The organism is Arthrobacter sp. GAS37 (assembly GCF_044908325.1).
Taxonomy (GTDB): Bacteria; Actinomycetota; Actinomycetes; order Actinomycetales; family Micrococcaceae; genus Arthrobacter; species Arthrobacter ramosus.
Genome location: NZ_JBIYDB010000017.1, coordinates 1 through 57,168 on the forward strand (window position 1 = coordinate 1; position 57,168 = coordinate 57,168).

Annotated in this window: 51 protein-coding genes, 1 tRNA gene and 1 riboswitch (1 of these 53 only partly in view); of the genes, 12 read left to right on the forward strand and 40 right to left on the reverse strand. The window is 64.6% G+C overall.

Features of this window, described 5'->3' with window-relative positions:
* Positions 1-996, forward strand: a 996-nt coding sequence (locus tag ABH924_RS14415) for a fibronectin type III domain-containing protein (protein ID WP_404499787.1), incomplete at its 5' end; no start/stop codon positions are given.
* 127 nt (positions 997-1,123) lie between these two features.
* Here the strand turns inward: ABH924_RS14415 and ABH924_RS14420 are convergent.
* The 5 genes from ABH924_RS14420 to ABH924_RS14440 form a co-directional block, all read right to left on the reverse strand.
* Entirely contained in the window at positions 1,124-1,579 is a 456-nt protein-coding gene (locus ABH924_RS14420) for an EAL domain-containing protein (RefSeq protein WP_404499789.1), read from the reverse strand.
* Complete coding sequence (locus ABH924_RS14425) at positions 1,470-3,197, reverse strand: putative bifunctional diguanylate cyclase/phosphodiesterase (RefSeq protein ID WP_404499791.1); 1,728 nt, start codon at positions 3,195-3,197, stop codon at positions 1,470-1,472. Before ABH924_RS14425 ends, ABH924_RS14420 begins: the two co-directional genes overlap by 110 nt.
* 66 nt (positions 3,198-3,263) lie before the next feature.
* A complete protein-coding gene (locus tag ABH924_RS14430) occupies positions 3,264-4,274 on the reverse strand; it encodes a WxL protein peptidoglycan domain-containing protein (protein WP_404499793.1) in 1,011 nt (336 codons plus the stop codon).
* A gap of 269 nt (positions 4,275-4,543) precedes the next feature.
* Entirely contained in the window at positions 4,544-4,864 is a 321-nt protein-coding gene (locus ABH924_RS14435; protein WP_404499795.1) for a hypothetical protein, read from the reverse strand.
* A 380-nt stretch (positions 4,865-5,244) separates the two neighbouring features.
* Positions 5,245-5,943 carry a TetR/AcrR family transcriptional regulator gene (locus ABH924_RS14440; RefSeq protein WP_404499797.1) on the reverse strand — a complete coding sequence of 233 codons (699 nt, stop codon included), beginning with the start codon at positions 5,941-5,943 and terminating at the stop codon, positions 5,245-5,247.
* A gap of 130 nt (positions 5,944-6,073) precedes the next feature.
* On the opposite strand from ABH924_RS14440, the gene ABH924_RS14445 reads away from it, so the two are divergent.
* From ABH924_RS14445 to ABH924_RS14460, 4 genes are all read left to right on the forward strand, one after another.
* Positions 6,074-7,216, forward strand: coding sequence for a VOC family protein (locus tag ABH924_RS14445; protein ID WP_404499799.1), 1,143 nt, complete (start codon positions 6,074-6,076; stop codon positions 7,214-7,216).
* Positions 7,213-8,151, forward strand: a complete 939-nt coding sequence (locus ABH924_RS14450) for a fumarylacetoacetate hydrolase family protein (protein WP_404499801.1) — start codon at positions 7,213-7,215, stop codon at positions 8,149-8,151. Before ABH924_RS14445 ends, ABH924_RS14450 begins: the two co-directional genes overlap by 4 nt.
* Positions 8,148-10,061 (forward strand): acyl-CoA synthetase, encoded by a 1,914-nt coding sequence (locus ABH924_RS14455; RefSeq protein WP_404499803.1) that lies wholly within the window; start codon positions 8,148-8,150, stop codon positions 10,059-10,061. The genes ABH924_RS14450 and ABH924_RS14455 overlap by 4 nt, the downstream gene beginning before the upstream one ends.
* A gap of 70 nt (positions 10,062-10,131) precedes the next feature.
* Entirely contained in the window at positions 10,132-11,679 is a 1,548-nt protein-coding gene (locus ABH924_RS14460; protein ID WP_404499805.1) for a bifunctional 3-(3-hydroxy-phenyl)propionate/3-hydroxycinnamic acid hydroxylase, read from the forward strand.
* A gap of 48 nt (positions 11,680-11,727) precedes the next feature.
* On the opposite strand, the gene ABH924_RS14465 is transcribed toward ABH924_RS14460, so the two are convergent.
* The 13 genes from ABH924_RS14465 to ABH924_RS14525 form a co-directional block, all read right to left on the reverse strand.
* Positions 11,728-11,800 (reverse strand) — tRNA-Asn (locus ABH924_RS14465).
* Positions 11,801-11,863: 63 nt separating this feature from the next.
* Positions 11,864-13,825, reverse strand: coding sequence for a DNA primase (dnaG, locus tag ABH924_RS14470; RefSeq protein WP_404499807.1), 1,962 nt, complete (start codon positions 13,823-13,825; stop codon positions 11,864-11,866).
* Between the two features lie 59 nt (positions 13,826-13,884).
* Entirely contained in the window at positions 13,885-15,195 is a 1,311-nt protein-coding gene (locus ABH924_RS14475; protein ID WP_404499809.1) for a deoxyguanosinetriphosphate triphosphohydrolase, read from the reverse strand.
* A 113-nt stretch (positions 15,196-15,308) separates the two neighbouring features.
* Positions 15,309-16,490 (reverse strand): tRNA dihydrouridine synthase DusB, encoded by a 1,182-nt coding sequence (gene dusB / locus ABH924_RS14480; protein ID WP_234750747.1) that lies wholly within the window; start codon positions 16,488-16,490, stop codon positions 15,309-15,311.
* 58 nt (positions 16,491-16,548) lie between these two features.
* Positions 16,549-17,160 carry a response regulator gene (locus tag ABH924_RS14485; protein WP_234750748.1) on the reverse strand — a complete coding sequence of 204 codons (612 nt, stop codon included), beginning with the start codon at positions 17,158-17,160 and terminating at the stop codon, positions 16,549-16,551.
* On the reverse strand, positions 17,157-18,329 hold the full coding sequence (locus tag ABH924_RS14490) for a sensor histidine kinase (RefSeq protein ID WP_404499812.1): 1,173 nt from the start codon (positions 18,327-18,329) through the stop codon (positions 17,157-17,159). The genes ABH924_RS14485 and ABH924_RS14490 overlap by 4 nt, the downstream gene beginning before the upstream one ends.
* 22 nt (positions 18,330-18,351) lie before the next feature.
* A complete protein-coding gene (locus tag ABH924_RS14495; RefSeq protein WP_404499814.1) occupies positions 18,352-19,128 on the reverse strand; it encodes an ABC transporter permease in 777 nt (258 codons plus the stop codon).
* The gene (locus ABH924_RS14500; RefSeq protein ID WP_404499816.1) at positions 19,125-20,063 is read right to left on the reverse strand and encodes an ABC transporter ATP-binding protein; all 939 of its coding nucleotides are present in this window, start codon (positions 20,061-20,063) and stop codon (positions 19,125-19,127) included. Before ABH924_RS14500 ends, ABH924_RS14495 begins: the two co-directional genes overlap by 4 nt.
* A gap of 105 nt (positions 20,064-20,168) precedes the next feature.
* Positions 20,169-21,596, reverse strand: coding sequence for a YibE/F family protein (locus ABH924_RS14505; protein WP_404499818.1), 1,428 nt, complete (start codon positions 21,594-21,596; stop codon positions 20,169-20,171).
* A gap of 136 nt (positions 21,597-21,732) precedes the next feature.
* Complete coding sequence (locus ABH924_RS14510) at positions 21,733-23,106, reverse strand: FAD-binding oxidoreductase (protein ID WP_404499820.1); 1,374 nt, start codon at positions 23,104-23,106, stop codon at positions 21,733-21,735.
* A 203-nt stretch (positions 23,107-23,309) separates the two neighbouring features.
* The gene (locus ABH924_RS14515) at positions 23,310-24,284 is read right to left on the reverse strand and encodes a GNAT family N-acetyltransferase (protein ID WP_404499822.1); all 975 of its coding nucleotides are present in this window, start codon (positions 24,282-24,284) and stop codon (positions 23,310-23,312) included.
* Positions 24,285-24,286: 2 nt separating this feature from the next.
* Positions 24,287-25,672, reverse strand: a complete 1,386-nt coding sequence (locus tag ABH924_RS14520; RefSeq protein ID WP_234750757.1) for a glycine--tRNA ligase — start codon at positions 25,670-25,672, stop codon at positions 24,287-24,289.
* Positions 25,673-25,759: 87 nt separating this feature from the next.
* Positions 25,760-26,782, reverse strand: a complete 1,023-nt coding sequence (locus ABH924_RS14525) for a DMT family transporter (protein WP_404499825.1) — start codon at positions 26,780-26,782, stop codon at positions 25,760-25,762.
* A gap of 33 nt (positions 26,783-26,815) precedes the next feature.
* Here ABH924_RS14525 and ABH924_RS14530 point away from each other — a divergent pair, with 33 nt between their 5' ends.
* A complete protein-coding gene (locus ABH924_RS14530) occupies positions 26,816-27,046 on the forward strand; it encodes an RNA-binding S4 domain-containing protein (protein ID WP_404499827.1) in 231 nt (76 codons plus the stop codon).
* Positions 27,047-27,122: 76 nt separating this feature from the next.
* Here the strand turns inward: ABH924_RS14530 and ABH924_RS14535 are convergent, their stop codons facing one another.
* A complete protein-coding gene (locus ABH924_RS14535; protein ID WP_404499829.1) occupies positions 27,123-27,776 on the reverse strand; it encodes an alpha/beta hydrolase in 654 nt (217 codons plus the stop codon).
* Positions 27,777-27,845: 69 nt separating this feature from the next.
* Here ABH924_RS14535 and ABH924_RS14540 point away from each other — a divergent pair, with 69 nt between their 5' ends.
* On the forward strand, positions 27,846-28,688 hold the full coding sequence (locus ABH924_RS14540) for an SGNH/GDSL hydrolase family protein (protein ID WP_404499831.1): 843 nt from the start codon (positions 27,846-27,848) through the stop codon (positions 28,686-28,688).
* A gap of 67 nt (positions 28,689-28,755) precedes the next feature.
* Entirely contained in the window at positions 28,756-29,130 is a 375-nt protein-coding gene (locus ABH924_RS14545) for a hypothetical protein (RefSeq protein ID WP_404499833.1), read from the forward strand.
* Between the two features lies 1 nt (position 29,131).
* Here ABH924_RS14545 and ABH924_RS14550 read toward each other — a convergent pair whose 3' ends face one another.
* The gene (locus tag ABH924_RS14550) at positions 29,132-30,253 is read right to left on the reverse strand and encodes a homoserine O-acetyltransferase (protein ID WP_404499835.1); all 1,122 of its coding nucleotides are present in this window, start codon (positions 30,251-30,253) and stop codon (positions 29,132-29,134) included.
* A 13-nt stretch (positions 30,254-30,266) separates the two neighbouring features.
* Positions 30,267-30,382: riboswitch (SAM riboswitch) on the reverse strand.
* 235 nt (positions 30,383-30,617) lie between these two features.
* Between ABH924_RS14550 and ABH924_RS14555 the strand changes: the two genes are divergently transcribed.
* Positions 30,618-32,984, forward strand: a complete 2,367-nt coding sequence (locus ABH924_RS14555) for a S8 family peptidase (RefSeq protein ID WP_404499837.1) — start codon at positions 30,618-30,620, stop codon at positions 32,982-32,984.
* 60 nt (positions 32,985-33,044) lie between these two features.
* Here the strand turns inward: ABH924_RS14555 and ABH924_RS14560 are convergent, their stop codons facing one another.
* A complete protein-coding gene (locus ABH924_RS14560) occupies positions 33,045-34,361 on the reverse strand; it encodes a bifunctional o-acetylhomoserine/o-acetylserine sulfhydrylase (protein WP_404499839.1) in 1,317 nt (438 codons plus the stop codon).
* Positions 34,362-34,608: 247 nt separating this feature from the next.
* Between ABH924_RS14560 and ABH924_RS14565 the strand changes: the two genes are divergently transcribed.
* Positions 34,609-35,247 (forward strand): VOC family protein, encoded by a 639-nt coding sequence (locus ABH924_RS14565; RefSeq protein WP_028266517.1) that lies wholly within the window; start codon positions 34,609-34,611, stop codon positions 35,245-35,247.
* Positions 35,248-35,615: 368 nt separating this feature from the next.
* Here ABH924_RS14565 and ABH924_RS14570 read toward each other — a convergent pair whose 3' ends face one another.
* Entirely contained in the window at positions 35,616-36,380 is a 765-nt protein-coding gene (locus ABH924_RS14570) for a CPBP family intramembrane glutamic endopeptidase (RefSeq protein ID WP_404499841.1), read from the reverse strand.
* A gap of 101 nt (positions 36,381-36,481) precedes the next feature.
* Between ABH924_RS14570 and ABH924_RS14575 the strand changes: the two genes are divergently transcribed.
* Complete coding sequence (locus tag ABH924_RS14575) at positions 36,482-37,162, forward strand: histidine phosphatase family protein (protein WP_234750767.1); 681 nt, start codon at positions 36,482-36,484, stop codon at positions 37,160-37,162.
* Between the two features lie 14 nt (positions 37,163-37,176).
* On the opposite strand, the gene ABH924_RS14580 is transcribed toward ABH924_RS14575, so the two are convergent.
* From ABH924_RS14580 to tdh, 11 genes are all read right to left on the reverse strand, one after another.
* The gene (locus ABH924_RS14580) at positions 37,177-37,968 is read right to left on the reverse strand and encodes a DeoR/GlpR family DNA-binding transcription regulator (protein WP_234750768.1); all 792 of its coding nucleotides are present in this window, start codon (positions 37,966-37,968) and stop codon (positions 37,177-37,179) included.
* Between the two features lie 23 nt (positions 37,969-37,991).
* Positions 37,992-38,831 carry a ketose-bisphosphate aldolase gene (locus ABH924_RS14585; RefSeq protein ID WP_404499844.1) on the reverse strand — a complete coding sequence of 280 codons (840 nt, stop codon included), beginning with the start codon at positions 38,829-38,831 and terminating at the stop codon, positions 37,992-37,994.
* Positions 38,828-39,784, reverse strand: a complete 957-nt coding sequence (locus tag ABH924_RS14590) for a 1-phosphofructokinase family hexose kinase (protein ID WP_404499846.1) — start codon at positions 39,782-39,784, stop codon at positions 38,828-38,830. The genes ABH924_RS14585 and ABH924_RS14590 overlap by 4 nt, the downstream gene beginning before the upstream one ends.
* Positions 39,781-40,731, reverse strand: a complete 951-nt coding sequence (locus tag ABH924_RS14595) for an ROK family protein (RefSeq protein WP_404499848.1) — start codon at positions 40,729-40,731, stop codon at positions 39,781-39,783. The genes ABH924_RS14590 and ABH924_RS14595 overlap by 4 nt, the downstream gene beginning before the upstream one ends.
* An 8-nt stretch (positions 40,732-40,739) precedes the next feature.
* Positions 40,740-41,687, reverse strand: a complete 948-nt coding sequence (locus ABH924_RS14600; RefSeq protein WP_404499850.1) for an SIS domain-containing protein — start codon at positions 41,685-41,687, stop codon at positions 40,740-40,742.
* 193 nt (positions 41,688-41,880) lie between these two features.
* Positions 41,881-43,104 (reverse strand): imidazolonepropionase, encoded by a 1,224-nt coding sequence (gene hutI, locus ABH924_RS14605; protein ID WP_404499852.1) that lies wholly within the window; start codon positions 43,102-43,104, stop codon positions 41,881-41,883.
* Between the two features lie 11 nt (positions 43,105-43,115).
* Positions 43,116-44,228, reverse strand: coding sequence for an NAD(P)/FAD-dependent oxidoreductase (locus tag ABH924_RS14610; RefSeq protein WP_404499854.1), 1,113 nt, complete (start codon positions 44,226-44,228; stop codon positions 43,116-43,118).
* 40 nt (positions 44,229-44,268) lie between these two features.
* Positions 44,269-44,739: a pyridoxamine 5'-phosphate oxidase family protein gene (locus tag ABH924_RS14615; protein ID WP_234750775.1), complete on the reverse strand. Its 471-nt coding sequence runs from the start codon at positions 44,737-44,739 to the stop codon at positions 44,269-44,271.
* A gap of 54 nt (positions 44,740-44,793) precedes the next feature.
* Entirely contained in the window at positions 44,794-46,194 is a 1,401-nt protein-coding gene (locus tag ABH924_RS14620) for a 6-phospho-beta-glucosidase (protein ID WP_404499856.1), read from the reverse strand.
* 6 nt (positions 46,195-46,200) lie between these two features.
* A complete protein-coding gene (locus ABH924_RS14625) occupies positions 46,201-47,409 on the reverse strand; it encodes a glycine C-acetyltransferase (protein ID WP_404499858.1) in 1,209 nt (402 codons plus the stop codon).
* Between the two features lie 44 nt (positions 47,410-47,453).
* On the reverse strand, positions 47,454-48,500 hold the full coding sequence (gene tdh / locus ABH924_RS14630; protein ID WP_404499860.1) for an L-threonine 3-dehydrogenase: 1,047 nt from the start codon (positions 48,498-48,500) through the stop codon (positions 47,454-47,456).
* 115 nt (positions 48,501-48,615) lie between these two features.
* On the opposite strand from tdh, the gene ABH924_RS14635 reads away from it, so the two are divergent.
* The gene (locus ABH924_RS14635) at positions 48,616-49,557 is read left to right on the forward strand and encodes a LysR family transcriptional regulator (RefSeq protein ID WP_404499862.1); all 942 of its coding nucleotides are present in this window, start codon (positions 48,616-48,618) and stop codon (positions 49,555-49,557) included.
* Between the two features lie 67 nt (positions 49,558-49,624).
* Here the strand turns inward: ABH924_RS14635 and ABH924_RS14640 are convergent, their stop codons facing one another.
* The 7 genes from ABH924_RS14640 to ABH924_RS14670 all read right to left on the reverse strand — a co-directional run.
* Positions 49,625-50,809: a Gfo/Idh/MocA family protein gene (locus tag ABH924_RS14640; protein ID WP_404499864.1), complete on the reverse strand. Its 1,185-nt coding sequence runs from the start codon at positions 50,807-50,809 to the stop codon at positions 49,625-49,627.
* 10 nt (positions 50,810-50,819) lie between these two features.
* Entirely contained in the window at positions 50,820-52,541 is a 1,722-nt protein-coding gene (locus ABH924_RS14645; RefSeq protein WP_404499866.1) for a DUF4091 domain-containing protein, read from the reverse strand.
* Between the two features lie 50 nt (positions 52,542-52,591).
* Positions 52,592-53,560, reverse strand: coding sequence for a carbohydrate ABC transporter permease (locus ABH924_RS14650; RefSeq protein WP_404499868.1), 969 nt, complete (start codon positions 53,558-53,560; stop codon positions 52,592-52,594).
* Positions 53,553-54,503 carry a carbohydrate ABC transporter permease gene (locus ABH924_RS14655; protein ID WP_404499870.1) on the reverse strand — a complete coding sequence of 317 codons (951 nt, stop codon included), beginning with the start codon at positions 54,501-54,503 and terminating at the stop codon, positions 53,553-53,555. Before ABH924_RS14655 ends, ABH924_RS14650 begins: the two co-directional genes overlap by 8 nt.
* Positions 54,500-55,822, reverse strand: a complete 1,323-nt coding sequence (locus ABH924_RS14660; protein WP_404499872.1) for an extracellular solute-binding protein — start codon at positions 55,820-55,822, stop codon at positions 54,500-54,502. Before ABH924_RS14660 ends, ABH924_RS14655 begins: the two co-directional genes overlap by 4 nt.
* A 257-nt stretch (positions 55,823-56,079) precedes the next feature.
* Positions 56,080-57,084 carry a LacI family DNA-binding transcriptional regulator gene (locus ABH924_RS14665; RefSeq protein ID WP_404499874.1) on the reverse strand — a complete coding sequence of 335 codons (1,005 nt, stop codon included), beginning with the start codon at positions 57,082-57,084 and terminating at the stop codon, positions 56,080-56,082.
* Between the two features lie 82 nt (positions 57,085-57,166).
* On the reverse strand, positions 57,167-57,168 hold a 2-nt sliver of the coding sequence (locus ABH924_RS14670) for a DUF5666 domain-containing protein (RefSeq protein ID WP_404499876.1). Its footprint extends 616 nt past the window's final position; a 2-nt sliver of its 618-nt coding sequence is all that appears in the window; the start codon falls outside the window, past its right edge; only part of the stop codon is in view: it crosses the right edge, with 2 bases visible at positions 57,167-57,168.

Here is a 57,168-nt window from a genome sequence, read left to right on the forward strand (position 1 = left end):
AACGGCGGCTCCGCGATCACCTCCTACGCCATCACCCCGCACGCCGGCGCCACGACCCTGGCCCCGGTCACCGTCACCGGGAACCCGCCCGCCACGACCGCGAACATCACCGGACTCAGCAACGGCACCGCCTACACGTTTACCGTCACCGCCACCAACGCCATCGGCACCTCACCGGCCTCCGCGGCCTCGGCACCGGTCACCCCCACCGCAGCCGCGACGGCACCCGCCGCCCCCACCGGGGTCACCGCGACGGCCGGGAACGCCTCCGCCGCCGTGTCCTGGACGGCCCCGGCCAACGGCGGCTCCGCGATCACCTCCTACGCCATCACCCCGCACGCCGGCGCCACGACCCTGGCCCCGGTCACGGTCACCGGGAACCCGCCCGCGACGACGGCGAACATCACCGGGTTGAGCAACGGCACCGCGTACACCTTCACCGTCACCGCCACCAACGCCATAGGCACCTCACCGGCCTCCACGGCATCGGCGCCGGTCACCCCCACGGGAACAACCACCTCGACCATCACCAACGGCGGCTTCGAATCCGGGCTCAGCTCCTGGATCACCGGCGGCGTCAAGGCACCCGTGGCCTCCACCATCGCCCACACCGGAACCGGCTCCGCGCTCCTGGGCCTGGCCTCAGGAGCCGAACCCCTCGGCGACAGCAGCCTGTCCCAGACCATCACCGTCCCCGCCACCGGAACCACCACCCTGTCCTTCTGGTACCAGCCCCACAGCCAGGAAGACCCCTGCACCGGAAATGCCTGCCCGTACGACTGGATGGAAGCACAAGTCCGCACCACCACCGGCACCACCCTGGGAAGCCTCTTCAAACTCTGCAACAACAACGGCACCTGGACCCAGCTCACCGCCGACCTCACCGCCTACAAAGGCCAGACCATCACCCTCTGGTTCAACGTCCACCTCGACGGCTCCACCCCCGCCGACGACACCTGGATGTACCTCGACGACGTCACCCTCACCAACGGGTAAATGCACCAGACGCCAAAATCCCTGCCCTCTACTGAGGTCGGGGATTTCGGGTAACCGCTCGGCGCCCTGCTGGTCCGGGCTGGATTACACGTTCAAGCCCGGTCCGCCCCGCTGAGTGTCGGACCCTTCACGTCAGCCAGGCCGTGACTTGGTCAGCCGGCATTGCCTTACTCCAGAGGTAGCCCTGGGCATGGTGGACGCCGAGGCGTCGAAGTTCGGCGAGTTGATTGGGAGTTTCGACTCCTTCCGCGATCACAATCAGGTCGAGGGTGCGTGCCATGCCTAAGATGAGTTCGATGATGGAGGCCCTCTGCGGGTCCGTGTCGAGTACCTCAATAAAGGACCGGTCGATCTTCAGGGTGCGGGCGGACATCCATTGAATGTAGCTCAATGAGGAATAGCCGGTGCCGAAGTCGTCGATGGAAAGCCCGACACCGAGGTCGTGCAGCCTGTGGAGGGTCTCCGATGGAAGCTCAGGTTGCTCCATCAACACGGTTTCGGTGATCTCCAGGTTCACCGCCGCTGGATCGATGCCCGCCGCCAGAGCCGCTGTGTGCACGATGTCCGGGAAGTCGGGGGTCACGAGCTGGCGGGCGGAAATGTTCACTGCGGCCCAGAGGTTCCCGGCTCCCGGCTCCCGGAACATTGGAGCGCCACCGCTGGACCTGGGCCAATGCCTCGTTGAGCACCCAGGTTCCGATTGGAACAATGAGGCCTGTCTCCTCGGCGATGGGGATGAACGTGTCCGGCATGATCAGTCCGTGTTCACGATGACGCCAGCGCAAGAGGGCCTCAAACCCGACCGTTTGTTCCGCATCCAGTTCAATGATGGGTTGGTATTCCAGGAAAAGTTCATCCCGTTCCAAGGCCACGCGCAGGTCGGATTGCAGGTCCAGGCGCCCGGCTGCCTGCCCGGTTGTGCGAGAGTCATAGACCACTGAGCCGTCTCCACCGGCGGCCTTAGCTTCATACATGGCCGTGTCCGCGCCGTGCAGCAACGATTCCGCAGTGTCTCCCGGGCCCGAGACGGCGATCCCGACACTGACGTTCAGGAAGATCCTTCGTCCGTCAATATTAAACGGCTGCCGGGTCGCCATCCTGATGCGTTCCGCAGCCGCTGCGGCGTCGCGGGTACCCAGGTTCTCGCAAACGATGACGAATTCGTCGCCGCCGAATCGGCCCACGGTATCGCCCGGTCGGACGGCAGTCCGGAGCCGTTCGCCGAGGAGGATCAAGAGAGCGTCCCCGGCCGTGTGCCCGATGCCATCATTGACGAGCTTGAACCGGTCGACATCCACGAACATCACCACTACCCGCCGGGATGCCCGCCCCAGGAAGCCCTTGAGCACATCGATGAGCAGATATCTGTTCGGCAGGCCAGTCAACGCGTCGTGGCGGGCCTGCCATTCAAGAACCTGTTCGGCGTCTTTACGGTCAGTGATGTCCATGACCGTGGCTAGGAAACGCAACGGCGCCCCGCTAGTGGCGTCATGGGTCATTCTGGCTTGGGACTGCATCCACCGAAGCTCACCGTCGGCCCTCATGATGCGAAACTCGTACTCAACACGCTTCGTGCCTGAGTCAAGCGCCCGCCGCGCGGCCTCGATCACCTCCAGGTCCTCAGGATGGACCAGCGCCAGGGACTGTTTCCGTGAGACCAGTTCGCCCGGGGCCAGTCCGTAGATCCGGGCATATTCATCTGAGTGCGACCACCGGTCCGAAACGATGTCGTGTTCAACGCTGCCCATGTGAACCATTTCTTGGGCGGCGATAAGGCGTTCAAGTTCGGCTGCGGCCACCTGCAGACGTTTCAGCTCAGCGATGTCCCGCGTTATTTCCGTGGACACGGCCACCGCCGCGACCGTCATGGCACCTATGCCTCGGACAGGACTGACCGTGGCATACACCGTGAACCCGCGTCCCGTTCGGTGCTGCATCCAGAACTCACCTGCCCAGCCTTGGCCCGCGGCGATCCCGTCCGTGATCTCCTGCATGGTCGCTGCCTGTCCCGGTACGTCCAGGCTGGCGATGATCCCAAGCTCGGTGACTTTCCGACCGAGGACCTCCGTGGACCGGAACCCGTAAAGCCGCTCGGAGGCTTGGTTCCAATAGATCACCCGCCAGATGTCATCGAGTCCGATAACCGACTGCTCGATTTCCTCCAGCAGCAGCGACTGCATCACCAGATCATCTTGCTTCATTACACGCATTGCCCCCATCGCTGCCAACATCCGGAGTCCCCTGGAAGTTCCAGAAGGTTGTGAGCGTCAACGTACAGCCGACTGCGGGGCTTCTCGTTCATTTGCCGAGACCTGGGCGATGGCGCGGCGGGCTCTACGAACAAAGCGGACCATCCGCCAGGAACCATAGAGGGCCGCTAGGACGACGAGCAGTCCGGTGATGATGAGTAGCCATGGGGCGTAGTTGATGGTGGTCTCCGCATGCCCGGTGCCGGCCTCGGAGGTGATGGTTGCTTCCGCGTTGCCGGCCTGGATGAGGGGTGCCTGAATTAGCTTGGCGTGCAGATCGAGATTTGCTCCGGGGAGCATGCTTTCGGGGGTGTCGAATGTGAGTTGGGTGTTCGCTCCGACCCAGCCGCTGATATCGAGCTTGGCGGACGGGTGCAGGATGGTGTTGCCCGTGTTCTTCAGGGGCAAGGTGAATGTGAGCGCGTCCCCGCTCTGCTGCCAACTCATATCGCCGTGCTGAAGGGACTTGACGGCGGTGCCGGCGACGTTGAGATAGATGCGCACGCCCTGGCGCTGGATGACGTCCAAACGGACGGCCGTATCTCCGTTGACTTTGGTCGTTTGGCCCTGGACCGGGGGGCTTTGGATGATCAGCCCACCGGCGTAGTCGCCCGGCGGGGTGCCAGCCGGCACGCTGATCCGGAAGGGGACTGTAAGGTCCGAGTTCGCCGGCACTGTGATGTGATCAGCGTTCAATTGCGCCCAGGCTCCGACGCCGGAGCGGGCGTCGGACTGGGCGGCCAGCGCGAAGGTCCCCTGCGGTGTGCTTTGGCCGTCTACCGGATAGTTGAGCAGCGTTACCGGTGTCTGGGTGTGGTTGCTCACGATTGCGGTGCCATCCGCGGCTGCTCCGGGGTAGAGGGAGAGGTGGAAGAAGTCCGATTCATTCGCAGGCCGGATTCCGAGGGTCCCGCTGTCTACCGCCGCTGCCTGTCCGGCGGAAGCGAGCAATGCCAAGGCAAGCACCGCCGTCATGAGGGCGGCACGCAGAGGTCCGTGAGGCCGGGCGCGCACGGGTGGGCTGGTCACAGAGCACACTGCCTGTCAGGCGATGGTGTAGGTGAGGGTCGAAGTGTACGGGTTCAGCGCGGTGGATCCGACCGCGGCGGAATAATTGGATCGGTAGGCGTTGGCCGGGACGCTGAGACTAAAGGTGGGGGTTAGGGTATAGATTCCCCTGCTCGGACTCGCCGCCGATACCAGGGCCTGGGCCGACCCGGTGAAAGTCAAGGCAGGTGCGGTTATTCCTGTAGCCGCATCAGCGCCGATGCCCGCTGTGACAGTGCCCGGGGTGATGCTCAGGTCGCCGACGGGAATGACGCGCGCGGTCGTTTCGATGGTTCCGGCTGCGCTGGTGGGGCGGTCGCAGTGACCGAAAGAGTCCAGGCCGCACCCGTGCCACGGGCGTCGGTGATGGTCCACAGCGTGGAGGTACCCGTGGCTGTCTGGGTGGCCCCGGTCAGTGTTACGCCGGCCAGGGTAGCACCCGCGGTGGTCGATGTCAGGGCACCGCCCGAGACGGTGGAGACCACTGTATCTGCCGACGCGGGGGAAAGTGCGGCGCTGAGCAGGATTCCGGCGGCGGCAAGGATGCCTGCCGCCTTGAGGATTTTGCGCATGGGATTTCTCCAGATGTTGGTGGGCACACCAAGAACTAGTGCCACAGATTGGCATGAAGTATTGTTTGAGACCGCAAAACCGTGACAGGCCAATGATCGAATTGATTGGCGTGGATCCGAGGGCGGGTTGAACAACCCGCGGCTTCCCGCATCCGGCCTGCCGATAGGCACTGGATTCTTGCGCGAGAGCAATAAGGAATCCGTTCTGCAGCCCCCGCCATGAACGAACGCCACCAACGATGTGGTGTGTATTCGTGACTGTACGCGTCAGGAGGTTGATAAGCCACACGACGCGTACCGCACAACCCACAACACCGGTGCTACTTGCCTGATCGTTCGACCTGATCGACTAGCCAACAAGCGGGCCCAGGTCACGCAATTCAGCGGGCCGCGTCTCCGTCGATTGTCGCCTCGTCGACGGCACCGCGCAGCTCTGCCGTATGGAGCTCGGGGAGTGGGCTGCGACATATTGCACGAGCTTCGTTGGCAGACACACCCAGCATTCGTAGGAGTGCCTCGGCCGCCCGATCCGTCGTCTCGGCGTCGTCGCGGTCCGGTTCGGCATGCAAGAGCTGTCCGAGGAAGGTTGCCGCGCCGACGGCGCACACCACTGCGACGTCGACGTCTGTCATGGTGAACCGACCGGACTCGATGCCGGCCTGGATGTCGCGCCGCACACGCGGTGCCAGCCCTGTCTGCGCGCCGAGGAGGTCGAGTGCGCTGTGCAGGATCACCTTGCTGAGCTGAGGTTCACGGCGGTGGAAACGACCGGTCAACCGGAAACTGGTCGCAAACGCGACGGCGGGGTCGTCGACGTCGGAGGTGAGTTCGTCGAGGACCGCGCCGAGGAGGTCCAAGACGTGCTCGACCGCTTCCTCGAACAGCTGGTCTTTCGACTCAAAGTGGTTGTAAAAGGAGCCGAGCCCGACGTCCGCAGCCTGGGTGATCTCCAGCACCGGGATGTTGGTCTGTCCTTGAGCAAGGAAGGACTGTGCTGCGCGGATCAACGCGGCACGAGTCTGCGCCTTCCGTCGATGCGACCGGCTGGGTTCAGGGGACGAGGCCGGGGCTGGGGTCATCGTTGCCTCCTTGAAGTCATTCGGTCACAGAAAGCCTAGCAGCGCGCCGTCAGAAATGAAGAAATCTTCAATTGCCCTTGACTGACGATATCGTCATAATCGATGATTTAGTCAGAAAGAGAGGCAATCCATGAACGACCACCACGACCACCACGGCACCCACAGCGACCTCCACAGTGAGCAGGGGGCGCTGCGAGGCGAGCACCCCGGACGGGCGGCGAACCCGATCATCAAGGTGCACGACATCGCCTGGCTCGAGTTCCAGAAGCCAGACCTGGCCGCTGCAGAGACCTTCGCGCAAGCCTTCGGATTCGCCACGAGCCTGCGCACCCGTGACGAGCTGCACCTCCGGGGCACCGACGCCGGAGCGCCGTGCGTGATCGTACGGCGCGGACCGAGATCGCAATACCTGGGTGCCGCGTTCACTGCGGCCGAGGCCTCGGACGTCCTTCGCCTGGCTGAGGCGACAGGCGCGACCTCGAAGAAGCTACCGGAGACGATCGGCGGCATGGGCGTCGATCTCGTGGATCCGAGCGGCGCTTCCATTCGCGTCGTCGCAGACACGCACAAACTCCCTTCCCTGCCGGCCCAGACGCCCCTCACCTTCAACGCCGGCCACGAGGTGGTGCGGGCCAACCAGACCCAACGGCCGCTGCGTCAGCCAGCGACCGTCCAGCGCCTCGGTCACGTCGTGCTGCAGAGCACAAAGTACCGTGAAACGCTCGACTGGTACCTGCACCACCTTGGCCTGATTGTCAGTGACTTCCTCTACTACCCGGGGCAGCGCGAGCGGGGGCCGACAATGAGCTTCATCCGCTGCGACCGGGGTTCGACACCGACCGACCATCACACGATCGCGATGACGCTGGGCCCGACGAATCGCTACGTGCACTCGGCATACCAGGTGGCCGACATCGATGCCCTGGCCGCGGGCGGTGAGCTTTTGCGCGACCTTGGGTACCACCGCTCGTGGGGAATCGGCCGTCACATCCAAGGCAGTCAAATCTTCGACTACTGGCGTGACCCCAACGGCTTCCTGGTCGAGCACTTCACCGACGGGGACATGTTTGACTGCACCCTCGAGGCCGGTTGGGCACAAATGACCGCCTCCGGTCTCGCCCAGTGGGGCCCTCCGGCCACCAAAGACTTCCTCGGTATGACCCCTGGCCGGGAGTCGCTGCGTGAGCTGGCCTCGATGGTCTCGGCGCTCCGCGACGACAACGAGTTCGATTTCATGCGCCTGCGCGGCCTGATGAAGGTAGCCACCTCATGACCATCTCCATCCTGCGAACCGCAGACGACTGGTGGGTCCACACGCCCTCCGGTGCCGCCCGTATCGCCACCCCGGCAACCACCACGGGCGAGCTGCTCGCCGATCGTGCGGCCATCCAAGCCGCGATCGGCGGCAGCGAGACCGTGCCGGTGGAAAACCTCGACCTCGTCTCGCCGATCACAGTGCCGTGCCGTGTGGTGGCCCAGATGACGAACTTTGCCTCGCACGCGAGGGACGCCGGCATGGATCCTAGAAAGATTCCATTGACATTCTTCCGCAAGTCCTCGGGCTCGATCAGCGGGCCTTATGACGACGTCGTCCGGCCCGGGCACGTGCGTTTCCTCGACTACGAGGCCGAGATTGGCCTCGTGATGGGCCGTGAGACCCCGGTCGGCGCTGAGATCAACGATGAGACGATCGCCCACTACGTCGCAGGGCTCGTGATCACCAACGACGTCTCGGCCCGCGACCTGCAACTCCCGAAGACCCAGTTCTACGAGTCCAAGTCCTACCCGAGCTTCACCCCCACCGGACCAACGCTCGTGCTCTTCGACGATGAGGACTGGAAGCGCTTTGGTGAGCTGCGGTTGCGGCTTTGGGTAAACGGCGAGATCCGCCAGGACATGACGGTGGCCGACATGATCTACCTCCCAGTCGAGGCGTTGCGGGCACTCACCCGCTTCCAACACCTCTCCCCGGGTGACCTGGTCCTGACGGGCACGCCTGTCGGCACCGCACTGACCGCACCACCCAAACCAGTAGAGCTGATCGCCAATCTGCTACCTCCGGCCGCCAAGTGGCGCCTGTTCTTCAAGGCCCAGGGCCACAATCCCAAGTACCTCAAGAGCGGTGACGTCATAGAGATCGCCATCAGCACCGACGACGGGAAGGTCGACCTGGGGCGCCAAGGCACGATGGTGAGGGAGGCCCGGTGAACGGCACGCCCCTTTGGCCGCGGTACTCAAGCCCGGACGACGTCGTCGAGATCGAGAAGACCCCCCTCTCCGAACGCGGTCTTCCGGCGTCGACGTACGAGCTGCTGTCTAGGGCCGCCCAGCTGTGGCCGGATCGCACGGCGGCGGCGATACTTCGGGACGCTGGGCGCTGGCAGGAACCGGTCAAGCTGACGTTCTCCGAGCTTCTCCGCGACGTAAACCGGATAGCGAACCTGCTGGCAGAAATCGGGGTTGGCCGCCAGGACACCGTTGCCTTACTCTCGCCCAACTGCCAAGAGCTCATCGCCGCGACCCTGGCCTCCCAGGCTGCTGGGATCGCTGTCCCGATCAATCCCGGCTTGTCCGAGGATCACGTTGCGGAGTTGCTCCAGCGCTCGGGTGCGCGCGTGCTGGTGGCCGCTGGGCCCGATCTTGATCCGGTGGTGACCGAGGCCGCGTTCAGTCTTGCGAAGAAGGGCCTGGTGGACCGTGTGCTCCTTTTGTCACCAACCGGGCAGGCACCAACCGGCCTGGGCGGGACCGGCCTGGGCGGGAACGTGGGATACGCAACCGTGGACTACCTGATGCGGCTGGCGGCGGACGCATCGCCCGAGCAGTTCCACGGCGATCGGCCCGGACCAGGCGATCTGGCGGCAATCTTCCACACCGGCGGCACCACCGGCACCCCGAAGCTGGCGGCACACACCCAGGCCAACGAGATCGCCGACGCTTGGATGCTCGCAGCCAACGAGCTCGACGACGAGGACGCCGTGTACTTCGCCGCCCTGCCGCTGTTCCACGTCAACGCTCTCGTGGTGACCGTCCTCGCTCCCCTTTTCAAGGGCCAATCGGTCGTGTGGTCCGGACCGCTGGGCTATCGCGAGCCTGCTCTCTACGAGGTCTTCTGGGAGATCGTCGAGCACCACCGGCTTACCGCGATGAGCGCCGTTCCTACCGTCTATGCCACGCTTGCCGCGGCTCCCGTGAATGCCGACATCAGCAGCCTTCGCCACGCCATGGTGGGAGCCAGTCCCCTGCCCGCGGCCGTGCGTGCCGGCTTCGAGGCAGCCACCGGCGTCGCCCTCATCGAAGGGTACGGTCTGACGGAAGCGACGTGCGTAAGCGTACGGAGCTTCCCAGACGCCGCCAAGGGCTCGCTCGGCTTTCGACTTCCCTACCAAGAGATCAAGGCAGTGCACGTCGACGACGCCGGACACTGGCATGATCTCGGACCAGGCACAAGAGGCCTGCTGGTGATCAAGGGCCCCACGGTCTTCCCCGGCTACGTCACCGGCAATGGCCCCGACGGCCCCTTGCTCGACGGCCTCGGCAAACTGCGGGACGGCTGGCTCGACACCGGCGATCTCGGACAGGTCGATGCGGACGGCTTCGTCCAGCTCACCGGTCGCGCCAAGGACCTGATCATCCGAGGCGGCCACAACATCGACCCCGCAATTATCGAGGACGTTCTCCTCACCCACCCGGAGGTGACCGGCGCAGCGGCGGTCGGCAGACCTGACCGGCATGCAGGGGAGGTACCGGTCGCCTACGTCACCTTGGCCGCGGGTGCGACAACCAGGACCGAGAACCTGATTCGATGGGCGGAGGACCGGGTCGGGGAACGGGCGTCCACGCCGAAGTCCGTCACCATCGTCGACCAGCTTCCGGTCACTGCGGTCGGAAAACCGTACAAACTCGCGCTCCGGGCGGACGCCACAAGGGTAGCGCTGAGCGAGGCCTTGCGGGAGATGGCCGCTGTGCACGCCGTGGAAGCCGATATCGAGGACGGCGCGATAGTCGTCACAGTGAGTGCTGACGAGGCATCGCATACGAAGGTCACGCGCGCTCTGGACGAGTACGGCGTCCGCTGGCGGGTCACGCACTGGCCGGCACCAAAGGCGGATCGATGATCACCGTCCTCGCGGTGGTCATGATGGCGCTACTCGTCAGCTATCTTGTTCTCGGTGCGGCGGCAAGAGGATGAGCGCCCACAACTATGGCGCGGTGCCTGTGGTCGTGATCGGCGCTGGTCCTTCCGGGTTGGCTGTCGCCACCCTACTCGGCATGTACGGCGTCGAGTGCCTCGTCCTAGACCGTTGGGAAGGCGTCTATCCGCTACCACGAGCGGTACATCTTGACGACGAGGTCTACCGCATCCTCAACCGCATAGGCGTGGCGACGCAATTCGCCGGGCTCAGCCGCCCTGCACGCGGGCTGCGTTTGCTCACACCCGGCCACCAGGTGATCGCGGAGTTCCAGCGATCGACCGATAGCGGCGCCCACGGCTACCCCCAAGCGAACATGTTCGACCAGCCGGACCTTGAGCAGCTCATGCGCGACAACCTCCGGATTATGCCTTCGGTGACCCTGCGCGGCAATGTCGAGGTGCTCAGTGTGACCCAAGGCAACGCGGCAGTCCGGGTGGACTTCACGGATCGTGTCACGGGAACGCGCGAGTCGATTCGTGCCAGCCACGTCCTCGGCTGCGACGGCGCCAACAGCGTCGTGAGGGAAGCTATCGGCGCGGAGATGGAGGATCTGGGCTTCGAACAGCGATGGCTGGTTATCGACATCGACACCGCGGCGCCACTGAATCAGTGGGAAGGTGTCCACCAGCTGTGCGACTCCTACCGCGCCGGTACCTACATGCGCGTCGGAGAGGTCCGCTACCGCTGGGAGTTCCGACTGCTGCCCGGCGAGACTGTCGCCGACTTCGCGACGATGGATACTCTCCATCCGCTGATCCGGCCGTGGACGGGCGACGTCCCGGCGGACGATCTGCACGTGCTCCGCGTGGCCGACTACACCTTCCACGCCCAGATCGCCAACAAGTGGCGCGACCGTCGCGTCTTCCTCCTCGGCGACGCCGCTCACCTAAGTCCTCCCTTCATAGGTCAAGGCATGGGGGCAGGACTCCGAGATGCGATGAACCTGGCTTGGAAGCTCGCCGGCGTTCTTGCCGGTGACCTGCCCGCGACCGCGCTGGCCAGTTACCAGACCGAGCGCAAGCGGCACGCGCGAAGAACCATCACCCTCGCAAAACTGGTCGGCCTCACCATGACCGCGGGTGGTCGCGTCGGTACCGCGCTGCGGAGGTTCCTCGGACCGGGCCTGCACCTCGTGGCAGGACTCGCAGCCCGGTCCTGGACGGCGCTACCCCCTGGCTCTCGCACTCGACTATCCGCAGTCGCCCACACCTCCGCCGTCGGACGTCTCTGCCCCAACGCCCCGACGTCGGTTAGCCCGGACGCCAACCGATTCGACGACGTCGCTGGAGACGGATTCGCGCTGTTAGCTCTCGCGATCACGCCCGAGGAGTGCGAACGCATCCTTCACAAGGGCGCGGCACCTGTCGTCCCCGACCCCGGATCTGAGCTCCACCAGTGGCTGGTCCGTCATCGAGTCGCTGCTGCGGTTGTCCGCCCGGATCGCACCGTGATGTTCACTTGCGACTCCGTCTCCGGGAGCCTCACCCGCCTGCCGTCGTTCCTCCCGGCAACCGCGCACGCTGAACGAACAAAGCGATGAACCAAAAATCCCCGCCCTCATACTGAGGGCGGGGATTTTTGAGTAAAGCTCCTCCGACTGGACTTGAACCAGTAACCCTTCGATTAACAGTCGAATGCTCTGCCAATTGAGCTACGGAGGAATGAAGCGTGTACAAGCCTAACAAAGGGCTGCCGGGAAACGAAATCGGTGCCGTTGAAGGCCCTCAGCTATCCATGCGGAGAGCGCGGCGCTGCATTTCCAGCTGCATGAGTTCCCGGTTGAGCCGCTGGAACTCCTCCGGCTGGGCCGAGGCGTCCAGGCGCTGCAATTGGCCCATCTTGTCCGCCTTGACCCTGGTGATCTGTAGTTCGAACAGGCGGGCCAAAATGTCGCGGCAATACCGCTGAAGCGCTTCGGGAGTGCTGGCGGGCAGCGGAACCACAGCAAGCTCGGAGACCAAACCCTGAAGTGGTTCCGGAACTTCCTGGCGGATCCCTTCCACCCAGGCCACAGGGTCTCCCGCGTGGGCCAGCCCGGCTGCCCGAACAGCCGTGTGTACCGCAGAGTAGGCCGGAGTGACGAAGTGGCAGGCCTCAAACCGTTCCCATGCTCCACCGCTAAGCGCGGATTCGCCTCCTAGGACAGCGGGGTTCTGGATGACCACCTCGAGGGCCTGCCGCTCCATGGCGGCAATGGGATCCCGGGGATCCGGGCGCATGAAGGCGATGGGAGCGTCCGACGGCGGTGCTGCCGCCGGCTGGCCGGCCTGGCCCGGGGTTGTGCCCTGCCCGGCCCCCGGGGCTCCTGCGGTGCTCGCCGCACCTGCAGTTCCCGCAGTGCCCGGCGCGCCGGAAGCAGCGCGCTTGGCAGCCAACCCCACTGCCCGGCTGACCTCCTCAATGGGCATGCCGAGCCAGCCTGCCAGCTCGCGGACATATGCCGGACGGATGCCGGAATCGCGGATCTGTGCCACCACAGGGGCCGACTCCCGCAGGGCGGCGACCCGGCCTTCCACGGTGTCCAGGTTGTGGCGTTTGAGGGAGGCCCGGATGGCGAATTCGAAGAGGGGCCGGCGGGTGCCGATCAAGTCCCGGACGGCCGCATCCCCCTTGAGCTGGCGCAAATCGCAGGGGTCTGCTCCGCTCGGTTCCACGGCCACGTAAGTCTGCGCGACGAAACGCTGGTCCTCCTCAAAGGCGCGCAATGCCGCCTTCTGCCCGGCGGCGTCGCCATCGAAGGTGAAGATGACCTCTCCCCCGGTGCCGTCGTCGGACAGCAAGCGGCGGGCGATCTTGATGTGGTCCGTACCGAAAGCCGTACCGCACGTGGCCACAGCAGTACCGACTCCGGCAAGGTGGCAGGCCATGACGTCCGTGTACCCCTCCACCACCACCAGTTGCCGGTCCTTGGCGATGTTCCGTTTGGCGAGGTCGATGCCGTAGAGGACCTGGGACTTCTTGTAGAGCACGGTCTCCGGAGTGTTCAGGTATTTCGGGCCTTGGTCGTCCTCGTAGAGCTTTCGGGCTCCGAAGCCGATGGTGTCGCCGGCGATGTCCCGGATGGGCCAGATGAGCCTGCCGCGGAAGCGGTCGTAAATGCCCCTGTTGCCTTCCGAAAACATCCCCGTCAGCTTCAACTCGGCGTCCGTGAACCCGCGTCCGCGCAGGTGTTTCAGGAGTGAGTCCCAACCCTGCGGCGCGTAGCCGACGCCGAACTGTTCGGCTGCGTTCCGGTCGAAACCGCGGCCATGGAGGAAGTTTCGGCCCTCGGCGGCACCTGCCGTGAGCAGCTGGGCACGGAAGAACTCGTCGGCTATCTTGTGGGCATCGAGCAGCCGTTGGCGTTTACCGACCTCTTCGCGGTTGGGACCGGTGCCGCCGTCTTCATAGCGCAGCTCGTAGCCGATCCGGGCTGCAAGCTTTTCCACGGCTTCGTGGAAGGAGGTGTGGTCCATCTTCTGGACGAAGGAGATAGCATCGCCGTCTTCACCGCAGCCGAAGCAATGGTACCGGCCTACTTGGGGACGGACGGTGAACGACGGCGAGCGCTCGTCGTGGAAGGGGCAGAGGCCTTTGAAGGTGCCCAGGCCGGCGCCCTTGAGGGTGACGTAGCCGTCCACCACTTCCTTGATATCGGTGCGCTGGCGTACTTCGTCGATATCTTCACGTTTGATCAGGCCAGCCACGTCACCATCCTAGTCGCTCAGGCGGGCAGCCCCTGAGCGGGCCGACAACTCGACGGGGCCTACCAGAGCGACGGCAGGCTACCCACCAGGCGTTCGTACATCGCCAGCGCCGAAGCGTCCGTCAGGGACGCCACCTGATCGATGACGACGCGAAGCCGGGCTCCGTCGTCGGGGGCGTCCCGCCAGTCTGCAGCGAACATCGGTTCCAGGTGCCGGTCTCCGCTCGCGTTGAGTACGCCCACCAAAGCGTGCAGGACTTCGCGCTGGCGCTCATACACGGGCTGCCGATGGTCGGTGGAGATCACGAACGTCGTGGCTAGGCCCTTCATGGCGGCGATCTCCGTGGTGGTGTCCTCCGGGACCATGAGTTCAGCGCCGTAACGGGTGAGGTGGTCCGGACCGAAGCGGGCGCGCGTGGTCTCCAAGGCACTTTGGCAGAACCGGCCAATCAGCTGGCTGGTCATGTCCTTCAGCGCAGCCATCGATTTGCGGCTGCCGTCGGCCTCGCGGACCCACACACTCGTGGCTTCGAGGCGGGCCAGGGCGGCATCGATTTCGGCGGGATCGTTGTGGGGCAGGTACCACTGCTTGGTGTACCCCACCACGCGGGCCCGGTGATCAGGATTGTCCAGCCATTTCAGCTGGAAGTGGCCTGCAACGATGGCGTCCTCAACGTCGTGGACCGAGTACGAGATATCGTCGGCCAGGTCCATCACCTGGGCCTCTATGCAGGAGCGGTTGCCCGGCGCGCCGTCACGAAGCCAGGAAAACACGGGCAGATCGTCTTCATAGGCACCGAATTTGCTGCTCCGCTGTCCGTGGATGACCGGGGCGTCGACGGCGGACCACGGGTATTTGGACGCGGCGTCGAGGCTCGCGCGGGTCAGGTTCAGGCCCGCGGGCCGGCCGTCGGCGGCAAGGACCTTGGGTTCAAGGCGGGTCAGCAGGCGCAAGGTCTGGGCGTTGCCTTCGAAGCCACCGATTCCGTGGGCTACCTCGTTGAGCGCGGATTCCCCGTTGTGGCCGAAAGGCGGGTGGCCAAGATCGTGGCTCAGGCACGCCGTGTCCACAACATCCGGATCGCAACCGAGCGCGCGGCCCAACTCGCGGCCCACCTGGGCCACTTCAAGGCTGTGGGTCAGGCGGGTGCGGACGAAGTCATCGGTGTCCGGCGCGACTACTTGGGTCTTGGCGCCGAGCCGTCGGAGGGCCGACGAATGCAGCACCCTTGCCCGGTCCCTCTCGAAGTCCGAGCGGTAGGTGTTCTTCCGGGGTTCCTGGACCCAGCGTGCCGAGTCGGCCTCCACATAGCCTGGAATGCCCGTTGCGTTTTCGGCCGGGCGTGCTGCAGACATCGCTTCAGTTCCCATGGGTATCTGCCTCCTCCGCTTGCCGTGCACCGGCGTCTCTTCAGCCAGTGCCTATGCAGCCAGTTTTCCACGACTCTGGCCGTGCGCGTGCACGCGGCGACCCGGGCCGGGCTTTAGCCGCCTGAGACGTCGAGTTCCGCTGCGGCGATATCGCGCGTCTGATCGGCGTCCATCTGCCTGCTGAGCAGCCAGTCCTTGGGCAAGGCCGGCCTCTTGGGGGAACCTGCGCGTCCTCGCGGGCCCTCCGAGTCGACGCCCGGGTACGGCAGGTCCATGTCGAGTTGGTCCAGCAGTTCGCGCAGGACCTCGAGCGTTGGCACGGTGGCCAGTTTGGCGCGCAGTTCCCCGCCCACGACGTAGCCCTTGAAGTACCAGGCCATATGCTTGCGGATCTCGCGCAGCGCCTTGTACTCGTCGTTCCCGAAGGTTTCGATCATGAGCTCGGCGTGCCGGTAGACGCCGTCGGCTACCTCGCGCAAGCCCGGACGGTGGCGCTCGTCGCTTCCTTCAAACGCTGCCTGGAGGTCACCGAAAAGCCACGGGCGGCCTTGGCAGCCACGGCCCACCACGACGCCGTCGATCCCGGTTTCGCGCACCATGCGGACTGCGTCTTCGGCGGACCAGATATCGCCGTTGCCCAGGACCGGGATGTCCGGGAGGGCCTCGCGCAGCCGTGCGATGGCGGACCAGTCGGCCTGGCCGGAGTAGAACTGCGCGGCCGTGCGGCCGTGGAGCGCGACGGCGGCAACGCCGGAATCCCGGGCGATGCGGCCGGCGTCGAGGTACGTGAGGTGGTCCTCGTCAATGCCCTTGCGCATCTTGATGGTCAGCGGGATATCGCCCTTGGAGGCTTCCTTGACGGCGGTCTGGACGATGGAGGTGAAGAGGTCGATCTTCCAAGGAAGGGCGGATCCGCCGCCGCGCCGGGTGACCTTGGGCACGGGACAGCCGAAGTTGAGGTCGATGTGGTCCGCCCGGTCTTCCTCGACGAGCATGCGTACGGCCTGGCCCACGGTGACAGGGTCCACGCCGTACAACTGCACGGAACGGACCTTTTCGTCGTCGTCGTGGGAGATGATGCGCAACGATTCCGGAGTGCGCTCAACCAGGGCACGGGAGGTCACCATTTCCGCGACGTACAGACCGCCGCCGTATTCACGGCACAGCCGACGGAAGGCCGAGTTGGTGATGCCGGCCATCGGCGCAAGGATCACGGGGGTGTCTACGGTGATCCGGCCGAGCTGCAGCGGGGGCAGTTCGAGCTTGGGCGAAGGGGGCGTTGCTACTACAGTCACCCGTCCATTGTCTCAAAGCGGGGCAAATCGACTGGACCCCTCAAAGACGAGGCGGGGCTCAGAGCAGCCAGCCGTTGTCTTCGGCGATCCGCACAGCCTCGGCACGGGTCCGGCCGCCGGTCTTGGCCATCGCGGCGGACAGGTAGTTCCGCACGGTCCCTTCGGAAAGCATCGCGGACTTCGCGATATCGGCCACCGTTCCGCCGTCGGACGCTGCCTTGAGCACCTCCCCCTCGCGTTCGGTCAACGGACTGTCTCCAGCGGTCAAAGATTCCGCGGCGAGCACGGGGTCCACCACCCTGAGCCCCTGGTGGACGCGGCGCACCGCTTCCGCCAATTGCCGCGCCGGCGTGTCCTTGACGACGAATCCGGAGGCACCGGCCTGCATGGCGCGCTTGAGGTAGCCCGGCCGTCCGAAGGTGGTCACCATCAGGACCCGGCACGACGGCGCGGCCCGCCGCACGGCCGCTGCCGCGCTGATCCCGTCCAGGCCGGGCATCTCGACGTCGAGCATTGCCACATCGGCGGAGTGCTCGACGACGGCGGCCGCCACCCCTGTCCCGTCGCCCAGTTCGGCGACCACCTCGATGTCCGGCTCCAGTCCCAGCAGAGCCGCGAGTGCCCCGCGCACGAGCGCCTGGTCGTCTGCGATCACCAATCGGATGCTCATACCTCAACCGCCAATCTGAACCCTCCCAGGTCACTCGGGCCAATGCTGACCGTTCCCCCGGCGGCACCCACGCGTTCGCGGATCCCGGCCAGTCCGTTCCCGGAGCGGCCCCCTGTGGCCGGGCCGACGCCGTCGTCCTCCACCAGAACGCTCGACGCCGTCAACCGGACGCGGCAGCGCGCGGCACCGGAGTGGCGCACCACGTTGGTGATGCCTTCGCGCAGCACCCAGCCGAAGAGCTCCCGGAGCCGCGCCGGAACCTGCTCCACGGTTCCCGGCAATTCGGCGTCGATCCCGGCCGATTCCAAGGCCGTCCGGGCAACTGCGAGCTCCGCAAGGACGTTGACGCCCCGGTAACCGGCCACCGTGGCCCGGACGTCGGCGAGCGCACCGCGGGCCAAGTCCTGTACCGCAGAGATCTCGGCGGCTGCCCGGTCCCGGGCAGGGTAGTCGCCGGGGACGGTGTCCAGCATCCGGCCGGCCAACTCGGCTTTCACGGCGATCACCGTCAGGGAGTGCCCCAGGATGTCATGCATGTCCCGGGCCACGCGGCTGCGCTCTGCGGCGACGGCTGCGTCGGCCAGTTCAGTCTGTGCTTCGCGGAGCCGTGCGGTCTGCCGGATCAGCCGCGCGAAGGCGGACATCATGAGGCCGAGGGACAAGATGATCCCGGCCTGGAGCAAGGCCTGCTCCCCGTTGCCCGTCACCAGCTGGGTGGAGAAGGAGGCGAGGGACAAAGTGACGATCAGGAAGAAATCGGTGCGCGGCGGAAGGGACGTCATGGCGATGGCGCAAGCGAGGAACGTCCAGGTCCACAAGGCTTCCCTTCCGATGATGAGGATCATCAGCCCGTTCAGCGCCAGCAGGATGCAGACGGACACGATGCCTGCCCGGACGCCCAGGCGCCAACTGATCTGGGGCAGGAAGACGTAGGCGGCGAAGAACACGATCAGTGACGCCGACGCCGCCACTTTCCAGGCCAAGGGCTCGTCCACGGACCACACGATGTTCCACGTCGGCCAGGCCCAGAGCAGGATGGACAGTCCCGCACCGATGAACCAGCCTCGTGGCCCAGGACCGCGGAACATCGGACCGCGGAACATGGTGCCGCTGAACACGTTTCCGGTGAACACATCCCTGAAGGAGGTTCCGCGTTCGTTGCTGGTCATGGTGCTTACCCTAGCGGCCGGTTCAGACACGTTTCGTGTCGCGGCGGAATGCCATGGCCGCCCCGGCCACGAAGATCACGAGCCAGATCAGCACGTTGAGGATCCACGCCCAGTCGAACTCACCGGTGATGGGGCTCCGGGCCCATTGCCCGATCCCATACGCGGGCGTGAACTTGGCGATGTTCCCGAAGGTCTCCCCCATGATCTCGATGGGCATGAACAGTCCACCGAGCATGGCAAGGATGGCCAGGGCCGGGCCGAGGATCTGCATGACGTTCTGGCTCGGCATGAGGTATCCGACGAACAAGCCGAGGGCCGCGAAGACCAGGGAGCCCAGCCAGGCCACCAACCCCGCTGTCAACCAGGTCTGGGCATCCATGGTGACACCTGCCAGGGCACCGATGACGAACTGGGCCACGACGGCAATGAGGGACAGCGTCAGCGCAGCCATGGCTTTCACCGCGATGTATGCCCCGGGCAGGAGAGGCGTGAGGCGAAGCTGGCGGCTCCAGCCTTGGGCACGTTCCACCGCCACTTGGCTTCCGGCTCCCGTAGCGGCGGTCATCGCGGCGTAGACCGTGAGGCTGATGAGGATGTATTGGCCGTAGCTGTGCCCGTTGGGCAGGAGCTTGTCCTTGTTGGACAAGCCGAAAATGAAGAAGAAGATGGCCGGCATGAACACCGTGAACATGATGGTCCGGCGGTTCCGGAGCATGCGCTTGATCTCGATCCAGAGGAAGGTGCGGTTGACCCCGCCGGTGGACGGTTTCCGTTCCTGGACGACTGTTGCCGTGCTCATACGAGGTCTCCTTCAAGAGTGATGCTCGTGGATTCAGGAGCGGCGTCGTCTCCGGTGAGGGCGACGAACGCCTCCTCAAGGTTGTTGGCCGCCACTTCGACGTCGTGGGCACCCGTGTTGTTGAGCAAGTACCGCACGACGGCGTCCGAGTCGCCCGTGCGGACGGTGAGGCGGCCGCCGTCGTACTCCATGCTTTCGACGGGCGGCATCCCGGCGAGCAGCCCGCGCTCTGTTGCCGGAAGCGAAGCCTTGACGGTGCGGCCGGAGGCCAGGTTCTTGATCTGGGCGGCAGTGCCGTCCGCAACGATGCTGCCTTGCCGGACCAGGACAATCCTGTCCGCGTAGGCGTCGGCTTCTTCGAGGTAATGGGTGGCGAAGATGACGGTCCGTCCGCGCTGGGCGTCGGTCCTGATGGCGGTCCAGAAGTCGCGCCGTCCCGCGACATCCATGCCGGTGGTGGGCTCGTCCAGGATGAGCAACCCGGGATCGGAGACCAGTGCCATGGCGAAGCGCAGCCGTTGCTGCTGGCCGCCTGAGCACTTTTCCACCTTGCGATCGGCGATCTCCAGGATGCCCGCCCGCGCCAGGACTTCGTCCACAGGCCGGGAGGAGTCGAACATGGCAGCGTTGAGCTGCACGGTCTCGCGCACGGTGATGTCCCGCAGCAAGCCGCCGGTCTGCATGACCGCTGCCACCTGGCCGCGGGCGATGGCTCCCCGCGGAGTGTGGCCGAAGATGGAAACGCTTCCCTGGTCCGGTGCGCTCAATCCGAGGATCATGTCGATGGTGGTGGTCTTGCCCGCCCCGTTGGGACCGAGGAACGCCACCACCTCCCCCGGCTGCACGGTGAGGTCCAGGCCGCGGACGGCGTGGACCTTCCCGAAGCTCTTGTGCAGTCCGGCGGCGTGGACGGCCGGCACACTCGCTGTTGTCATGACTCTCCTTGGCTTTGGTTTGCTCCACTACCCATCAAAGCCGAGATCCACGTCCGGTGCCCGGGCGTGTGTCACCAATGAGGGATGACAAATGTCATCGAGATGCTAGCGGCGCTCGGCTTCCCTGCGTGCCCGCCTGGTCATGACGACGGCGGCAAGCTCGCCGGTGTCGAACGATTCGAAGGCGTCGACAGACCCGGCGGTTTCAAGCTCCCGGACGTCGCCGTCGTCTGGTGGTGCAGAATCCGCGGCGACCGCGGCCGCCAGCCGCCTCGGACCGGTCGCTTTGACCACCAGCACGGCGATCAGGGTGGTCACGGGGATGGCCAGCACCAGGCCGATGGAGCCCACCAGGGTGCGGATGACTTCCTCGGACAATTCGGCACTGGTGAGGGCATCGACCAGCGGGCGGTCGTACAGCATGACAATGATCAGGATGGGCAGCGCGGCACCGGCGTAGGCGAAGGCGATGGTGTAGACCGTGGAAGCGATGTGGTCCCGGCCGATCCTCATGGCCGAGGTGAACAGCTTGCGCGCGCCGGTCTCCGGCGCCAGCTCGTAGAGCTCCCACACGGCCGCGGACTGGGTGATCGTCACATCGTTGAGGACTCCGAGCCCGGAGATGATCAGCCCGCAGAGGATGATCCCGGAGAGGGAGATCTTGTCCGACATGTTCACCAGCGTGGCGCCCTCGCTGCTTCCGATCCCGGTCAGATTAGCCGCATCCGTGGCCCAGGCCGCCAGGAGCGCCGTAATGCCGAGGCCGAAGATCGTGCCCAGCAACGCTGTGGAGGTCTTGGCCGAGAATCCGTGGGCGAAATAGAGCACCCCCATCATGATCGCCGTGGAGCCGACCAAAGCCACCAGCAGCGGCGGCTTGCCTTCCACCAATCCCGGAAGCATGAAGCTGACCATCACCACGTAGGCTCCGGCCAGTCCAAGGAGCGCCCTGAAGCCGCGCCAACGCGCGACCGCAATGACCACCACGGCATACAGGATCGCCAGAAGCGCCATGGGGACGGTCCGCACGAAATCCAGGAAAACGTACGACGGCGAGCCGTTGCCTGCCGCTGCGCCCTGCACCCCGGAGAGGTTCAGGTAGCGGATGCTGTCCCCCACTTTGACGCCGTGGGACTTCGCGACATCCGGGTTGATGACCACTTTCACGGGGCTGCCGCCGTTATCCGGCTGCGTGGACGCGAAGGTGCATTGGGACCCCTGCGGCTGTGTGCCGCTGCTTTGATTCGTACCGTTCGTACCCGGAGCCTGGGTCCCTTGCGTGCAGCTTTCCTGGGTGACGGCTTGGATCTTGCCGGTATCGAACGTCACCCCGGGAGCGGCTGTGTAGGGGCTTGCGAAGGTTATGCCTTCCTTGCTCCCTGACGGCCACATGACAAGCATGGCAACGATCGTCAGCACTGCAATCGGAGCCAACACGGCCACGAGGAGCCAGTTGGCCCGCTTGCGTGCCGCGAGCGCCTGCGGGCTTGGCTCGAAATGCTCTGTGTGTCCGTGTGAATGGCCGTGACCCATTAGCTGCAAAACCTCATGCCCACAAGCCTACGTGGGGCAGCGCTGCGTCCCGCCCAACTGACTGGCAGTTGTTGTCGTTATGAGGGCTCAAAACGACAACAACTGCGAGCCAGTTGGGCGTGGTTCGCACTCGGGTTCAGGCGGGTTTGATGTTTTGGTTCACGTGGAAGAGGTTTCCTGGATCGTACTTGCCCTTGATGGCCTGCAGCCGCTCGTAGTTGACCCCGTAGTTCTCACTGATCCTGCCCTGATCATCACCGTCCATGAAGCCGATATAGCCACCCGGCGAGGAGTGGGGGCGCAATGCCGCGGCGTAACTGCGGACCCAGTCGATGTTCGCCTCGTTGTCTGCGGGGTCGTTCCACATGCAGGCGATCACCGGAGAGAACTTGACGCCGCGGTTGACGAAGGCGGTGTCCGTCTGACCCACGCGCTGCACCGCACCGTCGATCGGGTAGACATGGACAGACGTCTGCACGCTGGGCACTTTGCTTCCGTACTCAAGATGGGCAGCAATGGCGCCGTCGTTGAGCTCGGAGAGGAAATTCGCTTTCCAGTAGGCCTGCATCCCTTTCGGAAGCAGCGGATCAAATGCCGAGTTGAGTGCCGGGTACGGCATGGGCCCAACAAGCGAACCCGCCACGGGGGCAACATCCAGGAACGGCTGCCAGCGGGCGGCTCCTTCGGCAGGATCACCGGTCCACATGCCAATGACCACGCAGACTGGTTTGCCGTGCCACTCCTCCGGCAGGAACGGTACGGGCGGCCCTTGGTGGAAGCCCACGAACGCCCCGAATTCCTCAGGGGCGGTGACCATGTAGTCGCGGTAGAACTTCGCAACGGTCTCAGCATGCTCCATGCCGTAGATGATGATCGCAGCGTGGACCATGTCCACCGGGTGCAGCTTGTATTCCAGCGACGTCACCACGCCGAAATTGCCTCCGCCTCCCCGCAAGGCCCAGAAGAGATCCTCGTTCCGGGTTTCGCTGGCAGTCAGGAACTTGCCGTCCGCAGTCACCACGTCAGCGGAGATCAAGTTGTCACAGGACAGGCCGTGTTTGCGGGCGAGATAGCCGATGCCGCCACCGAGGGTCAGGCCTGCGATGCCGGTGGACCCTACGATCCCGCCGGTTGTGGCCAACCCGAAGGCATGGGTCGCGTGGTTGAAATCTGCCCAGGTTGTTCCCGCCTCGGCACGGGCTGTACCGGCCTCGGGGTCAACACGGACTCCGGTGCGGTTGACGAAATCGATGACAAGGGCATCGTCCCAGGTCCCGAAGCCGGGAGCGCTGTGGCCGCCGCCGCGGATGGCCAAGGGCAGGGAATTGTCCTGGGCAAAGTTCACGCTGGCAATGACGTCCGCTACCTGGGCCACACGCACGACCCCGGCAGGGCGTTTGTCGATCATCCCGTTATAGACAGCACGGGCGGAATCATAGTCAGGATCACTTGGAGTGACGAGTTGCCCACGGAGCTGTTCGCGCAGTCCGTCGAGGGCTGTTCCATTCATGGGTGTTACCGCCGATTCTCTTCATGAGACCGGATTAGTTCCACCCGCCGCTACCCCACCAGACCAGCGGCCGGGGCTTACGTCGTCATGCCTACACCCATGCCACGGCCTCGTCAAGAGTTCACCCAAGTGGCTCGCATTAGTTGCCGTTATGAGGGCTCAAAACGACAACTAATGCGAGTCAGTTGGGCGGAGAGGAACGGTTATTCGCTGACCACCAAGGTGTCCGCACCGCGGAGCTTCGCCTTGCCCAGCTCCAGCAACGGATCGACGACGGCGCGCACGGCCGTCATGGAATCGTCCACTTCGAGGACCACGGGGTGCTGGTAGGCAATGAGCGCCAGCAGGTCACGGATTGCGGCGCGCGCCTCGTCATCCTGTAAAAGCGGATCGTGGCCAAGGAACACTTCCGATGGCTCGTCCGAGCTGCCTTGGGCATAGCTGATGGCGAAGGCCTGCAGCTTGCCCTTCCGGGTGGCCGGAACGCCCGAGCCAAAGGCACTCGCCCTAGGCGCTCGCAGCACGACCGCCCCGTGTGCCCCCGTCAGCTCGTCGAGGAACAGCCGCTGCACAGTGGGGACGCCGAGCTCGCCGGGGTTGTCCCAGTGGTGCACTGCTGTGTAGTACCGACCGACGACGTCGCTCAGTTCCACGGATCCCGTGGCGAGGTCTTCCACCTGCTCGGAAGCCGCTGCTTCGGAGCCGTCTCCAAACACCGGCAGCCTGAGCGGCTCGGGATCCACCACCACAAGCTGCGAACGCTGGATGGGTGCAAGTCCCGCCCACTCGGCGAACGCGGCACCGGCCGTGCCGGGCTCCACTTTGCTGCGCAGCCTGGTGACCCCCGACGGCGACTGCTCGGCTTCGCGCCGCAGCATGGTCAGGAGCGTCGCCCCTATCCCGCTCCGGCGGTGGTCCTTGGCAACCTCGATGTAGGCCCAGAGCCGTTCCGGGTGCAGTGAGGCCTCGTGGACCACACCTGCCGCCACCGGGATCCCGATGCCGTCAACGACGTCTTCCGCCACGACGCACCTGCGCCAAGGCTGGCCTTGACCGCTGTTGCTCGACGGCGCCAGGGCGGCGCGGAATTGCTGGGCCGGCAGGGTCTCGGGCCCACCCCACATTTCCAGGAGCGCAAGGTCGTCGCCCTCACGCCATTCGCGGTATTCGATGGACACCCTTAGGCGCCGATCAGTCGTGCGGCCAGGTAGCCCTCCACCTTGTCCAGGGACACACGTTCCTGGCTCATGGTGTCGCGCTCACGGATGGTGACGGCCTGGTCATCGAGCGTGTCGAAGTCGACGGTGATGCAGAACGGGGTACCGATCTCGTCCTGGCGACGGTAGCGGCGGCCGATGGCGCCGGCGTCGTCGAAGTCGATGTTCCAGTTCTTGCGCAGCTGGGCACCCAGGTCTTTCGCCTTCGGGGACAGGTCCTCGTTGCGGCTCAGGGGCAGCACGGCTGCCTTGACCGGCGCCAGGCGCGGGTCAAGCTTCAGGACGGTGCGGACGTCGACGCCGCCCTTGGCGTTGGGTGCCTCGTCCTCTGTATAGGCGTCCACGAGGAAGGCCATGAAGGACCGCGTCAGGCCGGCGGCCGGTTCAATGACGTACGGCGTGTAGCGCTCATTGGTGGCCTGGTTGAAGTAGCTGAGGTCCTGGCCGGATGCCTTCGAGTGGGTCGAGAGGTCGAAGTCGGTGCGGTTGGCGATGCCCTCGAGCTCGCCCCACTCGGAGCCCTGGAAACCGAAGCGGTACTCGATGTCCGTGGTGCCCTTGGAGTAGTGGCTGAGCTTGTCCAACGGGTGCTCGAAGAAACGCAGGTTCTCCGGCCGGATGCCCAGACCGGTGTACCAGGACATGCGTTCCTTCATCCAGTACTGGTGCCATTCCTCGTCCGTGCCCGGCTCGACGAAGAATTCCATTTCCATCTGTTCGAACTCGCGGGTGCGGAAGATGAAGTTGCCCGGCGTGATTTCGTTGCGGAAGGACTTGCCGATCTGGCCGATACCGAACGGCGGCTTCTTGCGGGACGTGGTGAGCACGTTGCTGAAGTTGACGAAGATGCCCTGCGCGGTTTCCGGTCGCAGGTAGTGCAGGCCTTCTTCACTGGCCACGGGGCCAAGGAAGGTCTTGAGCAGGCCGGAGAACTCCTGCGGTTCGGTCCATTGGCCGCGGGTGCCGCAGTTGGCGCAGGCGATGTCCTTGAGCCCGTTTTCGGCGGGACGGCCCTTCTTTTCCTCGTACTCTTCCTCGAGGTGGTCGGCGCGGTAGCGCTTGTGGCAGGAAAGGCACTCGACCAGCGGGTCGGAGAACACCTCGACGTGCCCGGAGGCTTCCCATACCTGGCGGGGCAGGATCACGGAGGAATCCAGGCCCACTACATCTTCGCGGCCGCGGACTACGCTCTGCCACCATTGGCGCTTGATGTTTTCCTTGAGCTCGGCACCGAGGGGGCCGTAGTCCCACGCGGACCGGGAGCCACCATAGATTTCACCGGCCTGGAACACGAAGCCCCTCCGCTTGGAGAGGGAAATGACCTGGTCGAGGACGGATTTTGCTGCCATGGGTACTCCAATGTTCTACAGGGCCGCTGGGTGCGGTCCGTGGTTGTGCGCGAAGGTAATGCTGTGCAGGAAGCTGCGTGTCCTAGCCTACCGGCCTTTGGCCGCGGTCCTGCCTCCGGACTGGCTTGATTGGCCCCTGGCGGGACGGCGGGAAGAGAGCGCGCCCTTCGGCCAAGGCAGCGTGGCCACGATGATGGCGAACAGCGTTAGCAAGGTGCCAAGGATCGTGGGCAGGGCAACCACGGTTCCCGGAGCAGGCAGGACCAGGTCAAGCCCGAGCGATCCGAGCAACTGTCCGGCGATCATGCCCAGCCCGGTCACCAGGACACCGAGGCTGCGGACCAACAAGGCAGCCAGGCCGATAAAGACGCAGCCCATTGGCCCGCCCAAGTAATACCACCATTCAGCAGGCAGGGCGTGGCCGGGACCAAGCAGCAACACTTTGATGAGCCAGGCAATCCAGAGAATGACCGTTCCGGCCACGAAATTCACCAGCGTCGCGGCGATAGGGCTGCCGTAGTGCACAGTCGCCGTGCCGTTCATTGCCTGCTGGAAGCTCATCAGGCAGCCCGCCACGACGGGCAGCAGGATCGGGAGCAGCAAGGACCCGACGTCGGCCGCTGCCCCGAGGCGCGGCGAAACGGCCCAGACGACGGCGGCGATCGTCAGGACGCTGCCGAGGATGCGGACCCCGGTGATCGAGCGTTTGCCGCCCGGTCCGATGCCGAGCCGGTCCACGAGTAGTCCGCTCAGGGTCTGGCCAGTCACCGCAGCGACCGTGAACAAGGCCACGCCAAGCAGGCCAACTGTGAACGATTGGGCAAACACGAACAGGGCGCCGATGCCGCCGGCAAGAACGTAGAACCGTGGAAAGCTCCGCTCCTTGAGGGCCGGCAGGATCCTTCGCAGGGCGGCGCGGCCCTTCGGCAGCGCCAGTCCGATCGCGGCGATCAGAACCAGCCCGGTGGTGAAACTCACGACGGCGGCCGCGATGCCGTCGTCGAGCGTTGCTCCCAGGGCGCCGTTGATTCGGCCCTGAAGGGGAATCACGAGTCCGGTTGCCACGGCAAGGAGCAGACCGGTGAGCAAGGGACGGGACGATCGCGGCATTTTCACCACCTTACTTCAGGCATCATTGCTTGTATGAGCAACCCGGAAATCGAAGAAATCCCCATCCGCGACGACATGATCCGACTCGGTCAGCTCCTGAAGCTCGCCAACCTGGTGGAGGACGGCGTGGAAGCCACGGAACTCATCAAGAACGGCCTGGTCAAAGTCAACGGCGAGATCGACGATCGACGCGGCCGCCAGCTCCATGTAGGCGACACCGTGACCGTCAACGGAAAGACGGTGCGGATCACCGCCGCTTCCTAGCTCTCTTAGGCAACGCGGGGTCACTTATGGCCCATCACGTGCCTCAGAATGGGCCGTAAGTGACCCCGCGTTGCTTTCAGACGGACGTGAGGACCTTGTGCTCCAGGAATTCGCCCACGTGGCCGATTTCCTGCTGGTTGATGCCGTGCCACATGCCTGTGTAGAGCACCTTGGTGAGGTCCGTGTGCTTTCGCACCCACCCCATGGTGAATTCGATCTTGTCCGGGGTGATGACGGGGTCCTGCTGGTCCCGTCCCCAGAAGAGCGGCACGGAACCGTCCAGTTCGGCGTCACGGAACGCGGGGTCGGCATCGGCGTCGACGGCGAAGCCTGAAAGCCCGACGACGGCGGCGAAGTCCGCCGGGCGCTGCCGGAGCAGCGAGGTGGCCATGGCCATGCCCATGGAAAATCCGAGGAGCGTCACCGAACTGTGGTTGGACTTGAACGAGTCCAACCAGGAAAACACGTACTCCGCGGCATCCTTGACGGCGTCGAGCGAGTAGTCGATGGACGCCGTGAGCGGGAACCACGTGAAGCCCGGGCCCGTGGCGATCGGTGCGCGGAGCGAGGCGACGACGAAGTCCTGGGGCAACAGTCCGGCAAGGCTGAAGAGGTCTTGCTCGTTGGATCCGTAACCGTGCAACAGGACCAGCAACGGCTTTCCAGCCCGTTCTTCCTCTTCGTGGGACCACAAAACGACCGGGGCAGGAAAGGCGGAAGCTTGACTCATGGGACTATTGTTGCAGTTACCCATGAGTAACAAGCTACGGGCGCGTAGCGTTGCAGCAAGAGGCAGGATATGAACGTGAGTGACACTGATTCCACGGTGGGGCCGAAGCCGGACGAGCGGAATCATCCGTGGACCCGCTACGTGGCATTGGGTGATTCCTTTGCCGAAGGCATCGGCGACCCCGAGCCCGACAACCCCGGGGGACATCGCGGCTGGGCCGACCGCGTAGCCGAGGAACTGAGCCGGGGGCACCGGGATTTCGCTTACGCCAACCTTGCCATCCGCGGGCGGCTGCTACAGCAGATCCTCGACGAACAACTTGGCCCGTGCATGGACCTCAAGCCGGACCTTGTGAGCATCTCCGCAGGTGGCAACGACCTCATCCGTCCCGGCGGCGATCCCGACTCCTTGGCCGAGAAACTCGATGCCGCCGTTCAGACCCTGAGTTCCGACGGCGCCACCGTGGTTCTTTTCAACGGTCCGGACACTGTGTCATCAGTACTCGGCCGGATCCGCGGCAAGGTGGCCATCTACAACGAAAACCTCCGCACTGTGGCCACCCGGCACGATGCGGTGGTCGCTGATATGTGGTCCCTGCGGCAACTCTCCAACTCCCAGATGTGGGACGAAGACCGCCTGCATTTCTCGCCGCTCGGCCATCACACCGTCGCAGCAATGGTCCTCGATTCCCTCAATGTGCCGCACAACCTCGAACCGCTGTTCCCCAAACCGCTCCCCCAGCGCAGTTGGCGCGAAGCCCGCTCGGGCGACCTCGTATGGGCACGGGAGTATTTTGTCCCGTGGGTCATCCGCCGGATCCGGCACCAGTCCTCAGGCGATGGAATCCTGCCGAAACGCCCGACGCCGGGGCCCGTCTTCGGTCCTGCCGAGACGATCCTTCCCCGGATCTGACCGGGAACCACGGGGTGGGTTACAGGGAGCGGGGCTAAGCTGGTGAAAGACCTAGGAGGCCTCCACCGTGAACAACTTGATCTTCTGGATCATCGTCTGCTCTTGGCTGATTCCCATGGGGATCCGCATGTACAACCGATCGCGCCAGCGCAGGCTCCGGGACTTCCCTCCGCAGAATTACCCCGGGCAGTCCTATCCTTCACAGAACTATCCCGTCGGATACCCGGAGCAACCCCCGGTAATCATCCCGGCTGAGCCGCAACCTCCGGTGGCGAGGCCCGCACCGCAGGCCGCTCCGCCGTCGTCGGCCGCTCCCCAGCCGAACAGTGCGCCCCAAGGCTACCGGGCACGGAAACTTGCCGAACTGGACCAGGAGTACAGCGACGGGAAAATCGCCATGGAGGACTACATGAAGCTCCGCCAGGAGATCATGAACGGCTGATTCAGCCGAAGAAGGCCTCTCGCAGCTGGGGACCGAGCTGTCCGATCTCGGTGAGGAACCCGTCGTGCCCGATCGGCGCCTCGATTACGTGAACCGGGACCTCTCCGGGCAAGGCCTTGGCCAGCTCGTGGGATTGTTCCGGGAAGTAGAGGCGGTCCGAGTCCACTGAGGCAATGAAGAATTTTGCAGTTGCCACGGACAGCGCCTCCTCCAAGGAGCCCCGGCCGCGGGTGATGTCGTGGCTCATGAGGGCCTCGGTGATGGCGATGTAGCTGTTGGCGTCGAAGCGCTGGACCAGTTTGCTTCCCTGGTGGTCGAGGTAGCTCTCCACCTGGTAGCGGCCCCGGTCCCCCAACGCGGCAGCCTGAAGGGGTGTCTCGCCGCCTTGGGCGTTCCGGCCGAAGCGGAAGTCCAGTTCATCCGCCGAACGATAGGTGATGTGGGCGATCCGCCGGGCCAGGGCCAACCCCGCCTCGGGCGCGGCCTGGCCATAGTAGTCCCCGCTGTTGAAGTCGGCGTCCTGCCGGATGGCGAGCGTCTGGGCCTGCGCAAAGGCGATCTGCTCGGCAGTGCTGTACGCCCCGATCGAAATCACGGCGCATCGTTTGACGCGGTCCGGATAGCTGACGGCCCATTCAAGTGCGCGTGCACCACCCATGGACCCGCCGACGACGGTGTGCCAGCTGCGGATCCCCAAAGCGTCGGCCAGCCGGGCTTCGGCGACGGTGCTGTCCCGCAGGGTCACGAGCGGGAAGCGGGAGCCCCACGGTCTGCCGTCAGGAGCGCTCGACGACGGCCCGGTGCTGCCGTAGCAGCCTCCCACGATGTTGACGGAGACCACGAAGTAGCGGTCCGTGTCGATGGTGGCGCCGGGACCAACGAGTTGCTCCCACCAGCCTTCTTCATCGCTCTCGCCACGGGCCACATGGGTGCTGCCGGTCAGGGCGTGTTCCACCAGGACAGCGTTGGAGGCGTCTGCGTTGAGCCGCCCCCACGTCTCGTACGCGAGGACGACCTCCGGCAGGAAACCCCCGGCCTCCAGCTCGAGTCCGCCCACGGAAACATACTTGAGGGTTCCGTCCGGGGTACCGGAAAGGGGTATGGCTGTTGCAGCAATTGTCATTCGTTGACACCTCACATCGCGCTTGCCCGCCGCCAATACAGCGAAGGGCCAGGTCTTCACCCGGGGCACCCCGCCGCGAATGGAGGGTTGCCGGCCAGCAAGCCGGGGCTGTCACTGGCACTCATGACCTATAGGAAGAGTCTAGGAAAACCGGACCCCTTCTGACGAAGATTATGACATCTTTGTGACACTCGGCCGCGTTTTGTTCACGAAGCAGGGGCTGCGGACGTCTGAAATTGAAGAGACGGGTGATGCCTGTGTGACTGGAGATAGAATTGGGCGCAGCAGTCTGCGTTTTCATTGCATCCGCATTGTGCGCCCGTTCTTGCGCCCGCGGCCCTGCGTCACAGGAAGATTGAAGCTCGTGAAAAAGCCATTCGGCGTCGTTCCGATAGCCCTGTTCATGCTGGTATCAGGTTTCACTGTGGGAGTGCCGCTGCCGGCGCATGCCGACACAACTCCGGCAGCTGGCGAAGACCGATACGTGGTCCACTACGCCGACGGCGCGGACGTTGCCGGCAAGACCGCGGAGCTGCGCTCGCAAGGAGTCGCGGTGGACAAGACGTTCACGCATGCCGTGAAGGCCGCAGTCGTCACGGCGACGCCCGCCAAGGCCGCTGCGTTGGCGAAGTCGAGCCACGTGGCGTCGGTCGAGCGGGACACCCCGGTGCGGATTTCGGACACTCAGCAGCCTGCCCCCTCTTGGGGCCTTGACCGGATCGACCAGCGCGCACTTCCTTTGGATGGAAGCTACACACCGCCGTCGAGCGGTGGGGGTGTGTCCGTCTACGTCGTGGACACCGGGATCTATTCCGCCAACACGGATTTCAGCGGCCGCATCCTCCCCGGATTTGCCGGCGTCACCCCCGACGACGGCCATGGCACCGAGGACTGCAACGGCCACGGAACCCACGTTTCCGGGACTATCGCCGGGACCAAGTACGGCGTCGCCAAGTCTGCAAACATCGTCCCTGTCCGGGTGCTCGGATGCAATGGCTCGGGCTACTCATCCGATGTCATTGCCGGGCTGGACTGGATTGTCGCGAATCACCAAGCCGGAACCCCCGCCGTGGCCAACCTCAGCCTGAGCGCGGACGCGATAGACACAACCGTCGACGCGGCAGTTCAGGGCGTCATCGATCACGGCGTCAGCGTGACCCTGGCAGCGGGCAACCAAGGCCAAAAGGGCTTGCCGGCCGCCGATGCATGCAATAGTTCTCCCGGACGCGTGCCGGCGGCTCTGACAGTGGCCGCCTCCGATATGTCAGATCACCAAGCATCGTTCTCCAACTACGGCCCTTGTGTGGATCTCTACGCGCCGGGCGTCAGTATCGTTTCTGATTGGATTACCTCGCCCACCGCAACGGCCACCTTGAGCGGAACCTCCATGGCCTCTCCGCATGTGGCAGGAGCTGCCGCGATGCTCCTCTCCATGCATCCATCGTGGAGCCCTGCGCAGGTCTCGGCAACGCTGACGGTCGGCTCAACGGCCGGAATAGTTCAGTCGACTGGGAACTGCATGCCAAACCGGCTGCTTTACGTCAGCGCTTCGCTCTTTTCTCCATCACAGGACCCTTTGGGCGGTTTTGCGGCTACGACCCCTTGCAGGCAGCTTGACACGCGAGACGGGACCGGTGGTGTCAACGGGCCGGTCGCCCCCGGACAGACCATAAGCGTCAAGGTTGCCGGACGCGGCGGCCTCCCAGCTACCGGAGTTTCCGCTGTCGCAATGAACATCACAGTGGCCAACCCGACGTCGAATGGCTTCATCACCGCCTACGCAGGCGGAACCAATCGGCCGGCGACCTCGAACCTGAATTTTGCTCCCGGGCAGATCGTCCCGAATTTCGCGATCACGCCGGTCGGGTCCGACGGAACGATTTCCTTCACGAATAGCTCCAACGGCACGGTCCAACTCATCGCCGACATCACCGGCTACTACCTCACCGCTGGCGCATCACCCGCTCCCGGGACGTTCTCCGCCCAGGCTCCGTTCCGGCAACTGGATACCCGGAACGGTGTCGGCGGCGTCACCGGACCGGTCGCGCCGGGGCAAACCATCAGGGTCCGCGTCACCGGGCAGGGTGGCATTCCCTCTTCCGGGGTTTCCGCGGTCGCGATGAACATCACGGTGGCCAATCCGTCGTCGTTCGGCTTCATCACTGCGTACGCGGGCGGGACTCCGCGACCGAACGCCTCGAACGTGAATTACGCGACGGGACAGATCGTCCCGAACTTCGCCATCACGCCCGTCGCTCCCGACGGGACGATTTCATTCACGAACACCTCCGGCGGAACCGTCCAGATCATTGCCGATACCTCGGGCTATTACCTTGCAGGCATACCGTCAACTGCCGGCGCGTTTTCCGCCCAGATCCCGTTCCGGCAATTGGACACCCGTGACGGAACCGGCGGATTCCACGGACCGGTCGCCCCCGGGCAGACCATCAGCGTCAAGGTCACCGGCCGTGGCGGCGTCCAAGCATCCGGCGTCTCCGCGGTCGCGATGAACATCACCGTGGCCAATCCGTCGTCGTTCGGCTTCATCACCGCCTACGCCGGAGGAAGCACGCAACCTGGTACCTCGAACGTGAACTTCGCGACGGGACAGATCATCCCGAACTTCGCCATTACGCCCGTTGCTCCCGATGGCACCATTACCTTCACCAACAACTCCAACGGCACAGTGGAGCTCCTCGCCGACACTTCCGGGTACTTCCTCGCTGGTTAAGCGAGAGACGGGGCGCCCCCAGGAGTGGGCGCCCCGTCATTGAACGAACCGGCAATGCGTCTAGGCGCCCTTGGCCGCCCGGAATCCTGACTCGAGGTCCGCGAGGATGTCGTCGATGTGCTCGATCCCGACGGACAGCCGCACCAGGCCCGGGGTCACTCCGGCCACGGCCTGCTGTTCCGGGGTCAGCTGGCTGTGTGTCGTGGACGCGGGGTGGATAACCAAGGAACGGACGTCGCCGATGTTTGCCACGTGCGAATGCAGCTCCAAGGCGTCTACGAAGCGTTTGCCGGCGTCGATCCCGCCGCGGATGGTGAAGGACACCACGGCGCCAGTGCCCCGGGGTCCGTACTTCCGCCCGCGTTCGAACCACGGACTGGAAGGCAGCCCCGCGTACGCGACCGATTCAACGTCGTCGCGCCCTTCGAGCCATTGCGCCACTTTAGTGGCGTTGCCCACGTGGCGTTCCACCCGCAGGCTGAGGGTTTCGATTCCTTGGGAGATCAGGAAAGCGTTGAACGGGGATACTGCCGAGCCGAGGTCGCGCAGAAGCTGGACCCGGGCCTTGAGGATGTAGGAGAGGTTCGCGCCGAGGGCACCGTCCTTGCCGAGGTCGCGGGCATAGACCAGGCCGTTGTAGCTGGGGTCCGGAGTGTTGAAGTTGGGGAACCGCTCGGGGTCCTTGCCGAAATCGAAGTTGCCGGAGTCCACGATGACACCGGCTATGGCAGATCCGTGCCCGCCCAGGTACTTGGTGGCCGAATGCACCACGATGTCCGCGCCCCACTCGATGGGCCGGATCAGGTAGGGCGTGGCGAGGGTGTTGTCGACGACGAGCGGGACTCCGGCCTCGTGCGCGATGCGGGAGACGCCCTCGATGTCCAAAACGTCCTGGCGGGGGTTCGAGACGACTTCGGCGAAGAACAGCTTGGTATTTGGCTGCACGGCGTCGCGCCAGTGGTCGAGGTTGTCCGGGTCCTCGACGAAGGTGACCGAGATTCCGAATTTCTTCAGCGTGTGGGCGAGCAGGTTGTAGGTGCCGCCGTAGAGGCTCGGACTGGCGACCACGTGGTCACCCGCCTCGGCGACGTTGAGGATGGCGAACGTTTCCGCGGCTTGGCCGGAGCTCAGCAGGAGCGCCGCCAGGCCACCCTCCAGGCTCGCTATGCGCTGTTCCACCGCATCCTGCGTGGGGTTGCCGATCCGGGTGTAGATGGGCGCCAACTCAGCCAGCGCAAAGCGGTTGGCCGCGCTTTCCGCGCTTGGAAAGACGAACGAGGTGGTCTGGTAGATGGGGAGTGCCCGGGCGCCGGTGGCGGCGTCCGGCTCCTGGCCGGCGTGGATCTGGCGCGTTTCGAATGACCATCCTTGGGACATGCGGACTCCTGGTTGTCTGGGCTCTCTGCCGTGCTTCAGCCTGCCGAGCTGTGGTATTCAGCCTGCCGGCGTTCGGTTGCCGCCAGTCTAAGGACGGTATTGCGGGCTCCGGAAGCTTTGTGACGAACACAGTAGTTTTCGGTCTTGGCGCGTCCTGAAGTGACTCTGAGCTGCGTTTTCGATACATCCCACCTTGGTTAGGCTTGACTTAGCTGAGAGCTCCATCACAAAGTGCCAAGATGAAGCCATGCGCATGGATCACGTCTCTTACGCTTGTGAACGAGATGGCCTCTTGGCCACCACCGAGCGGATTTCCGCAGCATTGGGAGTGGACGCAGTCCGGGGCGGAGTGCACCCGCGCTTCGGTACCCGGAACATGATCATCCCCCTTGCTGACCACAAATACCTGGAAGTTGTCGAGGTCCTTGACCACCCGGCATCCGACAAGGCACCTTTTGGACAAGCCGTCCGTGCACGCTCCGCCGCAGGAGGTGGGTGGATGGGATGGTGCGTCGCTGTTGACGACCTGAGCCCGTTCGAACAGCGGCTCGGACGCGCCGCTGTCCCCGGCAACCGCAAGTTTCCGGACGGCCGCGAACTCGTCTGGTCGCAGATAGGCATCCTGGGACTCATCGCCGATCCCCAGGTTCCCTACTTGCTCCGTTGGGAGGGCGACCCTGCACTTCACCCGTCCCTCGTTTACCCAAGCGACGTCAAGATGTCCAGCCTCACCATTGCCGGCTCCGCGGAGCGCGTCACCGAATGGCTCGGGGAGCCCGTGGAGAAGCCGCTTGAGGACGTTGCAGTCCAATGGATGGCTCCGCACGGAACGCCGGGAATCATGTCGGTAACGTTCGAAACCGCCAACGGAGCCGTCACCATCTGACGGACCATCCCGTCACCATTTGACGGACCATCGGGCCAGGAGGGCCCGGGAAAAACTTCGGCCGCCATATGCGGGTGCCAATGACGTCACCCCGCAATGGCGGCCGAAACCTTTTAAGGGCGTTGTTCCTAACCCGGGTGATAGGACAAAACGGGTGTAAATCCCGGGCGCGTCATGTCCGTCCCGGGATCGTCTTCGCTGGATGTCGGATTCTGCTCAATCATTCGAATGGACAAATTCCGGGCCCGCGGAATCACGGGACCGGCAACTTTGGCGAAGAGAATGATCCAGCAGAATCCGACGGTGTCCATGGCGAACCCGGGTGTCCCCAGCGAATACGGGTCTCGCCTAGCGAAACGGCGTTGTTTCTACCCCAGCCCGATGGCCTTGCCGAAGACGCTGAAGCCGACGAACGCCACGATGTCCAGGAGGGCGTGGGCCACCACGAGCGGCATGACCCGTTTGGTCTTCGTGTAGATCCAGCCAAACACCAGGCCCATCACGGCGTTGCCGATGAAGGGCCCGAAGCCTTGGTACAGGTGGTAACTGCCCCGAAGGAGCGCGCTGAGCACGATCGCCAGCGGGGTGCTCCAGCCGAACTTCCCGAACCGGTCCAGGAGGTAGCCCACCACGATGACTTCTTCGACGACGGCGTGCCGCACCGCGGAGAGGACCAGCACCGGCACGGTCCACCAGTAAGAGTCCAGGCCGCTGGGGATGATCGCCGTCGTGATTCCCAGGGCGCGGCCGGCCGCGTAGAGCCCCAGCGACGGGATTCCGATCAGCGCGGCGAGGCCCAGTCCTTGCAAGGCGTCGCGGCCCGGGCAGGCGAAGTTGAAGCCCAGCCGCGTGAAACCTGAGGGGCTCTCGGCCGTTTGGCGGTGTAAAGACAGGAAGTAGAACACCAACACCACAGGGACCAGCGCGAACGCGATATCCAACAGCTGGTAGGTGAGATCGAAGTACTCGCGCGTGCTTTGCGAGCGGTTGAGGGTGGACGTCGCATGGGCCAAGGGCCCCTGGGTCATCTTGTCCAACAACTGCACCACGGAGTACACGGCCGATTGGCCCAGGGACAGGCCAAGGACAATCAGTACTTCGGCGCGCAACCGGCGCGTTGAGGCTAGGAGCATGCTCCTATCTTGCCTTTATTTGCCTGATGTTTTCCTCGGAGCCGGGTCCCCCGGTGTCTGCTTGCATAGGCCGGGCGGCTCCTGACCCTATGCTTGGTGGGATGAGCGCGCCAGCACGAATCTTCATGATCCGGCACGGCCAGTCCGCCGCCAATGCCGACACTTCCATCTACAACCGTGTGCCCGATTACCGCATCCCGCTGACGGAGCTTGGCATCGAGCAGGCACGGGCCGCGGGTGAGGCACTGCGCAGGAAGCTCGACGGCGAACCTGTGTGCGTTTATGTCTCGCCGTACCTTCGGGCATACCAGACCCTTGAGGCACTGAATCTGGGCAGCCTCACGGAAAGGGTCGTCGAGGAGCCCCGGCTGCGTGAACAGGACTGGGCCAACTTCCAGATTGCCGGTGACATCGGGGACCAGAAGGAGCTTCGCAACCTCTACGGGCACTTCTTCTACCGGTTCCGGGAGGGCGAATCAGGCTCCGATGTCTACGACCGGATTTCGTCCTTCATGGAAACCCTGTACCGGCACTGGGAAAAACCCGACTACGCGCCCAACACCCTGTTGGTAACCCACGGGCTCACCATGCGGCTCTTCTGCATGCGATGGTTCCACTGGTCGGTGGAGTACTTCGAGTCCCTCAACAACCCGGGCAATGCGGAGCTACGGACGCTTATCCGAAACGACCAGGACAAGTACGATCTCGATACGCCGTTCAGCCAGTGGGTGCAGCGCAGCACGGACGAAACGGTGCTGAACGCTCCCCCGATGGTCATCTGACGGGCACAACGCCGCTAGGCGTCCTTGGCCACGATCACTTCGGTGCCGCTGGCTTCAAATGCTGCTTTGTCCTCCGCCGTGATGCCCGAATCCGTGATGAGCCGCCGGAAATCGTACCCGGCCATTGCCGCGAAGGCGCGCTTGCCGATCTTCGTGGAGTCCGCCAGGACATAGGAGTCGGTGGCGCGCCGGGCCATGACGGTATTCACCATCGCTTCTCCCTCGTCGGTGATCGTGGGGCCGATCTTGGGATCGACTCCGTTGACGCCGATGAAGGCGATGTCCAAGGCAACCTTCTGCATGATGACATCCGTGTAAGGCCCGACCAGTTCATAGGAACGCGGGTTCAGGATGCCGCCGGTGACCATGATCTTGATGTTGGGGCGCACGGCAAGCTGGGCCGCGATGTTGATGGCGTTGGTGACCACCGTCAGCATGGGCCGGTTGGAGGGCGCGTTCAAGTCTTCGCGTGTGGACAGCACTTGGGCCAGGGCCGTGTTGGTGGTGCCGCCGCTGAGTCCGATCACTGCCCCGGGCATGATGAGCTCCGAAGCTGCCAAGGCAATTTGCTGCTTGGCCTCGGCGTGGTCATCCCTGTTGTATCGCCCCGGAAGTTCGTAGGCCACCGATCCCGTCGTTGCACCCCCGCGCGTACGGCTGAGCAGCCGCTGCTTGGCGAGGCTGTCCAGATCACGGCGCGCAGTGGCCGGCGAGACGGCCAGTCGGGTCACGATATCCTCGACCTCAACATGCCCTGACTCGGCGAGGAGATCAAGGATGGCTGTCAGTCGATCGTTGCGGGTCATCACGAACCTTCCGGAAATTGGGACTAGTTCACTTTCGCGAACAGCGTCAGCAGACGTGCGGTTTCCAACACCAGGGCGTCCCGTCCGGCCTTGATGTACTTGCGGGAGTCCACCACCGAGGGGTTGGCATCCAGGTACTCACGGACGGCGCGGGTGAAGAACCCGTTCAAGTGTGTGGATACGTTGATCTTAGTCATACCGGCCCGGATTGCCGCCACCAGCGTTTCATCCGCCACGCCGGAGGACCCGTGAAGGACGAGCGGCAGCCGGACGGCCTCCTTGAGCCGGGTGATGAGGGCCAAGTCCAGGGCTGCACTGCGTTCGGTCATCGCGTGCGAGGAACCGACGGCGACGGCGAGGGCGTCGACGCCGGTGGCGTCCACGAAGGAGCGGGCCTCGGCCGGATCCGTCCGGACTCCCGGAGCATGGGCACCGTCCTTGCCTCCCACTTTCCCGAGCTCGGCCTCGACGTAGACCCCGTGGTCCTGGGCGTATTTGGCGATCCGACGCGTGACTTCAACGTTCGAGTCATAGGGCAAGTGCGCGCCGTCGTACATGACGGACCCGAACCCGAGGTCGACGGCCTGCAGGGCCAGCTCTTCGGATTCGGCGTGGTCCAGGTGCAGTGCCACGGGCACCGAAGAGTCCCGGGCGATGGACATGGCACCCCGGGCAATCGGGACGAGTCCGCCGTGGAAACGGACGCAGTTCTCCGAGATTTGCAGGATCAACGGGACACCCGCTGTCTCCGCCCCGGCCACCAGGCCTTCCGCTGTTTCGAGGTGGATGACGTTGAAGGCGCCCTGTCCGATTCCGTTGGCCGCGGCGGTATCCATGAGTTCCCGTGTACTGACGAGCGTCACAGGGTCTCCTTCCAGCTGAGAATGAGTTGGTCTTCGAGGTCCGCGTAGAGCGGCGAGATCTCGCCGGCGGCCGGCATGAGCACCGCGGCGGCGGACCAGGCTGTTGCCCGGCGGAGGATCGTTGGGATGTCGGTGATGCCGGCGGCGAGCGCGACGGCGGCCGCCGCCACACCGGCGTCGCCGGCTCCCGTGGGGTTGCCTTTGAGTGGTTCCGGGAGCCGGGCGCTCCAGTAGCCTCCGGGGGCGGCATGGTGGAACGCAAGCATGCCTTCAGCGCCGGCACTGACCAGGACCGTCTTGGCGCCGAGGGCGATCAATCGCCGTGCCGCGACGTCCAGGCTGCCTTCCCCCGTTGCTTCGAGGAGTTCGTGGTTGTTGGGCTTGAGGAGGTCCGCCCCGGCCCGTGCGGCGGCGATGATCCCGGGACCGGAGGTATCGACGACGGCGGGAATCCCGGCGTCGTGAGCGAGACGCACCAGCGCCGGGTAGAAGTCGGCGGGTGCGCCGGGCGGCAGGCTGCCGGAACCGACAAGCACTCCCGCGCTTTGCCCGTCGAGGGCGTCGACGACGGCGGCGGCCAGTGCCTGCCATTCGGACGGTTGGAGCGGGCTCCCCTCTTCATTGAAGATGGACGTTTCGCCGCCCACCGTGTCCACGAGGGCGATGCTGCGCCGTGTTTCCACGGCGACCGGAATCAGGCGATGCGGCACGCCGCTGCTGCGCAGTTCGGCAGCGAATTCCGCACCGGCCGTGCCGCCCGAGGGGGCGAGGGCCAGCACGGGGTGGCCCAGCTGGTGTGCCACGCGCGCAACGTTGAGGCCTTTTCCACCTGCGCGGCTGAGGGGTGCGGCGACGCGATGGCTTGCTCCGGGGGTGATGCCTGCGACGTGGTAGCTGAGGTCGATGGCCGGATTGGGCGAGACGGTGATGACCCGTTTCATGGGCTGTTTCATCGCCTCGTCCCCGTGCCGGAGGCGGCCTTCGCGGCCGGGAGCAGGGCCCGGGCCCTCATGGCGGCGCCGAGCAGGCCTGCATCCTGGCCCAGTTGGGCGCGCATGATGATGGGCCGGCGCTGGAAATCGAGCAGTCCGTCGAGGCGCGAACGGAGTGGCTGCAGGAGTCCTTCTCCCGCTTCGGCAAGGCCGCCGCCCACCACCACGGCTTCGGTGCCGATGATGCTGACGCATTGGCTGAGGCTGAAGGCGAGCGCATCCACGGCGTCGGCCCAGATCCGTGCCGCAAGTGCATCGCCTGCTTTGGCCCGTTCGAGGACTTCACGGGCACCGGTGCGCGGAGTTCCGGCTTTGTCGCTGTAACGCCGGGCGATCGCTCCGGCGGAGCCGACTGCCTCGAGGATCGTGTGGCCCGGGCCGTCGGGGTCCGGAACGAGGGCGTGGCCCAGTTCCCCGGCGAAGCCGCCCGCGCGCACCGGGTACCCGTCGGAGATGACGGCGGCGGCGATCCCGGTGCCAACCACCATCACCACGACGTTTCGAAAATCGCGGGCCGCTCCGAAACGGAATTCGGCTTCAGCGGCCGTGCTGACATCGTGGCCGAAGGAGACCGGCAGCCCGAGGCGCTGCGCGGCCTTTTCACCAAAGGGAAAGTTCCGCCACCCCAGGTTCGCCGAATAGATCCCCACTCCGGTGTCGGAGTCCACGATTCCCGGAACGACAATGCACGCGGCCTTCGCCGGGTGGCCGGGGAATTCGGCGGCAAACTCAGCAGCCAGCGCGGCGATGGCGTCCAGGATCGACTCGCCCGGCCGCAAGGGATCATGCGGCGTAGCAGTGCGGCGCAGGCCCAGGACATTCCCGGCTGCGTCGACAAGGCCTGCCTTCAGATCCGTGCCGCCGACATCGAAGGCCAAGACTGCGGATTCAGCGGCTCCGAGAACCATGGGATTGCCTAGGCCGTGGCGTTCAGGACAACAGAGCGCGTGAGGTTGCGCGGAAGATCGGGGTTTAGGCCGCGCACGCGCGCCCGCTCCAGGGTGACCTTATGGACCCGAGCCAGCTCGGCGAGCGGATGCTTGCCGGTGTTGACGTAGAGGGCGCCTGTGCGGCTCATGTCGGCGTCCAGCCCCTCGGGTTGCGGGCCGAAGATCCACGTCACCCGGCCAGGCGCGGCAATGGAGATGGGCCCGTGCCGGTATTCCATCGCCGGATAGGATTCGGTCCAGCCCTGCACTGCTTCGCGCATCTTGAGGCCGGCTTCGTGGGCCAGGCCAACGGTCCAGCCGGTACCGAGGAAGGTGAACTGTTCGGCGTCGAGCAGCTCCTGGGAAACAGGCTCGGTGACGGCAGTGCGGGCGTCCTCGATTGCCGGGCCGAGCTCGATGCCCAGGCTCGTCAGGAGGTACACGAGGGCCGTCGTCGCGAAGCGGGTCTGGACCACCGATTTCTCGTCGGCGTAGGGAAGGCCGATCACGGCGTCGGCCAGGGTGGTGATGGGCGAATTCACGTCCCCGATCACCGCAATCGTCCTGGGTTTTCCGCTGACGGCCTTTCCGCGCACGGCTTCCAGGAGCTCAAGTACCTCCGTGGTGGTGCCGGAGCGGGTGATGGCGATGACGGCGTCGTATTGGCGGCCGGCGCTGTTGTGATTGAGGAAGGCTTCGGATGCTGCGAACGCGTCGGTGACGCCGTTGCCCGCGGCTTCGCGGGCAGCGGCATAGCTCTGCGCCATGAACCATGAGGTACCGCAACCGACGACGGCGATCCGCTCGCCGTCAGCGGGAAGCAGGTGCCCAGCCTTGGCTCGCTCAAGTTCGCATTGCTCGATGGCCCGCTTCCAGACCTCGGGCTGCGAAACAAGCTCTTGTTCCATGAAGGCCCCGAGGGTGTTGTTACTCATCGCACTTACCATTCCTGTCCGCGCTTCTTTGACGCGCTCTTCAACACTCAATGCTTTGACGTTTTATGATCCATATAAACACTAAACGATCATATTCAATCGCACAAGGATCGTGACGGGCCTCGGCGCGCCGAAAGCAAAGGCAGGGCCCCTCCATCCGGAGAGGCCCTGCCTTGTTGACTCGAGAGCGCCGCTAGACCTCGCGCACGCCTGCCCGCCACACCGCGAAAGTCAGCGGGATACCGGGCCGGTACGCCAGGTGCGTCGCCGACGGCGCCTTGAGCATGTGCAGGTCTGCGCGGTGCCCGACGGCGATCGATCCCACCGCCCGTTCGCCGTCGACGTCGTTGCCCGACTCCCTGCCGAGCGCGAGCGCACCGCCATACGTGGCCGCCCGGACGGCTTCGTGGACGCTCAGGTGCATCTGCAGAACCGCCGTGGTGACGCAGAAGGCGATGGAGCTCGTGTAGGAGGTGCCGGGGTTGCAGTTCGCGGCCAAGGCAATCTGCACCCCCGCGTCGATCAGTGCGCGGCCCGGGGCGAGCGGCTGGCGGGTGGAGAGATCGCACGCCGGCAGGCACGTGGCCACCGTGCCGCGCGTGCCCGTTCCGGTCGAGGCGTCCCAGCCGCTCCAGGTTCCGGCGAGCGCCTTGATGTCGGCCGCTGAAAGATAATTGACGTGGTCAACGCTGGCCGCACCGAACTCCACGGCCAACTGCACGCCAGGTCCTTCGCCCAATTGGTTGCCGTGGACACGCAGGCCCAGGCCCGCATCGCGGCAGGCGGTCAGGACGCGGCGCGACTGTTCTTCGGTGAAAGCGCCGCGCTCGCAGAAAACGTCGGCCCAGCTGACGTACGGGCGGACGGCGTCGAGCATTGGGCCGCAGACGAGGTCCGTGTATTCCTCGGCGTCAGCTCCGGCCGGGACCAAGTGCGCGCCGAGGTAGGTGACTTCGTCCACGGTCGCGGCGGCGATGCGTGCACTGCGGGCCTCGTTCTCAAGGTCCAGTCCGTAGCCGGTCTTGCTCTCGAGGTAGGTGGTGCCTTGGGAGACGGCTTCGGCCACGCGCCCGGCGGCGAGTCGGGTCAGTTCCTCGTCGCTCGCGGCGCGGGTGGCGCCTGTGGTGACGGCGATGCCGCCGGCGCTGTAGCTCTGGCCGGCCATCCTGGCCTCGAATTCGGCGGTGCGGTCTCCGGCGAAAATCAGGTGCGAGTGCGAGTCCACCCACCCCGGGAGCACGGCGCGGCCCTCCGCGTCCACGTGCTCATCAGCCGAGGGAGCCTCCGATGCCGGACCGATCCAGGAAATCCGCTCACCTTCGATCACCACGGCGGCGTCCTTGAGGACACGATGCTCCGCGTCCTGGGTCATCAGTTCGCCGATGTTGCTGATCAGTGTGCTCGTCTGCCCGCTCATGAACCTATTGTTCAACGGCGGATGGACCAACGGGTGGCCGCGAGCGACCCCGGTGTCCGGGATACCGGACTGATGCCCGATGCAGGGCCAACGATCCCCGAACCCAGGATCTCGGCGGCAGCGAGTTCAGCAATGGCGGAGGAGGTCTGGAAACCGTAACCGCCTTGGCCCGCAAGCCAGTAGAAGCCGGGAGCCTCGGCGTCGAAACCCACCACCGGAACACCGTCGGCAGCTTCGGTGCGCAACCCGGTCCATGCTTTGGCCACGGAGCGGATGCCCAGCGACGTGATCGAATTCAGCCGGGCCACGAGCTCTTCCACGTCGCCGGGACGCGGCTGTGCGTCTTCGGGGCCACTCGGCACCGTCTCCGACGGCGAAATGAGCACTTGCTCCCCCTCGCGCCGGAAGTAGTAGGAGTCATCCGCTGCCGCCACCATGGGGGTGCCCGGCGCAAGCGGGCGTTCGACGTCGACGATTGCAGCAGTACGCCGGAACGGCTGCAAGCCCAGCTTTTCCACCCCGCTCAGGACCGCGAGTTCGTCCGCCCAGGCACCTGCCGCGTTGACGACGACGGCGGACTGGAAACCTTCCAGCCCGGCGCCCAATTGCCAGCCGGAACCGAGGCGTTGGGCCAAATGGACCCGGGCGCCGGTGATGATGTCCACTCCCCCGGCCTCGGCCCGTTGCCGGTGGTCTTCCAAGAGCACGGGCGCATTGCAGGCGAACGACCCTGTATCCAGGCCGGCGGCCGTGAACGATCCGGGATTCAGTGCCGGGCACAACTCAAGGGCTTCGGCGTGCGTGATGGGGTGCATGTGCCCGCTGGCTTCTGCCTTGACGGTGGCTTCGTCGCCCACCAACATAAACGAGCGCGGTTCCAGTACCGGTACCGGCAACGCGGCGTCGCGGGCTACCATCAGTTCCAGCGTGCGGACGGTGAGTTCCTGCACGACGGCTGGGCCGAAACTTGGGATCAACTGCCGGGCCGAGCGGGAGGACGTGTGGTAGGCCAGCGTCTGTTCGGCTTCCACGAGGGCCACCGAACACTGGCCGGCCAGCGCTGAGGCCAGCGACAACCCGGCGATGCCTCCGCCGACAATTACCACATCATAATTTGCAGCCATCCCCCCATCCTGTCAGCGCACAGGCGCAGATGCGAGAGGGCTATTCCACCGCGGACCGCTTGATGCCGCTGTAGGGGGTCCACCACGTGAGCGGCTCCGTGACGGTGAAGCGCCGCCCGGAGATCGAATCCGCAGGAACCCGCACGAAGTGGTCCTTCTTGCCGGCTTCCCACGGAAACAGGGGCAACGAGAACGAGTTGACCACGTCGTCGAGCTGTTTGACGGGCGTCGCTTTGCCGTGGAGCACAACACTCCATGCGACTCCCGTGTTCGCATCGACGCCGTCCACTTCCATGGCCACCGGGAATTCGCCCAACGCCGCGACCAGCTTTGTGCCCGCTCCGGTCCTGAAGACAACCGTCCCCTGGTCCACGGTGTAATTGATCGGAAAAATGTCAGGGTGGTCTCCGAGCCACACGGCCAGCCTGCCGACGGACACGCCCCTCAGGAGATTCCAGCATTGCTGCGAATCCAACACCTCGGTTACACGTTGTGCTGCATCTTTGTCCATGCTGCAGATACTAGGCCTCCGATCCCCTGCGGGACAGGGCTTAGGCGAAGGGGTTCAGCGCAGGTATTGGAGCTCCTTGAAATGGCTGATGTAGTCATCCAGGAGTGCTTCTGCCACCCTGACCGAGTCCACGAGCGGGTTCATGGCCATCGCCTTGTAGGCGGAGCGCCGGGAACCCGTGAGAGCAGCGTCGATCGTGGCACGTTCCACCGCTTTGGCGTTGATGACGAGTCCGCGCGCGTAGTCCGGAAGAGCCTTTGCCGGGAGCAAGCGGACTCCGCCGGCATCCACGAGGCAGGGCGCCTCGATGACGGCGTCGGCGTCGAGCTCAGACAGGGTGCGCCCATTGGGGACATTCAGGATCAGGCGGGCCGTTTCCCCCTGGCTGATAGCGCGCATGATCGCCAAAGCTACGGCCTCGTAGCCGCCGGACACCAGGTCATCAGGGTCGCGTTCGAACGTACCGGCTGCCTCCCGGTTGCTTTGCATGTACGTCTCTTCGCGATCGAGCTTGGTCTTTTCCCAGAGCCTGAGGGCCGGTTTCGACGACGGGACCCCCGGGGCGGGCTCCGCACCGCCGTCGCTCGCTTCCGCCAGCCCGCTGTAGAAGGACGACTGCTGCCGCGCCAAGTAGGCGCCGCGGGTGGTTTCGGCGCGCCGGTCAGCGTCGAGCGCTTCCCGCCTGAAGTAGTAGTAATGCAGATACTCGTTGGGAACCGCGCCCAGGGCTTTGATCCAGGAAGCGCCGAACAGCCGGCCTTCTTCGAAGGACTCGATGGCGCCGTCGTCGGCCAGGAGCCGCGGCAGGACATCCTCACCGTCGACTACCAGCCCGCGCAGCCAGCCCAGGTGGTTGAGGCCGATGTAGTCGATTTCCACGGAACCGTCCCGAAAGGCTGCCGCTCCGCGGTGGACTCCGGTTGCGAGCAGGCATCTCCTGGCCAGCCCCACCGGCGAATCGCAGATCCCCACCACCTTGCTGCCAAGGACCCGCGTCATGACTTCGGTGATGACCCCGGCCGGATTGGTGAAGTTGATGAACCAGGCTTCCGGAGCATGCTTCTTCACCGACTCGGCGATGTCCAGGACTACGGGAATGGTCCGCAGGGCATAGGAAATCCCGCCGGCGCCGACGGTCTCCTGCCCGATGACGCCGTGCTCCAGGGCAATCCGTTCATCGGCGGCGCGTCCCTCCAGGCCACCCACCCGGATGGCGGAGAAGATGAAGTCAGTACCGGGCAGGGCTTCGGACAGCTCCGTGAACATCCTCACTGAGGGTGCGCAGGGCACCCCCTCGGCCAGGTCGGCAAGGACCCTGGCCACCACGCCCAGGCGCGCGGGGTCGGCATCGAACAGCCTCAGTTCGGTGACACGGCCGGGCCCATGGTCCGACAGCAATGCTGAATAGACCAGGGGAACCCGGAATCCCCCGCCGCCCAGGATGGTGAGGATCATGGGAACTCAGAGCCCCGCGGCTGCGCGGCTCTTCACGAAGGCCTCAACACACGCCTCGACGTCCTCGGAGCTGTGTGCCGCCGAGAGCTGCACGCGGATCCGGGCTGCTCCCTTGGGTACCACCGGGTAGCTGAACGCCGTGACGAACACTCCGTGGTGGAGCATCTCGTCGGCAACCTTCGCGGCCACCACGGCGTCGCCGAACATCACCGGAATGATGGCGTGCTCGCCGTCGAGCAGTTCGAAGCCTTCCTCGCTCATGCGGCGGCGGAACAAGGCAGCGTTCTCGAAGAGCCTGGAGCGGAGCTCGCCCGAGCCCCGGACCAGCTCAATGGCCTTGATGGTGGCTGCAACGATCGCCGGAGCCAGGGAGTTGGAGAACAGGTACGGGCGGGCCTTCTGGCGCAGCATGGCGATGATTTCGCTGCGGCCGGAGACGTAGCCGCCGGAGGCGCCGCCAAGGGCCTTGCCGAACGTGCCGGTGTAGATGTCGATCCTGTCGGAAACACCGGCGTGTTCCGGGGTTCCGGCACCGGTGGCTCCCATGAAGCCGACGGCGTGGGAATCGTCCACCATGACCAGCGCCTCGTGCTTTTCCGCGAGATCGCAGATGGCCTCAAGCGGAGCAAGGTAGCCGTCCATGGAGAAGACGCCGTCCGTCACGACGATCTTGCGCCGGGCCGGGGCCTCGCCGGTTGAGGCCTCGATGAGCTTGGCTTCGAGGTCAGCCATGTCCTGGTTGGCGTAGCGGAAGCGCTTGGCCTTGCTGAGCCGGATGCCGTCGATGATGGAGGCGTGGTTCAGGGAATCGGAGATGATGGCGTCCTCGGCCCCGAACAGGGACTCGAAAACGCCTCCGTTGGCGTCGAAGCAGCTGGAGAACAGGATGGTGTCCTCGGTTCCGAGGAACCGTGAGACGCGGGCCTCGAGCTCAAGGTGCAGGTCCTGGGTGCCGCAGATGAAACGGACGGATGCCATGCCGAAGCCGCGGTCGTCCATGGCGGACTTGGCGGCCGCGATGATGTCCGGGTGGTCTGCGAGGCCCAGGTAGTTGTTCGCGCAGAAGTTCAGGACGGTATTCGCCGGCTGGCCGAGCTGGCCTGCGGAGATGTGGCTGGCCTGCGGCGAGTCAATGTGGCGTTCGGTCTTGAAGAGGCCCGCGGTGCGGATCTCTTCAAGTTCGCCCTGCAGCTGGTCTTTGATGCTTGAGTACATGGTGGCTCCTGGTACTGGGGTCTTGGGGAGGACTTTACGGTGTCTTAGATTTCGGTCCAGTCGAGGACGACCTTGCCGCCTGTGCCGGCGCGGGCGATTTCGAAACCCTTTTCCCAGTCGGTGGCGGACAGCTTGTCCGTGACGACGGCGGAAATGTGGCTGTGCAGTTCGGGGTTGGAGGACAGCATGGCGCTCATGGCGTACCAGGTTTCGTACATCTCGCGGCCGTAGATGCCCTTGAGGGTCAGCATGTGGGTGACCACTTTGCCCCAGTCGATGTCAATGGATTGGCTGGGCAAGCCAAGCATGGCGATGCGTCCGCCGTGGTTCATGTTGTTGATCATCTCAGGCAGGGCCGTGGGATGTCCGGACATTTCCAGGCCGATGTCGAATCCTTCGCGCATGCCGAGCTCGAGCTGGGCATCCTTGACGCGCATCTTCGACACATCGACGGCGAGGTCCACGCCCATCTTCCGGGCGAGTTCGAGGCGGGGAGCGGAGACGTCCGTGATGGCGATCTTGCGGGCACCGGCGTGGCGCGCGACGGCGATTGCCATGAGTCCGATGGGTCCGGCACCTGTGATGAGCACGTCCTCGCCGACCAGGGGGAAGCTCAGGGCGGTGTGGACGGCGTTGCCGAAGGGATCGAAGATGGCGCCGAGCTCCGGAGTAATGGAGGGATCCTGGTGGACCCAGACGTTGGTCTCCGGGATGACAACGTATTCGGCGAAGGCGCCATCGCGCTGCACGCCCACGGACACCGTGTGGATGCACATCTGGCGGCGGCCTGCACGGCAATTGCGGCAAATGCCGCAGACCACGTGGCCTTCCCCGGAGACACGGTCACCGACCTTGACGTCGCGGACGTCCTCGCCCACGGAGACCACTTCGCCGTAGAACTCGTGTCCCGCGATCAACGGAGCCTCGATGATGCCCTGCGCCCAAGCGTCCCAGGATTGGATGTGCAGGTCCGTTCCGCAGATACCGGTGGTCATGACGCGGATCTTGACGTCGCTGGGACCTGCCTCCGGCTCGGGCCGTTCGACGAGTTCAAAACCAGCGTGGGGACCGGACTTGTAGAGAGCCTTCATGGGTCTTCCTAACTCAAGGGATTGGGCCGTTTGTGTGCCGTTTCACTTCATTGAAACCCCACGGACGGTTTAGCACAACTAGGTTTTTCTCAATCAACGATTTAGCATTTGCTTAATGGAAGTACATCAGCTCCAAATGCTCAGGGAACTAGGAGATCTCGGTAGTGTCAAGGCCGTGGCCGAGACGCTCATGGTCACTCCGTCGGCCGTCTCCCAGCAGCTCGCACTCCTGCAGAAGTCTGTGGAGGTGCCCTTGACCCGCAAGGAAGGCCGCGCCCTGGTGCTCACCGATGCGGGCCGGGTCCTCGCCGACGCCGGAGCCGCCGTCGTGAATGCGCTCGCCGACGCCCGGGCCGCCATCGGCGCGTACCACGATTCCCCGGGTTCCACCGTGACCGTGAGCGCTTTCCACAGTGCGGGCCAGGCTTTGTTCGCTCCGCTCGCGGCTTTGCTGACCAGAGCGCGCAACGCGGGTCCGGAAAACAGTGTTCCCCGCGTGAAGCTCGCCGACGAAGACGTCGCACAGGAGGATTTTCCTGGACTGGCCGCGCGCTATGACCTAGTGCTGGCGCACCGGATGGAGCACAGCCCCGGCTGGCCCACCGACAAAGTAGCCGTGATCCCGCTCGCCGACGAACCGCTCGACGTCGCGTTGCCTGCCGGGCATCCGCTCGCGGCGCGACGCGAACTCAGGCCGGCCGACGTCGTCGGGCAGCAGTGGGTGACCAGCCGCGCCGGCTACTCCCCCGCGGACGTGCTGGCCGCCGTCGTCGCCGTCAGCGGGCGTCCGGCGGATGTCCTGCACCGCATCAACGACTACTCAACCGTGGCCTCGCTCGTGGCGGCCGGTGGCGCGATTGGTTTGCTCCCGCGGTTCACCGCCCAGCGGGTACTGGACGCCGGCGTCGTGCTGCGTCCGCTCGCGGGGGTGAATTCCGTGCGCAAGATCGACATCCTGGCGAGGCCGGAGACCCTGAAACGGAAATCGGTCATGACGGTCTGCGAAGCACTGCAGACCGTCATGACCGAACTTGCCGGCGGTATCCAGCCCAACTGACTCGCATTTGTTGACGTTATGGGCGCCCAATACGACAACAAATGCGAGTTACTTGGGAGCTGGGACGCTAAAGTTCCCGGACCCGGGCCGGCTGGCCTGCGTTGAAGTACTCCAGGAGCTCTTCGGGCAACGCCGGAACTTCGCGGGTGCAACCGTCGCCGCGGAGGGACTCGGTGGCAAGCACTCCCGCAGCCACGGCCTCGCGGGCCGCGATCGGCGACGTCGCCGTGGTTCCCCCGTCCTTGGCGAACCGCAGGAACTCAGCTATGAGCAAGGGGTCCGCACCGCCGTGGCCGCCTTCTCCGTCACGGACCAAGACCTTCTGGTCGGGCTCGGCGAAGCCGGAGGTTGTCCGCGTCGTCCATACGTAGATCTGGTCGCCGGCCCCGTCACCGAAGTTCTCGATCCTGCCTTTGGTGCCGATCACCGTGTAGTTCCGCCAATAGTCCGGGGTGAAATGGCACTGCTGGTACGAGGCGAGTACGCCGTTGTCCAGGACCATGTTCATCATTGAAATGTCCTCGACGTCGATCGTCTCGGCGAGGTCCGTCTGCTCGGTGGGGGGCCAATTGTCGACGGAGAACCAATCACCCATCCGGCGCGCCGTGTTGTCGCGGCGGGAAGCGACGTCCCCGTAGACGGCCAGCTCGCCGATCGCCTGCACCTTGGTGCTGTATCCCCCGGCGAGCCAGTGGATGACGTCGATATCGTGCGCGCCCTTTTGCAGCAGCAGCCCTGTGGTGTTGGCACGCTGGGCATGCCAATCCTTGAAATAGTAGTCCCCGCCGTTCCCCACGAAGTGCCGGCACCAGACTGCCTTGACGTCACCGATGGTCCCGGCCTGGATGATGTCGCGCATCTGCACCACCACCGGCATGTGGCGCATGTTGTGGCCCACATAGAGTCGCGTTCCGGTGTCGAAGGCCGTCTGGAGGATAAGGTCGGCTGCCTCCAGCGTGACGTCAAGCGGTTTCTCGCAGAACGTGGGAATGCCCGCCTTGAGCGTCCGGACGGCGACGGCGGAGTGCTGGTTGTCCGGAGTCAGGACCAGGACCGCGTCCAGGCCGGAGGTCAACAGGACGTCCAAGTCGTCGGTGATTACCGCCGTCGGGATCTTTTCGGCCGCATCCGCCCTGCCGCGCTCGCCCAGATCGCACACGACGGTGACTTCCGAACCGTGGCCGGGCTTGTGCGCGTGGCGCCACAGCGACGACCGCAAGCCGAATCCGACGATGCCTACTTTGAGGTCCATGAGTACTTTCCTAACTAGAGAAGTTGTTGCGCCGGCGTGTTTGACCCACGCGCTGCGCGATTCCTTGGTTGACCAGCTCGCGGACCCTACGGTAATGAAGGGGGTCGTAGCTGAAGCTGTCCATGGCGAGGCTCCCGCCCGAGCCGTTCGTATCGATGAGCGCGAGCACCTCCTCGCGACCGGCCAGCTTGGCCAGGAGCGAGAGTGCCCTGTGGTCCCACATGGCCTGAGCGAACACCTTGTAGCGGATCGACTCCCACGGCACCCCATCCGGTCCCGGGTAGACCATGAAGGCGTCGCCGCCCGGGAAAGCTCCTCCGGCACAGGTGTCCTTGAACGGGTCGACGGGCGCCAGCGAGTGGGCTGTGTTGTAGAAGTTGAATCCCCAATGCAGGAAGCCCGCACATGCCAGGGCAAAGAGCTGGTGGCCCAACACCCGGTTTCGCACTGAAGGCATGGAAATGAACCGGTTGGCAACGCCGGTGTCCTGTGCGACGCAGTAGTAGACCCACAGGTCTTTCACCCCGGCCGCCAGGAACGGTGCCACAGCATCGCTTGCCACCACCGGATTCGGCACTGCTCCGCTGCTGTAGAACTCAAAGTCGCTCAGGGCGTCAACCACTGTCAGCCCGTCCAGGAGATCCGCGACGACGTCCTTTGCCTGTTGGTACCCCGCCAGGGCTTCGGCGCCCTCTGGTTCATCGGAAATGTGGAAAATGACCCGGTCAAGCGACCAGTGCTCGGCCAGGAATGAGCGCAGGGCCGGCAGCAGTTCGGCCATCAGCTCCCGGTAAGACGGCGACGTCGACGGCACGTCCCAGCCAAAGCGCCGCTCCGGGCCTTGCGTGGTCTCGACATAGATCGCCGGCGTCGCCTTGGCACCCCATTGCGTGAACAAGTGGGCAATTTCCAAGTACTGGATGCCGTGTTTGGCACAAAGGCCCACCCAGCGCAGCAGCTTGCTGAAATCAAAGTGATAGCCGGAATCTTCGCGGATCCCGATCAGCTGGGTGGGCAGCCGTGTTCCCCCGATGGCTGTGTCGAGCGGAGGGGTCCACGTGGGCGTCAGCAGGGAGTTGGCTCCCATCCTTGCCGCAGACCCCATGAAGGCATCGATGATCGACCAATGCTCTTCGCTGAAGACGCCGACGCCGTAATGGCTCGCCAAGCCGTCGCAGTGGAGCCAGTGGGCGTTGACGATCTCCAGCTCCGGCGCTTGAGCAGGCAGCACCGTGACATCGATGGTGGTGCTGAAGAGCGTATTGCCTTCCATATGCCGCACCGAGATCCCGAGTTCGTGATCGCCAGCGTTCTCGGCGGATGGCACCATGAGATCGATCCATGCAGCCGTCCACTGCCCACAGAGGGGCTTGATCAGCCCATCCGGGGCAGGCCTCAAAAGGTCGGGATACAAACCGGGAGTGTCCCGGTCATAGCCGCTATCATGCTGCGGGAATGCCGCCAAGGAACAGGGCACCAGCTCAACCTGCGAAATGGAGGCAAACCCTGCCGCCGGACTATCGATTACAACTTCCAACGCCCCCGAGAGCCGAAAATCGTGTTTCATCGGCGGCCTGAGGGCCACCTGGACCGACGCGGTCTCGCCAGGGAAAACGGACATCGGGATGGTCCTGTCGAAAGGCCGTGGCGAAGCGTCCGGGTAGACCTTTTCCAAGGAGTCCACCAGCACGAACGACCAGCCGTCCGGCTGGACCGGGTTCTGTTCCGTCAAGGCTGCGATCCTTTCCTACGTGGGTTGCTGCGTGGGTCTCTACTTGAGCTCTACTTGAGTCCGGAGCGGCCGATGCCCGCCATGACACGCTTCTGCATGAGCAGGAACATGATCAGGATCGGCGCCATGGCCATCAGCGATGCCGCCATGAGGATCGGGTAATTGTTGGCGTGCTCACCCTGGAGATTCGAAAGCCCGACACTTAACGGCGCGGCGTTCGCCGTCGACGTCACCACCAAAGGCCACAGGAGATCGTTCCAGGACCACAGCACGGTAATGATGACCAGTGCCCACAGACCGTTTGCCGCGAGGGGCAGCATGACCCGGAAGAAGATCTGGAACGGATTGGCACCGTCGAGCCGTGCCGCGTCTTCGAGTTCGTCCGGAAGCCCCATGAAGAACTGGCGCATCAGGAAAAGGCCGAAGGCGCTGAAGATGCCCGGAGCCACGATACCGGCGATGCTGTTCAGCCAACCCAGGTTTTGGATGATCTGGTACTGCGGGATCAGGAACAATTGCGACGGCACCATGATGATCGACAAGACAATGGCCAGGATGAGCCCTTTGAACCGGAAATGCATCCGCGCGAAGGCGTAGCCGGCCATGGAGCATAGGAGCACCTGGCCGATAACCCTGATGACAGTGATTGCTACCGTCACCCAGAGCTGTGAACCGAAATTCATGGAGGTGAAAACGTCCGCGAAGTTATGCCATTGGACCACGCCGGGCCACAGGGAGGGCGGCGTGCTTTGGACTTCGGCGTTCGTCGAAAGCGACATGACGATCTGGTACAGGAGCGGTGAGATCATGGCCAACCCGCCTATGCCCAGTACACAGTGTGCCAGGACGTTCGAGCCCTGCTTGCCGCCTTTGGCGCTGTGGCTCTTGGTGCCGCGGTTCTTGCCGTCGCGGCCCGCGGGTTCCGAGGGTTTGCCTCCGGCTTGGGAGGGCCTGGTTGCAGCCGCCCCGCCCCGTCGCGATTCGACACCGCTTTTTGTGGAGAGCAGCGATTCAGACATAGTTGACCCACCTCTTCTGGACACGGAATTGGAAAGCGGTCAGAAGAGCGATGATGACCAGGATCAGGATGCCGATGGCTGCGGCATAGCCCTTGTCGTTCTGCAGGAAGGCCTGGTTGTAGAAGATGTACACGAGGCTTTGCGTCTGCGGCATCGCCAGGTTGGCTTTGCCCATCATCACGTACAGGAGATCGAACAGCTGGAAGCCGCTGATCACGGTGACGATCGTGACGAAGAAGATGCTGGGCGTCAACAACGGAACGGTAATGCTGAAAAATTGGCGGACCCGGCTGGCCCCGTCCATTTCCGCGGCTTCGAAGAGCTCCCGCGGGATCTCGCGCAGTCCCGCGCTGATGATGATGAGGTTGAACCCCAGCGACATCCAAAGCCCCACGGTAGCCACGGCGAGCAGTGCGAACCCCGGCGTGGATGTCCAGTAGGGGCCCTGGATCCCGAACAAGCCCAGGAACCAGTTGATGGGTCCGAAGTCACCGTTGTAGATCAACCTCCACACGATCCCGACGGCGGCCGGCATGGTGATGTAGGGAATGAAGTACAGCGTCCGGTACAGGGTTGCGAAGCGCAGTCCGGGACGCTCGATCAACGACGCAAGAATGACCGCGATGGGAATCCCCAGCAGCACGACGACCGTATAGATCAGCGTATTGACGATTGACTGCGGAATAGTGGAATCCGCGAACATCCGCACATAGTTGTCCAGGCCGATGAACTTGGTTCCGCCGAAGACTCCCCACTTGGTGAAGCTGTAGTAGAACGTCTGGACGATCGGCCAAAGATAGAACACACCGATGCCCGCGACAGTAGGCACCACGAACAACCATGGCCACCAGCCATCCGACTTCGATTTTCCTTTACGGCGATCCCCTGTTGCTTGGGCGGCGCGGCCGCTTTTGGAGGCCGGCGTCAGGGTCTGGGCTTTCATGATTCTTTGGCCAGCGCGGCATTCATCTGGCTGGCAAGGTCCTTGGCGACGTCGGCAACCGGCTTGGTCCCGGCGAACGCCTGCGGCAGCAAGGTGTTCTCGAGTTCGTTCCAGGCGGCCGTGTTTACCGACGCCGGGTAGGGCGAAGCATCCTTGGCCAGCTCAAGGAAGACGCTGAGGTCAACAGAGGGAACAGACTTGACCCAGGCATCCTGCGTGCCGTTGAAGGCCGGAATGACGGTTCCGGTTTCAGCCTGGATCTTGGCGGCATCCTGGGTTCCCAGGAAGGCCACGAAGGCCTGCGCAGCGGCCGGGTTCTTCGCATTGGCGGGAATCACATTGGCTAGTCCGTGGATCACGCTCTGGTTGCTCTTCGGCCCCTTCGGGAGGCTGACAATGCCAAGATCGTCCCCAAGGGCCTTTTGGGCCGGTCCGACGGTCCAGGAGCCGTCCATGGTCATAGCCAATTTCCTGGACGTGAACATGTCACTCGAGGCTGTGTCCGTCAATTGCTGCATCGAGGGAGATACGCCGGATTCGATCAGGTCGCGCCAGAACTGGAGGCCGGCGATTGAGCCAGCCGAGTCGTATCCGGACTTCTTGCCGTCAGTCGAGATGACGGTACCGCCGGCTTCGATCATCGTGTTGTAGTAGCTGGTCTGGCCGCCCGTGAGGTCACCGGCATACCCGTAGACGCCCTTGCCCTGATAGAACTTGGACAGCTTGGTACCGGCGGATTTCACGTCGTCCCACGTCCAGTTGGACGTCGGCTCGGACACTCCGGCTTCCTTGAAGAGGGCCTTGTTGTAGAAGAGCGCGCTGGTATCGAAGTCCTTGGGGACCCCATAGAACGCCCCGTTGACGGTGTACAGATCGACCAACGCCTTGGGGTAATTGGCCGTATCCACTGCCTTGCCGGACACCAGGCCGTCCAGGGGCATCAGCTGGTTGTTTTGCGCGTAAAGCTTGATGTGCGGACCGTTCATCCAGAAAACGTCCGGCAGGGTGTTGCTGCTTGCCTGGGTTTGGATCTTCGTCCAGTAGGCCGAACCCTTCGACGGCGTGACGTCGATGGTGACCTTGATGTTCGGGTATTGCTTGTTGAATTCGGTCACGATTTTCTGCATCGCGGGCTTTTGTGCCGCGTCCCAGATGGCGTAGCTCAGCTCGGCGCTCAGGTCCTGGGCGGGAGCGGCGTAGGCGGCCTTGGCTGCGCTACCCCCGGCGGCACTGTTCCCGCCGCAGGCGGCGAGCGAAACGACGGCGGCGCCGGCCGCCGCAAAGGAAAGGAATGACCTGCGGGTCACGTTGTGGTTCATAAGAATTCTCCGATGTCTTGGTCAGAAGACCGACGGTCCTTCGGGGGCGGGCCCGCATTCGGCGAACAGCCAACCCAACTGGTGTTGTGCAGTTGATCACATCATGTTAATCGTTTAAAGGCAAGATTCAGAATGATCTTTCTTTAACTTTTACGGGCAGAAAACGTCATCAAAGTGCACGAAGGGCGAGTCGCCTGATCATCGCCCACGCGCCTCGGCATACCGAGGGTGCCGGGTTCACACCGAGGGTGCCGGGTTCACACCGAGGGCGCTGAGTCCCTCACGATAAGCTTCCAGGGGAATTCCAGAATGCCGGCGGGCGCGTCGGGATTCTCTGCCCGGTCGAGCAGGAATGCGGCCAAGCCATCGAAAAATCCCTCGGGACCAACAGTGGTCAACGACGGCGTCATGCGCTCGCCTTCAGTGGTGTTGCCGATACCGAGCACCTCAACGTCCTCGGGAATGCGAAGTTGCAGCCGTTGGGCCGCATGGATGGCGGCTATCGCCGCGAAATCGGTGGTCGCATAGATCGCGGTTGGACGGTCCGCCCGCTGCAGGAGCCGCAGCGCCGCATCGAAGGCGCTGAGCCCGTCGCGGTCATACGTTTCCACGTAGTCGTCCCGGTAATCCAAGCCGGCCTTGGCCAGGCCACGAGTGTAGGCGCCCAAGCGAATGTCCAAGGTGCTTGTCGAATGTGTTGAGGCGATCAGGCAACCTACCCGGTGGTGCCGCGCGGTGAGGTGATCCACTGCCTGTTCGCAAGACGAACCGGCCAAGGGCCGCACGACGTCGAATCCCTCGGGTTCCATGGTGTCGCTGAAAACCACCAAGCGCTGCAATCTCGCCGCCTGCGCCAGCAGTTCGGCGTCCCCGGGCTCTTCGGCGCCGTCGATGAACGTCACGTCCGCGTTTTGCCGTTTCAGTGCCACCCGCCAGTCGGTATCGGCCAGAATCATAGGCGTAATGCCACGTTGGGCAGCAGCCGTACCAACAGCGCGGCTGACATCCAGTGCCCACGGATCCGAGATCATGGTCAGCGACAACATGAGCAGGTTCGTTCGTCCTGTGCGGATCGCCCTTGCCGATTGGTTGGGGCGATATCCGAGGGCCAGGGCAGCCTCTTGAACCCGCAGTACGGTAGCGGGGGCCACCCCGGACCCGCTCCTGCTTCCGTCTTTGCCGCTCCTGCCTGAAAGCACGTAGGACACAGTCGCCGTCGAAACACCGGCTGCCGCCGCCACGGACTTGATCGTGGGGCGCATTCGTCTCCTTCTTGGCTAAGCCGCCGACCCTCGGGCGCGGTTCGGCGGTAGTAGCATCATAGCCAGACGACCGGGCGCCGGGTC

What these genes read in the sequence shown, in the direction of transcription:
- ABH924_RS14440 (WP_404499797.1), bottom strand. Translation starts at nt 5,943, where the DNA reads ATGACCCCAGCCCCGGCCTCGTCCCCTGAACCCAGCCGGTCGCATCGA.
- ABH924_RS14620 (WP_404499856.1), bottom strand. Translation starts at nt 46,194, where the DNA reads ATGATCCTCACCATCCTGGGCGGCGGGGGATTCCGGGTTCCCCTGGTC.
- ABH924_RS14535 (WP_404499829.1), bottom strand. Translation starts at nt 27,776, where the DNA reads ATGAGTCAAGCTTCCGCCTTTCCTGCCCCGGTCGTTTTGTGGTCCCAC.
- ABH924_RS14485 (WP_234750748.1), bottom strand. Translation starts at nt 17,160, where the DNA reads ATGAGCATCCGATTGGTGATCGCAGACGACCAGGCGCTCGTGCGCGGG.
- ABH924_RS14510 (WP_404499820.1), bottom strand. Translation starts at nt 23,106, where the DNA reads ATGAATGGAACAGCCCTCGACGGACTGCGCGAACAGCTCCGTGGGCAA.
- ABH924_RS14625 (WP_404499858.1), bottom strand. Translation starts at nt 47,409, where the DNA reads ATGTACTCAAGCATCAAAGACCAGCTGCAGGGCGAACTTGAAGAGATC.
- ABH924_RS14650 (WP_404499868.1), bottom strand. Translation starts at nt 53,560, where the DNA reads ATGTCTGAATCGCTGCTCTCCACAAAAAGCGGTGTCGAATCGCGACGG.
- hutI (WP_404499852.1), bottom strand. Translation starts at nt 43,104, where the DNA reads ATGAGCGGGCAGACGAGCACACTGATCAGCAACATCGGCGAACTGATG.
- ABH924_RS14565 (WP_028266517.1), top strand. Translation starts at nt 34,609, where the DNA reads ATGCGCATGGATCACGTCTCTTACGCTTGTGAACGAGATGGCCTCTTG.
- ABH924_RS14595 (WP_404499848.1), bottom strand. Translation starts at nt 40,731, where the DNA reads ATGGTTCTCGGAGCCGCTGAATCCGCAGTCTTGGCCTTCGATGTCGGC.
- ABH924_RS14615 (WP_234750775.1), bottom strand. Translation starts at nt 44,739, where the DNA reads ATGGACAAAGATGCAGCACAACGTGTAACCGAGGTGTTGGATTCGCAG.
- ABH924_RS14635 (WP_404499862.1), top strand. Translation starts at nt 48,616, where the DNA reads ATGGAAGTACATCAGCTCCAAATGCTCAGGGAACTAGGAGATCTCGGT.
- ABH924_RS14450 (WP_404499801.1), top strand. Translation starts at nt 7,213, where the DNA reads ATGACCATCTCCATCCTGCGAACCGCAGACGACTGGTGGGTCCACACG.
- ABH924_RS14530 (WP_404499827.1), top strand. Translation starts at nt 26,816, where the DNA reads ATGAGCAACCCGGAAATCGAAGAAATCCCCATCCGCGACGACATGATC.
- tdh (WP_404499860.1), bottom strand. Translation starts at nt 48,500, where the DNA reads ATGAAGGCTCTCTACAAGTCCGGTCCCCACGCTGGTTTTGAACTCGTC.
- ABH924_RS14590 (WP_404499846.1), bottom strand. Translation starts at nt 39,784, where the DNA reads ATGAAACAGCCCATGAAACGGGTCATCACCGTCTCGCCCAATCCGGCC.
- ABH924_RS14600 (WP_404499850.1), bottom strand. Translation starts at nt 41,687, where the DNA reads ATGAGTAACAACACCCTCGGGGCCTTCATGGAACAAGAGCTTGTTTCG.
- ABH924_RS14640 (WP_404499864.1), bottom strand. Translation starts at nt 50,809, where the DNA reads ATGGACCTCAAAGTAGGCATCGTCGGATTCGGCTTGCGGTCGTCGCTG.
- ABH924_RS14525 (WP_404499825.1), bottom strand. Translation starts at nt 26,782, where the DNA reads ATGCCGCGATCGTCCCGTCCCTTGCTCACCGGTCTGCTCCTTGCCGTG.
- ABH924_RS14665 (WP_404499874.1), bottom strand. Translation starts at nt 57,084, where the DNA reads ATGCGCCCCACGATCAAGTCCGTGGCGGCGGCAGCCGGTGTTTCGACG.
- ABH924_RS14460 (WP_404499805.1), top strand. Translation starts at nt 10,132, where the DNA reads ATGAGCGCCCACAACTATGGCGCGGTGCCTGTGGTCGTGATCGGCGCT.
- ABH924_RS14475 (WP_404499809.1), bottom strand. Translation starts at nt 15,195, where the DNA reads ATGGGAACTGAAGCGATGTCTGCAGCACGCCCGGCCGAAAACGCAACG.
- ABH924_RS14425 (WP_404499791.1), bottom strand. Translation starts at nt 3,197, where the DNA reads ATGAAGCAAGATGATCTGGTGATGCAGTCGCTGCTGCTGGAGGAAATC.
- ABH924_RS14435 (WP_404499795.1), bottom strand. Translation starts at nt 4,864, where the DNA reads ATGCGCAAAATCCTCAAGGCGGCAGGCATCCTTGCCGCCGCCGGAATC.
- ABH924_RS14505 (WP_404499818.1), bottom strand. Translation starts at nt 21,596, where the DNA reads ATGGGTCACGGCCATTCACACGGACACACAGAGCATTTCGAGCCAAGC.
- ABH924_RS14550 (WP_404499835.1), bottom strand. Translation starts at nt 30,253, where the DNA reads ATGACAATTGCTGCAACAGCCATACCCCTTTCCGGTACCCCGGACGGA.
- ABH924_RS14655 (WP_404499870.1), bottom strand. Translation starts at nt 54,503, where the DNA reads ATGAAAGCCCAGACCCTGACGCCGGCCTCCAAAAGCGGCCGCGCCGCC.
- ABH924_RS14660 (WP_404499872.1), bottom strand. Translation starts at nt 55,822, where the DNA reads ATGAACCACAACGTGACCCGCAGGTCATTCCTTTCCTTTGCGGCGGCC.
- ABH924_RS14540 (WP_404499831.1), top strand. Translation starts at nt 27,846, where the DNA reads ATGAACGTGAGTGACACTGATTCCACGGTGGGGCCGAAGCCGGACGAG.
- ABH924_RS14560 (WP_404499839.1), bottom strand. Translation starts at nt 34,361, where the DNA reads ATGTCCCAAGGATGGTCATTCGAAACGCGCCAGATCCACGCCGGCCAG.
- ABH924_RS14575 (WP_234750767.1), top strand. Translation starts at nt 36,482, where the DNA reads ATGAGCGCGCCAGCACGAATCTTCATGATCCGGCACGGCCAGTCCGCC.
- ABH924_RS14500 (WP_404499816.1), bottom strand. Translation starts at nt 20,063, where the DNA reads ATGACAACAGCGAGTGTGCCGGCCGTCCACGCCGCCGGACTGCACAAG.
- ABH924_RS14490 (WP_404499812.1), bottom strand. Translation starts at nt 18,329, where the DNA reads ATGACCAGCAACGAACGCGGAACCTCCTTCAGGGATGTGTTCACCGGA.
- ABH924_RS14580 (WP_234750768.1), bottom strand. Translation starts at nt 37,968, where the DNA reads ATGACCCGCAACGATCGACTGACAGCCATCCTTGATCTCCTCGCCGAG.
- ABH924_RS14610 (WP_404499854.1), bottom strand. Translation starts at nt 44,228, where the DNA reads ATGGCTGCAAATTATGATGTGGTAATTGTCGGCGGAGGCATCGCCGGG.
- ABH924_RS14445 (WP_404499799.1), top strand. Translation starts at nt 6,074, where the DNA reads ATGAACGACCACCACGACCACCACGGCACCCACAGCGACCTCCACAGT.
- ABH924_RS14520 (WP_234750757.1), bottom strand. Translation starts at nt 25,672, where the DNA reads ATGGCAGCAAAATCCGTCCTCGACCAGGTCATTTCCCTCTCCAAGCGG.
- ABH924_RS14570 (WP_404499841.1), bottom strand. Translation starts at nt 36,380, where the DNA reads ATGCTCCTAGCCTCAACGCGCCGGTTGCGCGCCGAAGTACTGATTGTC.
- ABH924_RS14495 (WP_404499814.1), bottom strand. Translation starts at nt 19,128, where the DNA reads ATGAGCACGGCAACAGTCGTCCAGGAACGGAAACCGTCCACCGGCGGG.